Here is a 57,377-nt window from a genome sequence, read left to right on the forward strand (position 1 = left end):
GCCCCGGGGGGGCTGCCGCGGGGGCCGGCGGGGGCTGGGGGTATCCCCCCCGCCGGGTAGCCTCCCGCCGCCCCTCGTGCGTCCGCTCAGTCCTGCTGCTCGGCGGCGGCGGCCTCCGCGAAGGCCGTGGCCAGCGCGGGCGCGACCAGGTCCACCTGCCACTGGCGGGCGCCCAGCCGGCGCAGCGCCGCGGCCACCTCGCCGGCGCCGGCGCCGGCCGGCGGCTCCCACGCGACCCGGCGGACGAGGTCCGGCGTGATCAGGTTCTCGGCTGGGAGGTTGTGCGACTCGGCCAGATCGGTGACGGCGGCCCGCGCGCCGGTCAGCCGGGCGGCGGCCACCGGGTCCTTCTCGGCCCAGGCCCGCGGCGGCGGGGGGCCGTCGTGCGGCGCCGCGGACGGCGGCAGCTGGTTCTCCGGCACCTCCCGGCCGCGCTGGACGGCGGCCAGCCACTGTTCCAGCTGGCGCCGGTGCACCCGCGGGCCGAAGCCCTGGACGCCCTGGAGCGCGGCGATGTTCAGGGGCATGGCCAGCGCGGCGTTGACGATCGCCGCGTCCGAGAGCACCCGGCCCGGCGAGACGTCCCGTTCCTGGGCCATCCGGTCGCGGGCCAGCCAGAGCTCGCGCACCACGGCCAGCTGGCGCCGCCGGCGCACCTTGTGCAGCTGCGAGGTGCGGCGCCACGGGTCGGTCCGCGGGGCGGGGCGGGGCGCCGCGGCGATCGCGGCGAACTCCTCCAGGGCCCAGTCGAGCTTGCCCTGGGCGTCCAGCTCCCGTTCGAGCGCGTCGCGCAGCTCGACCAGCACCTCGACGTCCAGAGCGGCGTAGCGGAGCCACGGTTCGGGCAGCGGCCGGGTGGACCAGTCGACCGCGGAGTGCTCCTTGGCCAGGCTCAGCCCGAGCACGCTCTCGGTCATCGGCCCGAGTCCGACCCGCGCGAAGCCGGCGATCCGCCCGGCCAGCTCGGTGTCGAACAGTCGCCGGGGTCTCATGCCGACCTCGGCCAGGCAGGGCAGGTCCTGGGTGGCGGCGTGCACCACCCATTCGGTGTCCGCGAGGGCCTCGCCCAGCCCGCTGAGGTCGGGGCAGGCGATGGGGTCGATCAGCGCGGTACCGGCGCCCGCGCGGCGCAGCTGGATGAGGTACGCCCGTTGGCCGTAGCGGTAGCCGGAGGCCCGCTCGGCATCGACGGCGACCGGTCCGGTTCCCGCGGCGAAGGCGGCGACGGTGGCGGCCAGCGCCTGCTCGTCCGCCACGACCGGAGGGATCCCCTCCTTCGGCTCCAGGAGCGGGACCGGGGCTGCTTCTTCTGGGATGGCTGCTACGGCGTCGGTCACCTACCAAGGGTACGACGGTCCCCGCAGCCGGGAGTGTTGTCGGACTGGTCAGACCGCTTTGTGACCTGCCCGTGCGCCTCCGGGGCGCCCTGATCGGGTGTCGACGGCCGCCGATCCGGAGCGGGGCCGTCCACGGCTCCGCCCCGGGGAGACATCTCCCCGGGGCGGAGCCGTGGATCACGAGCGGCCCGGAGACGGGCGGGCGACGGTACAGAAACGTTCCTCCAGGCCGCCGCGGCGGTCCACCAGGGTCAGTGGATGATGCCGGTGCGCAGGGCGACCGCGACCATCCCGGCGCGGTCCCCGGTGCCCAGCTTGCGGGCGATCCGGGCGAGGTGGCTCTTCACCGTGAGCGCGGAGAGGCCCATCGCCACGCCGATCGCCTTGTTCGACTGGCCCTCGGCGACCAGCCGCAGCACCTCCACCTCCCGGCCGGAGAGCTCGCGGTAGGCGGCCTGCTGGGCTCCCGGCGCACCGGGGGCCCCGGGCGCGCCGCCCGGAGCGCCGGCCGCACCGGGCATGCCCGGCATGCCGGGGCGCCGCATCCGTCCGGCGAGGCCGCCGGCGCCGAGGGGGAGGCCGGGGCGACCCGGCATCGCGACGTTGGTGCGGGTGCCGGTGACGACGTAGCCCTTCACGCCGCCGGCCAGCGCGCTGCGGACCGCGCCGATGTCGTCGGCGGCGGACAGCGCGAGCCCGTTGGGCCAGCCCGCGGCGCGGGTCTCGGCGAGGATGGTGAGTCCGGAGCCGTCGGGGAGGTGGACGTCGGCGACGCAGATGTCGCGGGGGGTGGAGACCCGGGGGCGGGCCTCGGCGATCGAGGACACCTCGATCACGTCCCGGACGCCGAGCGCCCAGAGGTGGCGGGTGACGGTGTTTCGGACGCGGGGATCGGCGATGACCACCATGGCGGTGGGCTTGGTCGGCCGGTAGGCGACCACGTTTGCGGGGTGCTCAAGAAGGACCGACACCAGGCCTCCTGCGGGGAGTGGCGGACGGAACCCCGAGGGGGCGGTCGGAGTGTTCCGCGTTCGGAAAGGGTCACAGTCTGCTTCGGCATCATCCGTGCCCGGCTTTAGCGAAAGATCACGATCTAGTGAGTAACAATACGGACAAATCGCGCAAGTGACTGATACGAGGTGCCTGGAAATCGCACAAAATCGATCAGATCGATCGCGGAGTGGTCAGGTTCGAGCGGTTCGTTGACGGAGGGCCCGCGTGGGATCACACGTCGTCAGTCCTGGAGGACGTGCCGGGCACGGCGGCGCCGGGCATCCCGGGCGCCACTCGTCAGTGCGAGCGCGGGCGCCGTCGCGCGGGCATCGGGACCACTCCACCGAGTGACGCGACGTCGGCCGGTGACTGCGGGGCCGGGGCGACCGGCGGCAGACCCGCGCTGATGCAGAGCAGGTCCCCCCAGGCCGCGAGGTGCCGTTCGAAACGGCCGTCGGCCGGCGTCCAGGACGCCCGGATCTCGATCTCGGTGCTGGACTCGCGGTCCGCCAGCCCGCCGAAGTACTGCGAGGCGCACCGGGTCACCGTGCCGGAGGTCTCCGCGTACCCGGCGCCGTGCGCCTGCAACGCGTCGAGCAGCCAGGCCCAGCCGACCTCGGAGAGCATCGGGTCGCCGGCCATCTCCGGTTCCAGCTCCGCCCGGGTCATGGTGACCACGCGGAAGTCCCCGTTCCAGGCCTCCTGGCCGGCGGGGTCGTGCAGCAGCACCAGCCGGCCGTCGGCGAGCTCCTCGCCGTCGACCTCGACGGCGGCGGTCACCGCGAACGCGAACGGGGCGAGCCGGCGCGGCGCGGGGGCGGGGGAGAGGACGACCTCGGGGCGGAGCCGCGCTCCGGAGAACGCCTCCACGGCGGCCCGGAACTCGCTCGGCGCCGCCTCCCGACCCGTTCCGCCACCTGCTCCGCCACCCTGTGCGGGGTGCCCTCCGACCGCTGCCATGACCCGAAGACTAGGTCGAAAACTCGGTTAATCGCCGCAACTTCTTTCCGCGCGGCGCGCCGGGAGGGCAATCCGGCCAGATCTTGGAGGAACCGACGAGACCGGGCGAGGGGGCCGGTCCGGGGCGCGTGCGAAGATTTGGGGCGTGAGCGAGACAACGGCAGACACCACGGCAGCCGCCCAGGCAGGCGCCGCCCCCGGCCAGCAGCCCCCCGCGCGCCGCGGCGCCGCGTACGACTCCGCGTTCCTGCGGGCCTGCCGGCACGAGCCGGTACCGCACACCCCGGTGTGGTTCATGCGCCAGGCCGGCCGCTCGCTGCCCGAGTACCTGAAGGTCCGCGAGGGCATCCCCATGCTGGAGTCCTGCATGCGGCCCGAGCTGGTCAAGGAGATCACCCTCCAGCCGGTGCGCCGGCACCAGGTGGACGCGGCGATCTTCTTCAGCGACATCGTGGTGCCGCTCAAGGCGGTCGGCATCGACGTCGACATCAAGCCCGGCATCGGTCCGGTCATCGCCGACCCGATCCGTACCTTCGAGGACCTCCGGCGGCTGCGCCCGCTGGAGCCGGACGACGTCCCCTACATCACCGAGGCGATCGGCCTGCTCGTTGACGAGCTCGGCTCCACCCCGCTGATCGGCTTCGCCGGCGCGCCCTACACGCTGGCCAGCTACCTGGTCGAGGGCGGCCCGTCCAAGAACCACGAGAACACCAAGGCCATGATGTACGGCGAGCCCGAGCTGTGGGCCGCCCTGGTCGACCGGCTGGCCGACATCACCTCGGCCTTCCTCAAGGTGCAGATCGAGGCGGGCGTCTCCGCGGTCCAGCTCTTCGACTCCTGGGTCGGCGCGCTCGCTCCGGACGACTACCGGCGCTCGGTCATGCCGGCCAGCACCAAGGTGTTCGACGCCGTCGCCGGCTACGGCGTCCCGCGGATCCACTTCGGCGTCGGCACCGGCGAGCTGCTCGGCCTGATGGGCGAGGCCGGCGCGGACGTGGTCGGCGTCGACTGGCGGGTCCCGCTGGACGTCGCCGCCGAGCGGGTCGGCCCCGGCAAGGCCCTGCAGGGCAACCTCGACCCGGCCGTGCTGTTCGCGCCGACCCGGGCCGTCGAGGCCAAGGCGCGCGAGGTGCTGCAGGCCGCCCGGGCGCTCGGCACCAGCGGCCACATCTTCAACCTCGGCCACGGCGTGCTGCCCAGCATGGACCCGGACGCGCTCAGCCGCCTCGTCGCCTTCGTCCACGAGTCCAGCGCCCGCTGAGGTCTGCGGGCCGGCGCCCGCCGAGGGGCGGCGGCGGGACCTCCCGGAGGGGTCCCGCCGCCGTACCGGCGGTTCCGCTGCTGAGCTACTCCTCCCCGCCCTCCCCGGGAGCGGCCGGGCGCCCGGGCGGGACGGCCGGGACCTTCGGGCTCTCGACGGGGGCGGCGGGGACCTCGGGTGCCGCCGGCCGATCGCCCTGACCGCCCCGATCGCCCCGATCGTCCTGCCCACCTTGACCGCCCGGGGTGACCGGGGTGACCGGTGCCGTCCCCGCTCCGGCCCGCCGGCGCCGGCGCAGCACCCAGAGCACCAGCGCCACCGGTCCGGCGACCAGCAGGAACGGCGCCGCCGCGGCCACCGCGACCGCGACGCCGCGCACGATCGCCGCCAGCACGTCCCAGCCGCCGCCCAGCGCGTCACCGACCGAGGTCCAGAAGCCGTCGTCGTCCTCGGCATCCGGCTCGTCCGGCGCCGGGGTGTCCGCCCGCTGCCGGACGTCCAGCGTGATGGTGGACAGCGAGGTCTTCGCCGACAGCTCCTTCAGCTGCTTCTGCAGGGACTCCAGGTCCGCCTCGCGGCGGCTCAACTCGCCCTCCAGGCTGGTGATCTCGGCCAGCGTCTTCGCCTGCGCCATCAGCGCCCGGACCCGGTCCACGCTCACCTGCTGGGTCTGCACCCGGCTGCCGACGTCCGCGACCTGCTGGGTCAGGTCGTCCGCCTGGCTGCGGCGGGACAAGACCTCGCCCAGCCCGGCCAGCTGGTCCAGCGTCTGCTGGAACGCCGCCGACGGCACCTTCACCGTCAGCTGCCCGCTCTGCGGGCCGGGCGGATCCATGTCGACCGGGCGCTTGCCACCCCCTCCGCCGCCGGGGACCCCGGCGGAACCGCTCACCGTCTCGCTCGCCACGTAGCCGCCCGCCCCGACCGCCAGGTCGCGGGCCCGCGCCAGCGCGGTGTCCGCCTTCGCCACCCGGACGGACAGCTGCGCGCTGTAGGCGATCTGACGGGTGTCCGCCACCGGCACCGCGTTCGGCTTGCCGGCACCCGCCTCCGGCGCGGCCTTCTGAGCGGCCGAGGCCGCACCCGCCGCACCAGGTGCGGCCGGCGCGGCCGGTGCGGCTGCCGGTGCCGCCGCGTCACCGGCGACCGCCGGCGCCGCGTTGCCGCTCATGCTGCTGTCCCTCTTGTCGGACGCGCTGCACCCCCCGGCCAGTACCGCCGCCACGGCCACCGCCGCCAGCGCCCCCGCTCTCCGCCGTCCTCGTTCCACGATCGAGTCCTCCCCGCGTCCACAGTTCCGGCGCCGATTCCTTCCGGCACTCGGACCATTCGACGGGCGCGGAGCCGGATCGGACCCGCTCCGGAGGTCGCAGCTCGATCACAGCTCGGCTGCGGCCCGGACAAGGCGTCAGACCGTCTCCACCACGCTCCCCGCCCGCCGCAGCAGTGCCGCCGTCGCCCCGCCGCACCGCCCCGCCGGGCATCCGGGCGCCGACCTCCCGTACGACCCCGACCGGACGTGGCGGGCGCGGATGTCGCGCCCGCCCCCGCCCCCGGGGCCTCGAACGGGCGGAAGCGGGCGGATTGAGGCAAAGGTGTAAAGACCTGCAAGACTGCGAGGCATGTCGCAAGCACATGTCGTCGTGATCGGCGGCGGGATCGCGGGGCTGACCGCGGCCGCCGTGCTCAGCGGGGCCGCCGGGGGAGCGGCCCGGGCGCGGGTGACGCTGCTGGAGGCGTCCGACCGGCTGGGCGGGAAGCTCTGGGGCGGCGAGGTGGGCGGGGTCCGGGTGGACCTCGGGGCCGAGTCGATGCTGGCCCGGCGGCCCGAGGCGGTCGACCTGGCGCGCGCGGTCGGACTGGACGGGGAACTGGAACCGCCGACCACCGCCAGGGCCGCGATCTGGACGAGGGGCGCGCTGCGGCCCCTGCCCGGCGGACAGGTGATGGGCGTTCCGGGAGACCTCGCCGCGCTGGAGGCCTCCGGGGTACTGAGCGCCGAGGGCCTGGAACGGGCCCGGCACGAGGGGGCCGGCGAGGCCGTCACGGACGACGTCGCGATCGGGCGGTACGTCGCCGACCGGCTCGGCCGCGAGGTGGTGGACCGGCTGGTCGAGCCGCTGCTCGGAGGTGTCTACGCCGGCCGCGCCGACGAGATCTCGCTGCGCGCCGCCGTCCCCGCCCTGCTGCCCGTCGCCCGCGGCGGCGGCTCGCTGGTCGCCGGCGTGCACGAACTGGCCACCCGGCCGCAGACCGCCGGGACCCCCGTCTTCCAGGGTCTGCGCGGCGGCCTCGGCACCCTGCCGACGGCGGTCGCCGCCGCCTGCGCCGGAGCCGGCGTCGACCTGCGCACCCGCACCGCCGTGACCGGGCTGCGCCGCACCCCGGACGGCTGGCGGGTCGCGACCGGCGACGGCGGGGAACTGCACGCCACCGCCGTGGTGCTGGCCGTGCCCGCGCCCGCCGCCGCCCGGCTGCTGCGCGCCGACGCACCGGCCGCGGCCGTCGAGCTGGACGCCGTCGAGTACGCGGGGATGGCCCTGGTCACCCTGGCGTTCCGGCGTTCCGACCTGCCGGAGCCGCCGGCCGGCAGCGGCTTCCTGGTGCCGCCGGTGGACGGCCGCCGGATCAAGGCGTCCACCTTCTCCTCCAACAAGTGGGGCTGGCTGGAGCGCTCCGCCCCGGACGCGTTCGTGCTGCGCACCTCGCTGGGCCGGCTGCGCGAGGAGGAGCCGCTGGAACTGCCGGACGAGGAACTGGTCGCCGGATCGCTGGCCGACCTGGGCGAGGCGATCGGACTGACCGCCCGCCCGTACGACACCGCCGTCACCCGTTGGCGGGCCGGCCTGCCGCAGTACCCGGTCGGCCACCTGGACCGGGTGGCCCGGATCCGGGCTGCCGCGGACCGGGTCGGCGCGCTGGCGCTGTGCGGGGCCGCGTACGACGGGGTGGGCATCCCGGCGTGCATCGCGAGCGCCCGGACGGCCGTCGCCGGGCTCGACGGAGTGCTGACCCCGCTGACCGGGGAGAACGTCACGGAGAGGACAATGGGCGCATGACTGAGACCGTTGAGCAGCAGCCGGAGAAGAAGAAGGCACGGGACCTGAACCAGGTCATCCGCTACACCATGTGGTCGGTGTTCAAGCTCAAGGGCGCACTGCCCGAGGACCGCACCGGCCTGGCCGCCGAGGTGGACGAGCTGTTCGCCCAGCTCGACGCCAAGGACGTCACGGTGCGCGGTACCTACGACGTGTCCGGTCTGCGCGCCGACGCCGACATCCTGGTCTGGTGGCACGCCGCCGACTCCGACGACCTCCAGGAGGCGTACAACCGCTTCCGCCGCACCGGCCTGGGCCGGGAGCTGGAGCCGGTCTGGTCGAACATGGCGCTGCACCGCCCGGCCGAGTTCAACAAGTCGCACATCCCGGCGTTCCTCGCCGACGAGCGCCCGCGCGACTACGTGTGCGTCTACCCGTTCGTCCGCTCCTACGAGTGGTACCTGCTGCCGGACGCCGAGCGGCGCGCGATGCTCGCCGAGCACGGCCAGATGGCGCGCGGCTACCCGGACGTGCGGGCCAACACGGTCGCCTCGTTCGCGCTGGGCGACTACGAGTGGCTGCTCGCCTTCGAGGCGGACGAGCTGCACCGCATCGTGGACCTGATGCGCGACCTGCGCCCCTCCCGGGCCCGGCTGCACGTCCGCGAGGAGGTGCCGTTCTTCACCGGGCGCCGCAAGCCGGTCAGCGAGCTGCTCAACGGCCTCGTCTGAGGCCACCGGCCGTCGAACGCGGCCGAGGATGCCGGTCTGCGGGGCTCGTCCCGGCAGGCCGGCATCGCTGCGTCCGGGCGTCGTGGCGTGGTCGGGGCCGCCGGTCCGGCCGGACCCTCAGTGCCGGCGGAGGGCCGCGCGGAGGCGGGCGTCGGGGTGGGCGTCGGTGCCGTTCATGGCGACGGCGGTGAACAGTTCGCGCTCGTCGTCGTCGGTGAGGCCGTGCTGGCGCGGTGGGCGGACTTCGCGGAGCACCTCCTGGCCGACCGGCGAGGCCCAACCGGTGTACGGGTAGACGTCGACCCGGGCCATCAGCAGGGTCCCGGCGGTGAGCACCAGCGGCAGCGAGAACCAGGCCAGCGGTGCCAGCGCGTCACCGTCCACCAGGACGCCGGTGGCCAGCGCGGCGGCCAGCAGGACCAGGGAGAGCAGCAGCGCCTGGCGGACCTGCCGGATCACCAGCACGGTGCGCCGCTGGACGGCCGCCGGGGTCGCCAGCCCGGCGAGCGAGAGCCTGCTGCCGATCTCCAGCACGGTGGGGTGGGCGCCCATCGCCTCGCGCAGGTCGTCCGTGCGGCACTGGCCCTCGGGGCCGACGGTGGCGAGCACCGCGCGTTCGAGCCGGCTGCGGCCGCGCGGGTCGACGACCGTCGTCCACCCGGTGTGGGCCAGGTGCAGCCGGCCCCGGGACGCCATCAGGACGAGTGCCAGCTCCACCACCCGGTCCGGGCCGCCGGCCAGGTAGGCCGTCTCGTAGAGCCCGATCCCGACCGCCTCGGCCGGCCGTGGGCCCTCCTGCCCGGCCAGGGCGTCGGCGGTCGCGGCCGTCCGGACCAGCCGGATGCAGGAGAGGACCGCGGCGACGCAGGCCGGGAGCAGGAAGAGCAACCACATGGGGTTGTTGTAGACCCGCCGCCGTCGTGGGTGGAACGCATTCCCGGACCGCGATACCGAACTGTGACGTCCGGGGCGGGCGGTGGTCAGGAACCGCAGCCGCCTCCGCCTCCGCCGCAGCTGGAGGAGGAGCTGCAGGAGGACCCGGAGCTCGACCCGCAGCTCGACGAGGAGGACCCGCCGCTCGACGACCCGCAGCCGCTGCTTCCGCCGCAGCCCGAACCGGAGGAACCGGAGTCGGAGGAGGAGCCGCACCAGGTGCCCGCGGTGCCGCAGGACGAGGAGGACGAGCCGGACGAGGAGGACGAGGAGGAGCCGGCGCCGGTGTGGGCGGCGGACCGGGCGGCCTGGTCGGCCGCCGCCGAGGCGAGCATCGCCTCCCGCAGCTGCTCGTCGGCCAGCTCGGCGGTGGCGAGGCCGCCGAGCGCCACGGCACCGAGCAACGTGGCGTCGCGGGCGTGCAGGGGGGCCGGCCGGTCGGCGGGCTTCCACGGCTTGCCGGTGTTCATCAGGGTGAGCTGACGCCGCCCGGCGGGCGTGATCCGGCCCTTGAGCGGCCAGCTGGCCGGCAGCGAGAACAGGCCGAACCCGAGCATGACCAGCGGGGCCCAGAGCGCCGGGCGGTCGTAGCCGGGCTCGTCGGAGTCCAGCAGGTAGGCGGCGACGGCGAAGACCACCACGTCGAGCAGGGCTATCCAGAGCAGCCGGCGGGCGGACCTGGCCCGCCGCAGCCGCACGGGGTCGCGCAGCAGACCGCGGTCGGCGAGCCGGTCGCCGATCTCCTGGACGGCGGCGGAGCGCATCACCGCGCGGCGCAGGGCGCCGAGCTCGCCGCTCCGGGACGGGCCGGCCGCCTCGATGACGGCCTGGTCGACGGCGTCGAACGCCAGGGTGCCGGTGAGGGTGACGAGGCCGGCGCGGTTCAGGACGGCGCGGCCGTCCCGGTGCATCCGGACGAAGGCGGTGTCGAAGACCCGGCCGGGGCCGCCGGCGAGGAAGGCGGTGTCCAGCAGCGGCAGGCCGCGGCCGGGCAGGCCCTTGGGGGACGGCACGCGCTTGGCGGCCCGCTTGGCCTGCGCGGCGTACAGCGCGGCGGCGAACAGCAGGAGGGCGGGGACGAGGAAGTAGCTGTTGTGCCACATGGGCGGATTCCCCCCGGGACGTGAGCGTTCTGGTGCCGCTCGTTCTGGTGCGCGGGGCCTGGCGGCCCGGTGCGGGTTTCGGGTGCGCGGGGTCCGGCGCCCGGTGTGTGGTGGGTGGTTCGTGGGGTCCGGCGAACGGTGCGCGGACCCGGTGACGTGGTGCGAGCTCCGGTGCTTGCCTGCTGCGGCCGGGCCGCCGGGTGTCAGGTCCGGCCGCCGGGCCGCAGGGCGCGGCGCAGGCGGGCGAGCGGGCCGGGCGGTCGTTCGGGGGCCGGGCGGAGCCAGCGTTCCAGGGCCCGGCGCCGTTCGGCGTCGAGCGGGGCGGCCGCGGTGCCTTCCGTCGCCGGGTCGCGCTTCGCCGGGTCGTCGGTTGCCGGGTCGTCCGTTGTCGGGTCGTCCGTTGCCCGGCGGGGCGGTTCGGTGAGCGCCCAGGCGGCGAAGGCGCGGGCGTCGGCGCGGTAACCGCCGGTCTGCGGGTGCCGTCGGGCGTAGGCGAGGAAGAGCGGCCCGTACTGCGGCCCGAGCAGGCGCGGCAGTGCCGGTGCCACCTTGGCGGCGGTGTCACGGCGCTTGGCTGCCAGGGCGGCGGACTGGGCGCGGACCTGGGCCGGATCGAAGCCGGGCGGCACCGGCCCGCCGGCCACCAGGGCGGTGAGCAGGTCGGTCTGCCGGGCGGCCAGCCGCTCCCGGGCCTCGTCGGTGGCGGTCACCGTGGGCCACCGCCGTCCAGCACCCGGCGCACGGCGTCGAGTTCGGCGGCCAGTTCGGCGGGCGGCGGGAAGGCGGCGTCGCGCTCCAGCAGCACGCCGGGCGGGGCGACCCGGGCGCAGAGCTCGGCCAGCACCTCCAGCACCGGCTCGGTGACCGGGTGGGCGTGGGTGTCGTGCCAGACCCCGTCGATCATGGTGCCGCCCGCGACGTGCACGTAGGCGAGGGCCTCCAGCGGCAGGCGGTCCAGCTCGGCGGCCGGGTCGATCCCGAGGTTGACCCGGTTGGTGTGCAGGTTGGCGACGTCGATCAGCAGCCGGACGCCGGTCCGTTCGACCAGCTCGGCGAGGAACTGCCCCTCGGTCAGCTCGTCGTCCGGCCAGGCCAGCTGGGCGGCGATGTTCTCCAGCGCCAGCGGGACCGGGAGCTGGTCCTGGGCGATCCGGACGTTCTCGGCGATGACGTCCAGGGCGTCGCGGGTGCGCGGCACCGGCAGCAGGTGGCCGGCCTCCAGGCCGTCGGCCCGGACGAAGGCCAGGTGCTCGGTGACCAGCGGGGACCCGAGGGCCCCGGCGGTCTCGGCGAGCCTGGCCAGGCGGGCCGGGTCGGGCCGGTCGGCGCCGCCGAGGCCGAGCGAGACGCCGTGCGGGATCACGGTCAGGCCGCGGGCGAGGAGGACGGTCAGGGACTCGGGCAGGTGGTCGGCGCAGACGTTCTCGGCGACGACCTCGACCCAGTCCAGGCCGGGCTGCCGCTCCACCACGGTGTCGATCTCGCTGCGCCAGCCGAGGCCGATGCCGAGCCGGCCGGCGGCACGGGCGGTGCCGGCCGTGGCGGTGCTGCCGGCCGTGCCGGCGGTGGTCCCCGTCGTCGTCGCGGGCGCTCGCAGTGCAGGAGAGGTCATGGGTGCGCCCCCTTCTGAGGGCTGGTGGGGAGCCGTCGGTCGGCGCGGGCCTCGTCGCCAGGGCCGCCGGGCTGTGCTGCTGAGGATGTCCCCGGACGGTACCGCTGCCAAGCCTCACCCGGACATCTCAGAGCATTATTTGAGCTTGGCGGCACGCGGGTGAGGGACTTTGGTCCCGTTCCCGTGACTTCTTCGCAGGTGGGGCCGGTAGGGCGGGCCTCGGGCCCGGGGAATAATCGGCTGCGTACGAGCCCGCCGCGGGTTAGCGTGACGCACCTATGACAACGCTGATAATTCGTGACTTCCGCCCCGACGACGCCGAGGCCGCCGCGGCGGCCCACCGTGCCGGCCGCGACCACCTGGTGATGACGGCCGAGGCCTTCGCCTGGCACGCCGCCCACCAGGCCGAGGGTGCGCACTTCCGCACCTTCGTGGCGGAGCTGGACGGCCGGGTGGTCGGGTCGGTCCGTTGCGCGCTGGTCACCGGCACGACGACCAAGGGCATCGGCTACGCCAACGGCAGCGTGCTGCCCGAGTACCGGCGGCGCGGTGCCTTCACCGGCCTGCTGGCCGCCGCCGAGCGGCACCTGGCCGAGCACGGCGTGGTCGAGGTGCACAGCTGGGTGGACGAGGACGAGGACGCGTTGGCCTTCGCCCGGGCCCGCGGCTTCACCGAGGGCCGGGTGGCCCACTTCGGCGGCCGTGACCTGACGCTGCCGCTGCCGGAGGCCCCGCCGCTGCCGGCCGGCGTCGAGCTGCGCCCGGCGAGCGAGTGGGCGGCCGACCCGTACCCGATCTTCGTGATCGAGGCGGACGCCATCCGGGACGAGCCGGGCGAGATCGAGATGGACGCCGCCGACTTCGAGGAGTTCCTGAACGGCGACTGGATCCACCCGGACCACGACCGCGACCTGACCGTCGTGGCCGTGGTCGACGGCGAGCCGGCCGCGTTCAGCGCGGTGCACACGGACGGCGTGGACCGGTACTGGTCGGCGTTCACCGCCTGCCGCCGGGAGTACCGGGGCCGGGGCCTGAGCAAGCTGGCCAAGCTGGAGTCGCTGCGCCGGGCCCGCGAGGCCGGGCTGCGCCGGGCGTACACCTCCAACGACGCGACCAACGCGCCGATGCTGGCGATCAACGCCTGGCTCGGGTACGAGCAGTGCGCCAGCGAGCGGAAGTTCACCAAGAAGCTGGGCTGAGACGCCGGTCGGCGGCCGGCCCGACGGACGGCCGCCGTCCGTCGGGCCGGCCGCCGTCGAAGTCGGGCGGCGTCGAAGTCGGTCGGCGGTGAGGCCGGGCCGGTCGGCCGGAACCGCGGCGGGCGTGACTGGGTGTCACCCGAACGGGTGAAGTGGGCGCATTTCGCGTGGTCGGCGCCGGGTGGGCTGCAGTGCCGGGAGTTTCTGGTGTTCTACGGGGCATCACCTCAGCGCAGACAGTTCGTGCCCGAGTCGTTCGCGCGAGGGGTGCCATGGAGATCCTCCTGCAGATCCTGGTCGGGTTCTTCCCGGCCGTGATCGGCTTCGTCGCCGCCCGGTCCCTCGCCCGTACCCGCCTCTTCCTGCGCTACGGCTTCCTGCGCGCGCTGCTCGCGCCGTACGGGCGGGTGCAGATCGTCACCCCCAGCATCGAGGTGGCGGAGTTCGCCTACGCCAAGGACGGCTGCCGGCTCACCAGCCGGGGGCCGAAGAACGTGCTCTTCATGCCGATGGCCGAGGCCCGGGCGATCGCCGAACTCACCGACCTGCTGCGGAAGATCAACCGGAAGGCGACCATCGAGCTGGTCACCGCCGGCGCCCAGGACCCGCGGATGCCGACCTTCTCGATAGGTGGACCGAGCGTCAACGCCTACTCGGCCAGCGTGCTCGCCGGCGACTTCCCGGACTTCCGGCTGGAACACCCCCGGGCGGCCCGGGCCCGCTGGGGCGGCATGGCGTTCGAGGCCCAGTACAACGCCGCCGACGAGCTGGTCCGCGACCACGGCTTCGTCTTCGTCACCCGCACCTCCCGGCACGCCCCCTGCATCGTGCTCTGCGGCGTCTTCGCCTTCGGGTCCGCGATGGCCGTCGAGGCCCTGGGGGCCGCGGGCCGGCAGTCCCCGCTGGCCGCGCTCTTCCGTTCCGGGGAGAAAGGATTCGTCGCCGTCGAGGGCCGGGTCATCGGCCTCGACACCGTCGACGTGACCGTCGAGGTGTGCCGGCCCCTGCCCCTGGTCTGAGACGCCGACGGACCGTCCCCCGGTGGGCCCTGCCCGACGGGACGGAACGGCCTGGACCGGGCGTGGTACAAGGGGGGAGGAATCGGGACAGGACAGGATGGTCCGTGACAGGAATTGTCTTGAATTGCAGAGGCCTTGCTCCACTCCTGTCACATCATCGGCATAATCGCGCCCATGACGATCAACCGTGCGAACGTGAGCACGATTGCCGATGACCTGTACGTCTGGCTTCCCCCGAAGCGCGGATGGGGTCTCGCCAACTGCGGGCTGCTGGCTTCGCCGAGGACGGCGCTCTGGATCGACACGCCCTACGATCCCTCGCTCGCCGCGGAGTTCCTCACCGAGAGCCGCAAGCGGCTCGCCGACGGCGTCACCGTCGACCGGGTGATCGTCACACACGCCAACGGCGACCACCTCTGGGGCGCCGGCGTGCTCCCCGGGGCGGAGATCATCGCCACCCGCGAGGCGCTGGAGCACATCCACTACGAGCCGACGCCCAAGCAGCAGCACGCCCTGGTCGCGAGCAGCGACCCGGACTCGCTGCTCGGCGGCTACCTCCGGCGCCACTTCGGCCAGTTCGACTGGTCGCAGACCGAGCCCGTCCGGCCCGACACCGTCTTCCACGGCGAGCTGGAGCTGCGGGTGGGGGAGTACCCCGTGCAGATCACCGGGCTCCCGTCCGCGCACACCGGTGGCGACCTGATCGTCCACCTCCCGCACCAGCGGGCGGTGTTCACCGGTGACGTGATCTTCGGATCGAGCGCCGAACAGCCCGGCGACCACCCCTCGCACTGGGCGGGGCCGTTGGAGAACATCATCGCCGCCTGCGAGCGCATCCTGGCGACCGGTGCCGAGATCTTCGTCCCGGGACACGGACCGGTGCTCGGCCGTGCCGGCGTCCGGGAACACATCGCCTACCTCGGCCACCTGCGCGAGCGCGCGCACGCCCTGCACGCCGCCGGGATCCCCGCGCTGGACGCGGCCCGCCGGATCATCGCCGAGCAGCGCTACCCCGAACTCGGCCTGCCCGAGCGGCTGGTGCTCACCATCGGCGCCGAGTACCGGCACCTGGACGGCACGGAGGTGCCGAACGTCCTGGAGGCGATGAGCCAGGTGGCCCTGGTGGCGCGGGAGTTGGACGAGGACACTGATCGGCGCACGCCCCGGCCACGGAACGGGACGGGCGGCACGACCACCCGGGCCTGAGCCGCCGGACACCCCCCGGGGCGACCCCGCCCCTCCGACCGAGGACCTCCGAGGACGTCGATGACGCAGCTCGTGTTGCCGGCCCTGGCACTGATCGCGGTCGCCGCGCTCGCGGCGACGGCCGTCCTGGCGCGCGCCCGCTCCCGGGCGCTGGCCCGGGCCGCCACCGCGGCGGCCGGGGCGGCCCGGACCGAGGAAGCCGCCCGCGCCGCCGAGAACCGGGCCCTCCTCGGCGAGGAGCGGGCCCGCGAGGCCCGGGCCGAGGCCCGGCGCTCGGCCGACGAGGCCCGGCAGGCGGCGGACCGCGCACTGGCCGCCGAGGACCGGGCGCACGAGGCGGAGCGCGGCACCGCGGAGGCCGTCCGCCGGGCCGTCGAGGCCGAACGCGCGACAGCCGGGGCCGAGCAGGCCGCGACCGTCGCCGGCCGCACGGCGTCGGAGGCCCGGCTCGCCGCCGAGACCGCCGAGGAGCGCGCCGCCGCCGCCGTGCGGCAGGCCGAGGCCCTGCTGGCCGAGATCGGCCACCTCGCCACCGAACGCGTGGCCGCCGCCGCCCTCCGGCTCAGCCACCCCAACGCGCCGGTCGCCGGACCGCTCGACCCGGCCGCCGTCGGCCCGGAGGCCGTCCAGACGCTCCAGGCCGTCCTCGACGCCGCGGCCGCCGCCGTGACCGACGAGCGCGAACGGGTCGACGCCGCCGCCCGCTCCGCGATGCGCGGGGCCACCTCCAAGATCCAGACCCTGCTCTACCAGATCCAGAGCCTGGTCCAGCAGCTCCAGCACGACAACGACGACCCCCGGCTGCTGGAGGTCGACTTCCGCAACGAGGTCGCGCTGCGCCGCATCCAGACCGTCGCCGTGCTCTGCGAGGCCTGGCCCGGCCTGGCCCGCACCGACTCGCCGCTCGCCGAGGTGGTGGTCGGCGCGCTCTCCCGGGTGCCCGGTTACGCCCGGATCAAGGTCGCCAACCACCTGCGGGAGAGCCGGCTGGCGGTGGTCGCCCGGGCCGCCGAGCCGCTGGCCATCGCCGTCGCCGAGCTCCTCGCCAACGCCACCGCGTACTCGCACCCGGAGACGGACGTCCCGGTGACCGTCCAGCAGGGCGGCCGGGGCGCGCTGGTGATCGTCGACGACAGCGGCATCGGGATGGAGGAGGACCAGCTGAGCCGGGCCCGCCGGCTGCTGTCAGGCCCCCCCGAGGTCCTGCTCACCGAGCTGGGCAACCCGCCGAAGACCGGCTTCGCCGTGGTCGGCAAGCTGGCCCGCCAGTACGGCTTCTCCTGCCACATCGAGCCCTCCCCGTACGGCGGCATGCGGACCATCGTGCGGGTCCCGGCCGGACTGCTGACCGTCATGGACGAGGGGCAGCAGCTCTCGGTGCTCACCCCGCTGCCGCTGCGGGCCGGGGCCGGGCCCGCCCCGGCGCCCACCGTGCAGGCGGTCCCGACGCCGTACGCCCGCCGGTCCGAGGACCGCTCCGGTGCGGCAGGCGGGTCCGGTGCGTCCGGCGCCGATGCGCCGGACGCTTCGGAGCGGCACGCGCCGCCGGCCATCCACGTCGTGCCCGCGGTGCACCTCGTCGCGGACGACGGCAGCGGGCTGCCCAGCCGTCGCCGGCGCCAGCCGCTGGCCGCGAGGCCGCAGCCGGCGGCACCGGGCGAGCCCGGGGAGCCGACGGCTGCGGGGGAGCGGCAGCCGGCCGGTCCGCCGGCCCGCACGCCCGAACAGGCCGCCGAGCGCTGGCAGGCCCTCCAGCACGGCACCGGCTCCGGCCGGGCCGCCGTGGCCCTCGCCGCCGTGACGGCCGCCGACGCCCGGGCCGAGGGTGACGGCGGTGACCCGGGCGGCGGTGACGGCGGTACTGCCGCGGCCACCGTCGCCGACGAGCCCGCCGCCACCGGCGCCGCCACCACCGACCACCGTCCGTCCCCCGCGGCGACCGGCCCCGCCGGCGCCGACCGGGCGGCCCCGCCCCGCCCCGACGCCGACCACACCGGCGCCGGACCCGCGGGCGCGTCCGGCCGCTAGATCCCCAGCCCCCGAAGGAGTCGAGCCGTGAGCAGCACGCCCAGCCCCACCGCCGCAGGGACCACCACCGCAGGCGCCGCCGCCGGTGCGGCCGCGGCCGGCACCGACGAGATCTCGTGGGTGCTGACCCCGCTGCTGGAGCTGCCGGGCGTCCTGCACGCGGTCGTCGCCACCGGTGACGGCCTCGTCGAGGCCGCGTCGGCGGGCCTCGGCCGCGCCTCCGCCGAGCGGGTCGCCGCGATGACCGCCACCGTGCACGCCGCCGCCCGCGCGTTCACCACCGCCTTCACCGACGTCGAGCAGCCCCGGCTGGCCCAGACCGTGGTCGAGTCCGAACTGGGCTTCGCCGTCGTCGTCCCGGCCGGGGAGAACACCTCGCTCGCGGTCTTCACCACGCCCGAGGCCCAGCTCGGCAACGTGGCCTACCAGATGCAGGTGCAGGTCGCCGCCCTGGGCCGCGCGCTGGCGAGCCCGGCCAGGCGGCAGGACGCGCCCGCCCGGTCATGACCGCCGTCCCCCGCAGGCGGATGGTCCCCGCCTACCTGGCCACCGGCGGCCGGTCCCGGCCCGGCACGGCCGGTTTCGACCGGCTCACCGTCCTGAGTGCCTCCGGCACCGAACCCCCGCCGGAGCTGGCGGAGTTGGGGGCCGAGCACGGTCGGCTCTGGGACCTGCTCCGCCCCGGCGCGCTCACCGTCGTGGAGGCCGCGGCCCATCTGCGGCTCCCGGTCAGCGCCACCGTCTTCCTCGCGGCCGACCTGGTCGAGGCGGGCTGCCTGCGCGCCCGCGCGCCGATCCCCCGCGCCCAGCAGACCGACCGCTCCATCGTCGAGAGGCTCCTCGTTGGACTCCGCACTCTCCGGTAGCCCGGCCGCGCCGGGCGGGCCGGACCGGGTGGGCTACCTGCCCGACCGGGACCAGACGCTGATGAAGCTGGTGGTGGCCGGCCCGTTCGGGGTCGGCAAGACGACGCTGATCCGCACGCTCTCGGAGATCCCGACCCTGCACACCGAGGAGGCGATGACCGAGACCGGAGCCCCGGTGGACGACGTGGCCGGCCTGACCGGCAAGTCCACCACCACCGTCGCGGTCGACTTCGGCCGGCTCACCCTGCCCGGCCAGGTGGTGCTGTACATGTTCGGCACCCCGGGCCAGCGCCGGTTCTTCCCGCTCTGGCAGGACATCGCCCGCGGCGCGGTGGGCGCCCTGGTGCTGGCCGACACCCGCCGGCTGGCCGACTCCTTCGAGATCATGGACATGGTCGAGGAGCAGGGCCTGCCGTACGCGGTCGCCGTCAACTGCTTCCCCGACGCGCCCGTCCACCCGCCCGACGTGCTCCGGGCCCACCTGGACCTGCACGCGAGCACCCCGTTGGTGCTCTGTGACGCCCGCGAGCGCGACTCCGGTCTGGACGCCCTGATCGCGCTCACCGAACACGTCCTGCACGGCCTGCCTGCCGGTACCGACCCCGCCGGTTCCGACCCGGCCGGTACCGATCCTGACGCGTCCGACCCCGCCGGTCCCGACCCCGCCGGTTCCGATCCCGCCGTGCCCGATCCCGCCCCGGAGCAGCCGTGACCAGCCCCGACGACGTACCCGCCGGCCCGACCGACGCCGTACCCGGCGACCCGGCCCCCCGGGCGGTCCCCCTCCACGGTCCGGCCTTCGCCGCCGACCCGCAGGCCGTCTACGAGCAGCTGCGCCGCCACGGCCCGGTCGCCCCGGTGGAGATCGCGCCCGGCGTCGAGGCCCTGCTGGTCACCGACTACCAGGCAGCCCTCGACCTGCTGCGCGACTCCGACACCTTCTCCAAGGACTCCCGGGCCTGGCAGCGGACCGTCCCGCCGGACTCCCCGCTGCTGCCGGTGCTCGGCTACCGCCCGACCGCCCTCTTCAGCGACGGCGCGACCCACGCCCGCTACCGCCAGGTGATCACCGACGGCCTGGCCCTGCTGGAACCGCACCTGCTCCAGCGCCGGGTGGCCGAGGTCGCCCACCGGCTGATCGGCACCTTCGAGGCCACCGGTTCCGCCGATCTGATCGCCGACTACGCGCGCCGCCTGCCGGTCCACGCCGTCACCACCTGGTTCGGGGTGCCGGAGGAGCACGCCGACCGTCTGGTGGCCGGGATCGTCGGCATGATCGAGTCGACCGAGAAGGCGGTGGCCGCGTACGGCGACGTCGTCGCGGTGGTCACCGCGATGGTCGCCGAGCGGCGCGAACGGCCCCGGCACGACCTGACCTCGTGGTTCCTCACCCACCCGGCGGGGCTGGACAACGAGGAGGTGGTCCGGCAGATCACGCTGACCATGATCGCCGGCAACGAGCCGACCACCAATCTGATCGGCAACGCGCTGCTCCGCCTCCTCACCGACGCCCGCTACGCCGGTTCGCTGTTCGGCGGCGCGATGACGGCGTTCCAGGCGATCGACGAGGTGCTCTGGCACGAGCCGCCGCTGGCCAACCTCTCCGCGCACTACCCGCGCTACGACGTGACCTTCCACGGCCGGGAGATCGCGGCCGGCTCCCTCGTCCTGGTCTCCTACGCGGCCGCCAACTCCCAGGCCGCCCCGCCCACCGGCGGCGGCGAGCTGGGCAGCGGCGAGTCCGCGCACCTGGCGTGGGCGGCCGGTCCGCACGCCTGCCCGGCCCGGGACCCGGCGCTGCTGATCGCCATCACCGCGATCGAGCAGCTCACCAGCCGCCTCAGCGAGCTGGAGCTCGCCACCCCCGCCGCCGGTCTCCGCTGGCGCCCGGGCCCGTTCCACCGGGCCCTGGTGGAGCTCCCGGTCCGCTTCGCCCCGGTCGCCGGATAGCGCGCGGGCCCGGGAACCGGTTCGGTTCCCGGGCCCGCCGCCCGCTGTCCGACGGCCGCCGAAACGGCCGCCGGTCCGGCTACTCCGCCGGCTTCAGCGTGAGCGAGACGCTGTTGATGCAGTACCGCTGGTCGGTCGGCGTGCCGTAGCCCTCGCCCTCGAAGACGTGTCCGAGGTGTCCGCCGCAGCGGGCGCAGCGGACCTCGACCCGGCGCATGCCGAGCGTGCTGTCCTCGATGTACTGGACGCGGTCACCGGCGAGCGGCGCGTAGTAGGACGGCCAGCCGCAGTGGCTGTCGAACTTGGTCTCCGAGCTGAACAGCTCGGCGCCGCAGGCCCGGCAGCCGTAGACGCCGACCGTCTTGGTGTCGGTGTACTCGCCGGTGAACGGGCGCTCGGTGCCGGCCTCCCGGAGGACGTGGTACTCCTCCGGCGAGAGCTCGGCGCGCCACTCGGCGTCGGTCTTCTCGATCTCGTAGCTCATGACGGCTCCAGGTCGGGGGACTCAGACGTTGGTGGCAACGTTCGCGAGGTGCTTCAGGATTTCCGGGCCCAGGTTGGTGACGTCGCCCGCACCCATGGTGAGCAGCAGGTCGCCCGGGCGGGCCAGGCCGGCCAGCAGGGCGGGGGCGGCGGCGAAGTCGTGCTCGGCGGTGACCTCGGCGCCCGCGGTCCGGGCCGCGTCGATGATCAGCTCGCTGGTGACGCCCGGGATCGGGTCCTCGCGGGCCGGGTAGATGTCGAGCACGACGGAGGAGTCGGCCAGGGCCAGGGCGGCGCCCATCTCCTCGGCGAGCTGCTGGGTGCGGCTGAACAGGTGCGGTTGGAAGACCACCAGGACGCGGCCGTCGGTGGCCTCCCGGATCGCCTCCAGGTCGGCGGTCATCTCGGTCGGGTGGTGCGCGTAGGAGTCGATCACCTGGACGCCGCCCGCCTCGCCCTTGAGCTGGAGGCGGCGGCGCACGCCGGTGTAGGCGGCGATGGCCTTGGCCAGGTCGGCGGCCGGGACGCCGAGCGCGACGCCGGCGGCCAGCGCGGCGACCGCGTTGTGGGCGTAGTGCCGGCCGGGCACCGAGACGGTGAAGGTGAGCTCGGCGCCGTCGAGCAGGACGGTGACCTCGCTGGTCATGCCGTGCGCGACCACCGACAGGACACGGAGGTCGGCGTCCTCGGCGGCGCCGACGGTGACCACCCGCAGGCCCTCGCGGCCGGCCACCCGGGCGGTCAGCTCGCGGGCGCCGTCGTGGTCGGCGGAGACGACCAGGGTGCCGCCGGGGGAGATCCGGCCGACGAAGGTCTCGAAGGACTCGTAGATCTCGTCGATCGAGGCGTAGTTGGCGTGGTGGTCCAGCTCCACGTTGAGCACGATCGCCACCTCGGGCGCGTACTTGTGGAAGCTGCGGTCGCTCTCGTCGGCCTCGGCGACGAAGATCTCGCCGTCGCCGTGCCGGGCGTTGGAGCCGGGCGCGTCGAGGTCCCCGCCGATCGCGTAGGACGGGTCGAGGCCCAGCTCACCGAGCGCGACGGCGAGCATGCTGGTGGTGGTGGTCTTGCCGTGGGTGCCGGCGACGGCCAGCGCCCGGCGGCCGCCCATCAGCGCGGCCAGCGCGTCCGAGCGGTGCACCACCGGGATCCCGCGCTCGCGGGCGGCGGCCAGCTCCGGGTTGTCGGCGCGGATCGCGCTGGAGACCACGATGCTGCTGGCACCGTCCGGGACGTGCTCGGCGGCGTGGCCGATGTGCACGCTGGCACCCAGGGCGCGCAGGGCGAGGACGGTCTCGGACTCCTTGGAGTCGCTGCCGGAGACGCTGGCACCGCGCACCGCGAGGATCTTCGCCAGGCCGGACATCCCGGCGCCGCCGATACCGATGAAGTGCGGGGCGTGCAGGTCGTGCGCGGCGTCGTTCAAAACGGGACTCCGTACGGGCTGTGGGCCCCTCCTGCCCGACGGCGGGCGCGGAGGGAGGGACGGGTGTGGTGGAGGGCGGGCGGCAAGGGCGAATCGTCCTCGCGGACCGGACCGCAAGGACGATTCTGCACCACCGGAGGCCCCGGCCCCCTGTGCCCGAGAGCGGGCGAGGAGGGCGTCAGGAGTCGCTGGCGAACAGCCGCAGCACCGGAACGCCCACCTTGTGCCGGGCCTGGGAGGCCCAGTCGCGGTGGAAGAACTCCTCCACGAAGTGCGGCGAGGTGAGCACCACCACCTCGTCGGCCCGGTGCTCCTCGACCACGGTGCGGAGCCGGTCGAGGGGCTTCTCCTCGACCAGCTCGCCGACCGCCTCGGCGCCGGCCTGCCGCAGGTGGCGCAGGCTGTGCTCCAGCGACTCGGTGGCCACCGTCGGCTCGCTCTCGGACTCGTCGTGCTCGTGGACCACCTTGTCGAGGTGGCCGAGGGCGACGTCGTCCAGCGCCCGCAGCAGCTCGTCCTGCTTGCCGCGCGGTTGCATCAGGACGACGAAGGACACCGTCTCGTCGCTGTGGAGCGTGGTGACCAGCTCCACGTCGGCGTCGGAGAGTGCCTTTTCGATCATCAGTACCGTCTTGAACACGTGAGTCCCTTCCAGTCGCCGGCCCCCGGGCTCCGGCATCGGATCCCATACTGCCCCGGCGGAAGCTTTCCGCACCTTGCTCACCCGACAGACGGGCCACGCGGAGGGAACGTCCCAAGTGGGAGCGGGATCACTTTCCGGGGGTCACGGGGTCGGCGGACGCAGGTAACGGGTGAAGAGGAATCCTTTCTGCTCGATCAATGAGACCAGTCGCATCCGCTGCACGTCCGGCATTTCCGCATCGTGGATGATCCGCGGCGCGTCGCCGGCCGTGATCAGCGGTGCCAGCGACAGGCACAGCTCGTCGAGCAGGCCGGCGGCGGCCAGCTGTCCCAGCAGCCGCGGTCCGCCCTCGGTCAGCATCCGCGTCCAGCCCCGGTCGGCCAGGGCCGCGACCGCCGCCCGCAGGTCCACCGAGCCCCGGCCCGCGACGATCACGTCCGCCACCTCGGCCACCGCCGCGCGGCTCTCCCCGGGCGCGTCCTCGGTGGTGATCACCACCGTCCGCACCAGCGGCTCGGTGAACAGCGGCGCCGCCAGGTCCAGGCCCAGCGAGCGGGTGACGACCGCGATCGCCGGCGCCGGGGCCTGCCCGGCCGCCTGCCGCGCCCCGGCGAACTCGGCCCGGGCGCGGGCCGGCCGGTACCCCTCGGCACGGACCGTCTCGGCGCCCACCAGCACCACGTCCGACAGCGCCCGCAGCACACCGAAGATCCGCTTGTCCGCCGAACCCGAGAGTCCCTCGGAGAGCCCGTCCAGCCGGGCCCCGCCGTCCAGGCCGGCCACCATGTTGGCGCGCAGCCACGGACGGCCGTGATTCACCTGGTCGGGGTACGCGTAGACGGCGGCGAGCGACTCCAGCGAGGCCGGATCGGCGAACTGCCCGCCCGGCGGGCTGATCAACTGATGCATGCCGCCAGTCTTCCACCGGCGCGCGCCGGCGGCCGGGGCCCGCCGCGTGTGCGGTCGGGCGTACCCTGTACTACCGTGCCAGCAGCCTCACACCCCGACTCCGTGATCGACGCCGTGATCGACCCCGAGCTGATAGCCACCACCGGCCCCGCCGGACCGGTCGCGCTCACCGACCGGCGCCCCGTCGTCCCCGCCGAGCGGCTGGTCGCCGAGATGGTGCCACCGCCGCGTTTCTCCGACGTGAGCTTCGGGACGTACCTCCCCGACCCGACGCAGCCCAGCCAGTACGAGGCCGTCCAGGTCCTGGAGCAGTTCGCCGGCACGCTCGCCGCCGGGAAGGGCTCCGCCCCGAAGCGCAGCTGGTTCCGCCGCAGTGCCCCCGTGCCCACCGGTCCGGCCGGCGTCTACCTGGACGGCGGCTACGGCGTCGGCAAGACCCACCTGCTCGCCTCGCTCTGGCACGCCGCGCCGGGCCCCAAGGCCTTCGGCACCTTCGTCGAGCTGACCAACCTGGTCGGCGCGCTCGGCTTCCAGCAGGCCGTGACCACCCTCTCCGGCCACACGCTGCTCTGCATCGACGAGTTCGAACTGGACGACCCCGGCGACACCGTGCTGGTCTCCACCCTGCTCGGCCGGCTGGTCGACAACGGCGTCAAGCTCTGCGCCACCTCCAACACCCTGCCCGAGAAGCTCGGCGAGGGCCGGTTCGCCGCCGCCGACTTCCTCCGCGAGATCCAGGGCCTGTCCGCGCACTTCCGCCCGATGCGGATCGACGGCCAGGACTACCGCCACCGCGGCCTGCCGGACGCCCCGCCGCCGTACTCCGACGCCCAGGTGGACGCCGCCGCGGCCCGCACCCCGGGCGCCTCGCTGGACGACTTCGACGCCCTGCTCGGCCACCTCTCGGCCGTCCACCCCAGCCGCTACGGCGCCCTGCTGGACGACGTGACGGCGGTCTGCCTGCGCGGCGTGCGACAGGTCGACGACCAGTCCACCGCGCTGCGCCTGGTCGTCCTCGCCGACCGGATGTACGACCGCGAGCTGCCGGTCACGGCCTCCGGGATCCCCTTCGACCGGGTGTTCCCGGAGGAGATGCTGCGCGGCGGCTACCGCAAGAAGTACCTGCGGGCCGTCTCCCGCCTGGTCGCGCTCGCCCGCGACAGCGCCCGCTAGGGCTCGTCCGACGGACGGGCTCCGGGCCCTGCCCGGGCCTTCCCGGTCTCCCCGGCCTCCCCGCGGGTTTCCCCGCCGGGGCCGCAATGTCGGTGGCGGGTCGTACGGTGGACACGTGCGACCCATCACGAGTATTGAGCGGTCAGAGACGCCCTTCGAGGTCGTCAGTCCCTACCAGCCCAACGGCGACCAGCCCGCGGCCATCGCCGAGCTGGAGCGCCGGGTCCGGGCCGGGGAGAAGGACGTCGTCCTGCTCGGCGCCACCGGTACCGGCAAGTCGGCCACCACGGCCTGGATGATCGAGAAGCTCCAGCGTCCCACCCTGGTGATGGCGCCGAACAAGACCCTGGCCGCCCAGCTCGCGAACGAGTTCCGCGAGCTGCTGCCGAACAACGCGGTCGAGTACTTCGTCTCGTACTACGACTACTACCAGCCCGAGGCGTACGTCCCGCAGACGGACACCTACATCGAGAAGGACTCCTCGATCAACGAGGAGGTCGAGCGGCTGCGCCACTCCGCCACCAACTCGCTGCTCACCCGCCGGGACGTCGTCGTGGTCGCCTCGGTCTCCTGCATCTACGGCCTCGGCACCCCGCAGGAGTACGTGGACCGGATGGTGAGGCTCAAGGTCGGCGAGGAGATCGACCGCGACGTCCTGCTCCGCCGCTTCGTCGACATCCAGTACACCCGCAACGACCTCGCCTTCACCCGCGGCACCTTCCGGGTCCGCGGCGACACCATCGAGATCTTCCCGGTCTACGAGGAGCTCGCCCTCCGGATCGAGATGTTCGGCGACGAGATCGAGGCGCTGTACACCCTGCACCCGCTCACCGGCGAGATCATCAGCCAGGACGACTCCGTCCACGTCTTCCCGGCCTCGCACTACGTCGCCGGCCCGGAGCGGATGGAGCGCGCGGTCGGCGACATCGAGAAGGAGCTGGAGGGGGCCCTCGCGCGGATGGAGAAGCAGGGCAAGCTGCTGGAGGCCCAGCGGCTGCGGATGCGCACCACGTACGACCTGGAGATGCTCCGCCAGATCGGCACCTGCTCCGGCGTCGAGAACTACTCGATGCACTTCGACGGCCGTGAGCCCGGCTCCCCGCCGAACACCCTGCTCGACTACTTCCCGGAGGACTTCCTCCTGGTCATCGACGAGTCGCACGTCACCGTCCCGCAGATCGGCGCGATGTACGAGGGCGACGCCTCGCGCAAGCGCACGCTGGTCGAGCACGGGTTCCGGCTCCCGTCGGCGATGGACAACCGCCCGCTGAAGTGGGAGGAGTTCCAGAAGAGGATCGGCCAGACCGTCTACCTCTCGGCGACCCCCGGCCAGTACGAGCTGTCCCGCGGTGACGGCCAGGTCGAGCAGATCATCCGCCCGACCGGCCTGATCGACCCCGAGGTGATCGTCAAGCCCACCGAGGGCCAGATCGACGACCTGGTGCACGAGGTCCGCAAGCGGGTGGAGAAGGACGAGCGCGTCCTGGTCACCACCCTCACCAAGAAGATGTCCGAGGACCTCACCGACTACATGCTCGGCCTGGACATCCGGGTCCGGTACCTGCACAGCGACATCGACACGCTGCGCCGGGTCGAGCTGCTGCGCGAGCTGCGGGCCGGCGAGTACGACGTGCTGGTCGGCATCAACCTGCTCCGTGAGGGCCTTGACCTCCCCGAGGTCTCCCTGGTGGCGATCCTGGACGCCGACAAGGAGGGCTTCCTGCGGTCCGGCACCTCGCTGATCCAGACCATCGGCCGCGCCGCCCGTAACGTCTCCGGCCAGGTCCACATGTACGCGGACCGGATCACCCCGGCGATGGAGAAGGCCATCGACGAGACCAACCGCCGCCGCGAGGTCCAGCAGGCGTACAACAAGAAGCACGGGATCGACCCGCAGCCGCTGCGGAAGAAGATCGGCGACATCCTGGACACCCTCACCCGTGAGGAGGTCGACACCGACCAGCTGCTCTCGACCGGCTACCGCGGTACCGGCGCCAAGGGCGCCAAGGCCCCGGTGCCGGCGCTGGGCGCCACCCGCAAGCCGGCCAAGTCCTTGCCGGCGGCCGAGCTGGCCGACCTGATCCAGTCGATGACCGAGCGGATGCACGCCGCCGCGACGGACCTCCAGTTCGAGGTCGCGGCCCGGCTGCGCGACGAGGTGAAGGAACTGAAGAAGGAGCTGCGGCAGATGCGGGAGGCCGGCATCGCGTAGCGGCCCCGCGCAGGCTCCTCGACGCCCCGCCGGGCGTGGCCGGTTCCGTTCCCGGTCGTGCCCGGCGGTGTCTAGCCCCGCCACGAAGGGGTACACGGCGATCGAAGCGTTCTGCCGCAGGGCCTAGGCTGGCCTGCGGTGCCGCCACGCGAGGGGGCGGCCGAAACAGGGGGCCTCAGCCGGGGGACGGCAACGGGGTGTTCCACCGTGGAGCCTGCGCGGGGATCGACCGCGGGGCTGGGCAGAGAGGACACATCGCCGTGTCGGTGACACTTGCCAAGGGGCAGCGGGTCAGCCTCCAGAAGGGTTCGGGCGAGACGCTGACCGTCGTCCGGATGGGCCTCGGTTGGAAGGCGGCGCCCCGGCGCGGGCTCTTCGGCAGCCGGACCAGGCAGATCGACCTGGACGCCTCGGCCCTGCTGTACGCCGAGCGGACCCCGTCGGACGTGGTGTTCTTCCAGCACCTGGAGAGCGCCGACGGCTCGGTCAGGCACACCGGGGACAACCTGGTCGGCGGAGCCGGTGCGGGGGAGGACGACGAGGCGATCCTGGTCGACCTGGCGCACGTGCCGCCGCACATCACCCAGGTGGTGTTCACGGTGAGCTCGTACACCGGGCAGACCTTCGCCGAGGTCCAGAACGCGCACTGCCGGCTGGTGGACGAGTCGACCGGGCTGGAGCTCGCCCGGTACGAGCTGACCGGCGGCGGTCCGCACACCGGGCAGGTCATGGCGAAGGTGTTCCGCGAGGAGGACGGCGGCTGGGGGATGCAGGCGATCGGCGCTCCGGCCCGCGGCCGGACCTTCCAGGACCTGCTTCCGGCCATCGAGCCGTACCTGTAGCGGCGGGCCCCGAGCGGGCCCGGAGCGGCTCGGGCGTGGGCCCGGAGCGGCCCGGGAGCGGCCCGGTCCCGGGGGTCCTTTACCTTCTTTACCTTTCCTTGGGGCTGCTGTTACCCTGGTTGGCAGCGGAGGGGAGTATTCCCCCGCAGTTGCCCCGTCATCACGGGCGTCCCCAGCGGCGTCCCGGGGCGCTGGTCCGCGGGCGCGCAGCAGCGCGTCCGACGGGCGGAAGAGACCTCCGGCAGTGACGATGACTGTCTCGCCTACCTGCCGGAGGAGCAGTAGTGGACGTTTCCGTAAGTTTGTGGGTCGGCACGATCGTGGTGCTTCTGGCACTGATCGTGGCCGACTTCTTCATCGGCGGTCGCAAGCCGCACGAGGTGTCGATCAAGGAAGCCGGCATCTGGACCACGGTCTGGGTCGTGCTCGCGGCACTCTTCGGTGGATTCCTCTGGTGGCACTCCGGCGCCCAGCCGGCCGGTGAGTTCTTCGCCGGGTACATCACCGAGAAGTCGCTCAGTGTCGACAACCTGTTCGTGTTCATCCTGATCATGGGCAAGTTCGCGGTGCCCCGGATCTACCAGCAGCGCGTGCTGATGTTCGGTGTGATCATCGCGCTGGTGCTCCGGGCGGTCTTCATCGCCGGCGGCGCGGCCCTGGTCGCGCAGTTCTCCTGGGTGTTCTTCATCTTCGGCGCCTTCCTGATCTGGACGGCGTGGAAGCTGATCAAGGAGGCCCGGTCCGACGAGGAGGACGAGGAGTTCGAGGAGAACCGCCTGCTCAAGTCGATCGAGCAGCGCTTCCCGTCGACCGACAAGTACCACGGCACCAAGCTCTTCATCCGGGAGAACGGCCGCCGGCTGATGACCCCGATGCTGATCGTCATGCTGGCGATCGGCACCACCGACGTCCTGTTCGCGCTGGACTCGATCCCGGCGATCTTCGGTCTGACCCAGGACCCGTACATCGTCTTCACCGCCAACGCCTTCGCCCTGATGGGTCTGCGGCAGCTGTACTTCCTGATCGGCGGCCTGCTGAAGAAGCTGGTCCACCTCTCGTACGGCCTGTCGGTGATCCTCGGCTTCATCGGCGTGAAGCTGGTGCTGCACGCGGCGCACGAGCAGGGCGCGAACGTGCCGGAGATCGGCATTCCGCTCTCGCTGGGCTTCATCGTGGTGGTGCTCGCCGTCACCACCGTGACCAGCCTGATGGCCTCGAAGAAGGCCGAGCGGGCCGAGGCGGAGAAGATCGACGCCTGAGCCCCGCCCCCCGGCCCGGCGGGCCCGCGACCGAGCAGTGGTCGCGGGCCCGCCGTCGTCGTGTCAGCCCCGCGCGGGCCTCCGCACGGGCCCCGCACGGCCCTCCGTGGGGTCCTCACGGGCCTGCGGGGGCCCGCCCCGCGCCTACCAGCCGCGCTCGCGCCAGGCGGCCAGGTTGGGGCGCTCGGCGCCCAGGGTGGTGTCGTTGCCGTGACCGGGGTAGACCCAGGCCTCGTCCGGCAGGACGTCGAAGAGCTTCTCGTTGACGTCCCGGAACAGGCTCCGGAAGGCCTCCGGGTCGCCCCAGGTGTTTCCCACCCCGCCAGGGAAGAGGCAGTCCCCGGTGAACACGTGCGGGTGGCCCTGCGGGTCGTCGTAGACCAGCACGATCGCCCCGGGGGTGTGGCCGACCAGGTGCCGCACGGTCAGCTCGCAGTGGCCCACCCGCAGGGTGTCGCCGTCGTCCAGCGGCAGGTCGGTCGGCACCTCGACGGCCTCGGCGTCGATCCGTCCGGCGGCGGTGCGGGCGCCGGTGGCGGCGACCACCTCGGCCAGCGCGCCCCAGTGGTCGTGGTGCCGGTGCGTGGTGACCACGGTGGCCAGGTTCTCGCCGACGGTCTCCAGCAGCGCCGGCGCGTCCGCCGCCGCGTCGATCAGCAGCTGCTCGTCGGTGTCGCGGCAGCGCAGCAGGTAGGCGTTGTTGTCGTAGGGGCCGACCGCCACCTTGGTGATGATCAGGTGGGCCAGGTCGCGCACGTCCGGCGGTCCGCCGACCTTGACCGCTCCGTGGTACGTCATCCGTCCGCTCCTCGTCATGGGGGTTCTGGGATCATCCTCGCGCCGAGCGGGCCGTCAGCCCAGCGGGGGGAGCGGGGGCAGGGCGGCCCGGCCGTCGGCGAGCGGGACGCCGTCCTCGCGGACCAGCAGGCCGTCGCCGTCCGAGCGGCCGGAGAGCCAGGCGGTGAGGGTCCGGACGGGGCCCTCGACGCTGAGCCGGGCCTCCCCGTCGGCGGAGCCGATCCGGGCCCGGTCCCCGGTGTCCCCGGCCACCAGCAGGGCCGCCGGGAGGGCTGTCGGGAGGTCCCCGGAGGCCCCGGCGCCCGCGGCGGCGTCCGCGCCGGCGAGCCTGGCCGCCAGCCGCCGGAACTCGGCCGTGGCGAAGGACTCCGGCCAGTCCGCGGGGGAGTAGCCGGCGGCGAGGTCGACGTGGTGGTACTCGACCTCCATCAGCCGCTTCCACGGGATCTCGTGGGCCGGGAAGAGGTAGCCGGAGCGGTGGCGCACCGAGGCGGCCCACGCCTCGGCGGGCAGCAGCGCGGCGGCGGCGGCGAAGCCGGCGTGGGAGTCCCGGACGTCGTCGGCCTGGACGTCGAGCGGGCGGGGCGCGCCCTCCTCGATGCCCAGGTCGCGGGCCTCGTCGCTCGCGTACTGCGGGACGTCGGTGCCGGTTCGGGCGCCGTCGAGCAGGTTGACCAGCGAGTCGGCGTTGCGGGCGACGTGGGCCAGCACGTGGCCCCTGGTCCAGCCCGGCAGGGCCGAGGGGCCGGCGACGGCCGCGGGCTCCAGCGCGGCGAGGGTCCGCAGCAGGCGGCCGGTGGCCTCGGCGACGTCGGTGAGCCGGGCCGCGGCGAGGTCGGCGGGGTTCTGGGGGGCGGTCATGGGTCGGTGGCCTCCGGTTCGGCTGCTCCACGGCGTTGCCCACCGGCCCCGCCGCTCGTTGACGTGGTGACGCTATCGCCGTTCTCCGGCGTTGAGCAGGGGCTTTTTCCGGACCTGCGTCAAGGCTGGCAGGGTGGCGGTCACTCATTCGGGTGGACCCGGCTGGACAGGCTCGTTAATCGAACGCGTGAGCTAGTAGGCTGACTGGCGCATCCTGGAGGAAGTACACACGACTTCCACCAGCCCTCCCGCCCCGGAGAAAGGCGCCAGAAGCAGTGGCCGACCGCCTCATCGTCCGCGGTGCTCGCGAGCACAATCTCAAGAACGTCTCGCTCGACCTGCCCCGCGACTCCCTCATCGTCTTCACGGGCCTCTCCGGGTCCGGCAAGTCCTCCCTCGCCTTCGACACGATCTTCGCCGAGGGGCAGCGCCGCTACGTCGAATCGCTGTCCTCCTACGCCCGCCAGTTCCTCGGGCAGATGGACAAGCCCGACGTCGACTTCATCGAGGGCCTCTCCCCGGCCGTCTCGATCGACCAGAAGTCCACCAACCGCAACCCGCGCTCGACCGTCGGCACCATCACCGAGGTCTACGACTACCTCCGCCTGCTGTTCGCCCGGATCGGCAAGCCGCACTGCCCGCACTGCTCCCGGCCGATCGCCAAGCAGTCGCCGCAGGCCGTCGTGGACAAGGTGCTGGCGCTCGCCGAGGGCACCCGCTTCCAGGTGCTCAGCCCGGTCGTGCGGGAGCGCAAGGGCGAGTTCGTCGACCTCTTCGCCGACCTCCAGTCCAAGGGCTACGCCCGCGCCCGGGTGGACGGCGAGACGATCCAGCTCGCCGAGCCCCCGAAGCTCAAGAAGCAGGAGAAGCACACCGTCGAGGTGGTCATCGACCGCCTCACCGTCAAGGAGAGCGCCAAGCGCCGCCTGACCGACTCGGTGGAGACGGCCCTGCGGCTCTCCGGCGGCATGGTCGTGCTCGACTTCGTCGACCTCCCGGAGGACGACCCCGAGCGCGAGCGGATGTACTCCGAGCACCTGTACTGCCCGTACGACGACGTGTCGTTCGAGGAGCTGGAGCCGCGCTCGTTCTCCTTCAACTCGCCGTTCGGCGCCTGCCCGGACTGCTCCGGCCTCGGCAACCGGATGGAGGTGGACCCGGAGCTGGTCGTCCCCGACGACGAGAAGTCGCTGGACGAGGGCGCCATCCACCCGTGGTCCGGCGGCCACACCAAGGAGTACTTCCAGCGCCTGATCGACGCGCTCGCCGGCGAGCTGGGCTTCCGCACCGACCTCCCCTGGGCCGGCCTCCCGGCCCGCGCCAAGAAGGCCCTGCTGTACGGGCACAAGCACCAGGTCGAGGTCCGCTACCGCAACCGGTACGGGCGCGACCGCTCGTACACCACCGGCTTCGAGGGCGCGGTGCCGTTCATCCAGCGCCGGCACACCGAGGCGGAGAGCGACTCCAGCCGCGAGCGCTTCGAGGGCTACATGCGCGAGGTGCCCTGCCCGACCTGCAAGGGGACCAGGCTCAAGCCGGTGGTGCTGGCCGTCACCGTCGAGGACCGCTCGATCGCCGACGTCTCGTCGATGTCGATCAGCGACTGCTCCGACTTCCTCGGCGCGATGAAGCTCAACGCCCGGGACAAGCAGATCGCCGAGCGCGTGCTCAAGGAGGTCAACGAGCGGCTCCGCTTCCTCGTCGACGTCGGCCTGGACTACCTCTCGCTCAACCGCGCGGCGGGCACCCTCTCCGGCGGCGAGGCCCAGCGGATCCGGCTCGCCACCCAGATCGGCTCCGGCCTGGTCGGCGTCCTCTACGTGCTGGACGAACCGTCCATCGGCCTGCACCAGCGCGACAACCACCGGCTGATCGAGACCCTCGTGCGGCTCCGCGACATCGGCAACACGCTGATCGTCGTCGAGCACGACGAGGACACCATCAAGATGGCCGACTGGGTGGTCGACATCGGCCCCGGCGCCGGCGAGCACGGCGGCAAGGTGGTCCACTCCGGCTCGCTGAAGCAGCTGCTCACCAACAAGGAGTCGCTGACCGGGCAGTACCTCTCCGGCAAGCGCTTCATCCCGATCCCGGAGGCCCGCCGCGACCGGGACAAGAAGCGCCAGCTGACCGTCCACGGCGCCCGTGAGCACAACCTCAAGGACGTCACGGTCGGCTTCCCGCTCGGCACCTTCACGGCGATCACCGGCGTCTCCGGCTCCGGCAAGTCCACCCTGGTCAACGACATCCTCTACACCCACCTCGCCCGGGAGCTGAACGGCGCCCGCACGGTCCCCGGCCGGCACACCCGGATCACCGGCACCGACCTGGTGGACAAGGTGGTCCACGTCGACCAGTCGCCGATCGGTCGCACCCCGCGCTCCAACCCGGCCACCTACACCGGCGTCTTCGACCACGTCCGGCGGCTCTTCGCGGAGACCCAGGAGGCCAAGGTCCGCGGCTACCTGCCCGGCCGGTTCTCGTTCAACGTCAAGGGCGGCCGCTGCGAGAACTGCTCCGGCGACGGCACCATCAAGATCGAGATGAACTTCCTGCCGGACGTCTACGTGCCGTGCGAGGTCTGCCACGGTGCCCGGTACAACCGGGAGACGCTGGAGGTGCACTACAAGGGCCGGTCCATCGCCGAGGTGCTGGACATGCCGATCGAGGAGGCGCTCGGCTTCTTCGAGGCCGTCCCGGCGATCGCCCGGCACCTGAGGACGCTCAACGACGTCGGCCTCGGCTACGTCCGGCTCGGCCAGTCCGCGCCGACCCTCTCCGGCGGCGAGGCGCAGCGCGTCAAGCTCGCCTCCGAGCTCCAGAAGCGCTCCACCGGCCGGACGGTCTACGTGCTCGACGAGCCGACCACCGGTCTGCACTTCGAGGACATCAGCAAGCTGATCAAGGTGCTCTCCGGGCTGGTGGACAAGGGCAACACGGTGATCGTCATCGAGCACAACCTCGATGTGATCAAGACCGCCGACTGGGTCGTCGACATGGGCCCCGAGGGCGGCTCCGGCGGCGGCACGGTGGTCGCCGAGGGCACCCCGGAGCAGATCGCGGCCGTCGCGGAGAGCCACACCGGCAAGTTCCTCCGGGACATCCTGCCGGGCGAGTTCGCCGACGCCCCGGTCGTCAAGGCCAAGGCACCGCGCAAGCGCGCCGCGGCCGCCCGGAAGTAGCCGGGCAGGAGACCCGAACCCGCCCCGGCCGCCCCCCGACGCAGGGGGAGCGGCCGGGTAAGGGTTGCATAGACTGCGCCCGGCCCGACCAGCAGCCGGGCCGCCGCGGCCACCTCGTGGCCGCGGCGACACCAGCCAGACCAGGAGCACCCTCATGCCCGAGGCCCCCGACCGCCTGCCCTCCGGCAGCCCCGCCACCTCCCGCCGCACCCTGCTCTGCGGGGCCGCGGCCGTCCTCGCCGCCGGCGGCACCCTGGCCGTCTCCGGCTGCTCCTCGTCCTCCTCCGACTCCGCCGCCCCCAAGACCCCGGTGGACGTCGGCCCGGCCTCCGCCGTGCCCGTCGGCGGCGGCACCGTCTACCGCGAGAAGAAGATCGTCGTCACCCAGCCGACCGAGGGCCAGTACCGGGCGTTCAGCGCCAAGTGCACCCACGCCGGCTGCATCGTCGACCAGGTCAAGAACCAGAAGATCCAGTGCCCCTGTCACGGCAGCTTCTTCGGCATCACCGACGGCGCCGTGCTGGACGGCCCGGCCCCCACCCCGCTGCCCGCGTACACCGTGGCCGTCGAGGGCGGCAACCTCAAGGTCACCCCGAGCTGAAGCAGTTGATCTCCCCTCCGCAGGCCCGGCCCGACTCGGTACGGTGGACCCATGGCTGACCCGTCCACCTACCGCCCGTCGCCGGGCGCGATCCCCGTCTCGCCAGGCGTCTACAAGTTCCGCGACGCCCACGGGCGGGTCATCTACGTCGGCAAGGCGAAGAGCCTGCGCCCGCGGCTCTCCTCCTACTTCCAGGACCTCGCCGGGCTGCACCCGCGCACCGCGACCATGGTCACCACCGCCGCCTCGGTGGAGTGGACCGTGGTCGCCACGGAGGTCGAGGCGCTCCAGCTGGAGTACTCCTGGATCAAGGAGTTCGACCCCCGCTTCAACGTCAAGTACCGCGACGACAAGAGCTATCCGGAGCTGGCGGTCACCCTCAACGAGGAGTACCCCCGGGTCCAGGTCATGCGCGGCTCGCACAAGAAGGGCGTCCGCTACTTCGGCCCGTACGGCCACGCCTGGGCGATCCGCGAGACCGTCGACCTGCTGCTGCGCGTCTTCCCCGTCCGCACCTGCTCCAACGGCGTCTTCAAGCGCGCCCGCCAGGTCGGCCGCCCCTGCCTGCTCGGCTACATCGGCAAGTGCGCCGCCCCCTGCGTCGGCAAGGTCTCGCCCGAGGAACACCGCGCCCTGGCCGAGGACTTCTGCGACTTCATGGCCGGGCGCACCGGCAACTACCTGCGCCGCCTGGAGGGCGAGATGCAGGAGGCCGCGGTCGAGATGGAGTACGAGAAGGCGGCCCGGCTGCGCGACGACATCGGCGCGCTCAAGCGGGCGATGGAGAAGAACGCCGTCGTCCTCGCCGACGCCACCGACGCGGACCTGCTGGCCGTCGCCGAGGACGAACTGGAGGCCGCCGTCCAGATCTTCCACGTCCGCGGCGGCCGGGTCCGCGGCCAGCGCGGCTGGGTCACCGACAAGGTCGAGGACGTCGACACCGCCGGCCTGGTGGAGCACGCCCTCCAGCAGCTCTACGGCGGGACGGACGAGGACGAGCGCAGCGAGTCCGTCCCCCGCGAGGTCCTCGTCCCGGCGCTGCCCGAGCCGGTCGACCCGGTCCGCGACTGGCTGAGCGGCCTGCGCGGCAGCCAGGTCGACCTCCGGGTGCCGCAGCGCGGCGACAAGAAGGACCTGATGGCCACCGTGCAGCGCAACGCCCAACAGGCGCTCGCCCTGCACAAGACCAAGCGCGCCTCCGACCTCACCACCCGCAGCCGCGCCCTCCAGGAGATCGCCGACGCCCTGGAGCTGGACTCCGTCCCGCTGCGCATCGAGTGCTTCGACATCTCCCACCTCCAGGGCGAGGACGTGGTCGCCTCGATGGTCGTCTTCGAGGACGGCCTGGCCCGCAAGAGCGAGTACCGCCGCTTCCAGATCAAGGGCTTCGAGGGGCAGGACGACGTCCGCTCGATGCACGAGGTGATCAGCCGGCGGTTCCGCCGCTACCTCCAGGAGCGCGAGCGGACCGGCGAATGGGCCGTCCCCGAGGAGGGCCCGGACGACGAGCCCGGCGCCGCCGAGGTGCCGGGCGGTCCGGTCGACCCCGAGACGGGCCGCCCGCGCCGCTTCGCCTACCCCCCGCAGCTGATCGTCGTCGACGGCGGTCAGCCCCAGGTCGCCGCCGCCCGGCGGGCCCTGGACGAGCTCGGCATCGACGACGTCGCGCTCTGCGGCCTGGCCAAGCGCCTGGAGGAGGTCTGGCTGCCCGGCGACGACGACCCGGTCGTGCTCCCGCGCAGCAGCGAGGGCCTCTACCTGCTCCAGCGGGTCCGCGACGAGGCCCACCGCTTCGCCATCGCCTACCAGCGCGGCAAGCGTTCCAAGCGACTCACCGCCGGAGAACTGGACTCCGTCCCCGGCCTCGGCGAGACTCGCCGTCAGGCGCTGCTCAAGCACTTCGGCTCGCTGAAGAAGCTCCGGGCGGCCACCGTCGACGAACTCTGCGCAGTCCCCGGCATCGGCCGGCGGACGGCGGAGACAGTTGCGGCGGCGTTGTCGTCCCGTACACCTGCCGCACCAGCCGTGAACACGGCCACGGGCGAGATCATCGAGGACGGCGCCGACGATCCGGTGCCCGCGGCGCCCGAGACCGCACCCATCCAGGAGACGCCATGACGGCCGACGCCGCCCGTCAGCCTGCGCGCCCCGGATCACTCGCCCGAGTGGACCGGGGAAGCTTGCCCGCGCGTCGCGCGTTCTCCACATGCAGAACCACCGAGAGCGGGGAACCGAAGTGACCGTGTCCGATTACGGGGGCACCGCGCGGCCGGAGGCCGGCGGAGAGAACGCCCCGGAGCTGGTGATCATCTCCGGCATGTCCGGAGCCGGCCGCTCCACCGCGGCCAAGTGCCTGGAGGACCTGGGCTGGTTCGTGGTGGACAACCTGCCGCCGGCCCTCATCCCGACCATGGTCGACCTCGGAGCCCGCTCCCAGGGCAACGTCGCCCGGATCGGCGCCGTCGTGGACGTCCGCGGCCGGCAGTTCTTCGACGACCTGCTGACCTCCCTGGACGAACTGGAGAAGCGCGGCATCCGGCTGCGCGTGGTCTTCCTGGACTCCTCCGACGACGCACTGGTCCGCCGCTTCGAGGGCGTGCGCCGCCCGCACCCGCTCCAGGCCGACGGCCGGATCGTCGACGGCATCGCGCAGGAGCGCGACCTGCTGCGCGAGCTGCGCGGCGAGGCCGACCTGGTGATCGACACCTCCAACCTCAACGTCCACCAGCTGCGCGCCAAGCTCGACGCCCAGTTCGCCGACCACGACGAGCCCGAGCTGCGGGCCACCGTGATGTCGTTCGGCTTCAAGTACGGCCTGCCGGTCGACGCCGACCTCGTGGTGGACTGCCGCTTCCTGCCCAACCCGCACTGGGTGCCCGAGCTGCGGGCCCGTACCGGCACCGACGGGGACGTCGCCGACTACGTCTTCCAGCAGCCCGGTGCCAACGAGTTCCTCAACGGTTACGCGGAGCTGCTGCGCATCGTCACCGAGGGGTACCGGCGCGAGGGGAAGCGCTACATGACGCTTGCCGTAGGCTGCACCGGTGGCAAGCACCGCAGCGTCGCGATGTCCGAGCGCCTGACGAAACGTCTCATCTCGGACGGCGTCGAAACGGTGCTCGTCCACCGGGACATGGGACGGGAGTAGCCGCCGTACCCCCTGCCGGCCGCCGGCGGAGGCCGGCGGCGGGCAAGAGGAACGCGAGGTAGGTGTGACGGGATACGTGCCCGGGCGGCAGTTTCAGAACAAGACCGCCGACCGGAGTGGGCTCCCGGCCCGGTCCTTCGTGACCGGCCGGTCCCGCTCCGGGGCGGCCCGCACCGGCCCGGCCCGTCCCCACCAGACGCCCCGGACCAACCAGGCGCCCCGGATCACCGCCCTCGGCGGCGGTCAGGGCCTGTCCGCCTCGCTCTCCGCGCTGCGCCGGCTCACCACCGACCTCACCGCGGTGGTCACCGTCGCGGACGACGGCGGCTCCAGCGGCCGGCTCCGTGAGGAGCTGGGCGTGCTGCCGCCGGGCGACCTCCGCAAGGCGCTGGCCGCGCTCTGCGGCGACGACGACTGGGGCCGCACCTGGTCCGAGGTGATCCAGCAGCGCTTCACCGGCAGCGGCGAGCTGGGCGGCCACGCCGTCGGCAACCTGCTGATCGTCGCGCTGTGGGAGAAGCTCGGCGACCCGGTCGCCGCCCTGGACTGGGTGGGCCGGCTGCTCAACGTCCAGGGCCGGGTGCTGCCCATGTCGGCCGTCCCGCTCGACATCGAGGCGGTCGTCCGCGGCCACGACCCGGCGTACCCGGCCGAGCTCGCCGCCGTCCGCGGCCAGGCCAGCGTCGCGGTGACCCCGGGCACCGTGCAGTCCGTCCGGCTGGTGCCGGACGAGCCGCCGGCCGTGCCGGAGGCGGTCACCGCCGTCCGCGAGGCGGACTGGGTGGTGCTCGGCCCCGGCTCCTGGTTCACCAGCGTGCTGCCGCACCTGCTGGTGCCCGACCTGGTCAAGGCGCTGGTCGAGACCCGCGCCCGCCGCCTGCTCACCCTGAACCTGGCCCCGCAGCCCGGCGAGACCGAGGGCTTCACCCCGCAGCGCCACCTGGAGGTCATCGCCGACCACGCCCCCGCCCTTGCGGTGGATGCGATCCTGGTGGACGAGCGCGCCGTCACCGGCGGTGCCTTCGGCCAGGCCGACCTGGCGGGCCTGGAGAAGGCCGCCGAGCGGATGGGCGCGGCCCTGGTGCTCGGCCGGGTCGCCCGTACCGACGGCACGCCGCGACACGACCCGGAGCTCTTGGCAGCCGCGTACGACCGGATTTTCCGGACACATGGAAGGATCGGGCCATGGCGATGACTCCAGCGGTGAAGGACGAAATCAGCCGGCTCCCGGTCACCCGGGCCTGCTGCCGCAAGGCGGAGGTGTCGGCGATCCTGCGATTCGCGGGCGGGCTGCACATCGTGAGCGGCCGTATCGTGATCGAGGCGGAGCTGGACACCGGCGCTGCCGCGCGTCGTCTGCGCAAGGACCTGCTGGAGATCTTCGGACACTCCTCGGACCTGGTCGTGATGGCCCCCGGCGGCCTGCGGCGCGGCAGCCGGTACGTGGTCCGGGTGGTCAAGGACGGCGAGCTGCTGGCGCGCCAGACCGGCCTCGTGGACGGCCGCGGTCGCCCGATCCGGGGCCTGCCCCCGGCCGTGGTCTCCGGCGCCACCTGCGACGCCGAGGCGGCCTGGCGCGGGGCCTTCCTGGCACACGGCTCGCTCACCGAGCCCGGCCGGTCCTCGTCGCTGGAGATCACCTGCCCCGGCTCCGAGGCGGCCCTCGCCCTGGTGGGCGCCGCCCGCCGGCTCGGCATCCCGGCCAAGGCCCGCGAGGTGCGCGGCGTGGACCGGGTGGTGATCCGTGACGGCGACGCCATCGGCGCGCTGCTCACCCGCCTCGGCGCCCACGAGTCGGTGCTGGCCTGGGAGGAGCGCCGGATGCGGCGCGAGGTCCGGGCGACCGCCAACCGGCTGGCCAACTTCGACGACGCCAACCTGCGCCGCTCGGCCCGCGCCGCGGTCGCGGCCGGCGCCCGGGTGCAGCGCGCGCTGGAGATCCTCGGCGAGGAGGTGCCGGAGCACCTGGCCGCCGCCGGCCAGTTGCGGATGCAGCACAAGCAGGCCTCGCTGGAGGAGTTGGGCGCCCTCGCCGACCCGCCGCTGACCAAGGACGCGGTGGCCGGCCGGATCCGCCGGCTGCTGGCGATGGCCGACAAGCGCGCCTCCGAGCTCGGTCTGCCGAGCACCGAGGCGAACCTGACGGACGAGATGGCACTCAACTGACTCTTGACGACCGCGCTCGACGGTGATCTCCCCGCCGGTGTCCGTTCCTCGGGCACCGGCGGTGCCGTGTCCGGGGACTGGGACGGCGGCCCGTGCCGGAGGGCCCCGCGGGCCCGGGACCAACTGCCCCGGAGGGCAAGGACGGAAGGCCTGAAGGTGCTTGGAACGCGCGCCACGCCAGGGGTTGCGAAGCGGGCTGATGTGCTCTACCCGGCCTCGGAGGGGTAGGGTCATAGGCGGTCGGGGACATCCCAAATTCCACCCCGTCGGCATAGCGTCCGGCGTACCTAACGAGGAGATCGGTTCGTGACGATCCGGGTAGGCATCAACGGATTCGGCCGCATCGGCCGCAACTTCTTCCGTGCGGTTCAGGCCCAGGGCGCGGACATCGAGATCGTCGGTGTCAACGACCTGACCGACACCAAGACCCTGGCGCACCTGCTCAAGTACGACTCGATCCTGGGCACCTTCCAGGGCGAGGTCTCGCACACCGCTGACAGCATCACCGTCGACGGCAAGACCTTCAAGGTCATCGCCGAGCGTGACCCGGCCAACCTCCCCTGGGGCGAGCTGGGCGTCGACATCGTCATCGAGTCGACCGGCATCTTCACCAAGGCCGAGGCGGCCAAGAAGCACGTCACCGCCGGTGCCAAGAAGGTCATCATCTCGGCGCCCGCCACCGACGAGGACATCACCATCGTCATCGGTGTCAACGACGAGAAGTACGACGCCGAGAAGCACACGGTCATCTCCAACGCCTCCTGCACCACCAACTGTGTGGCGCCGCTGGCCAAGGTGCTGAACGAGAACTTCGGCATCGTCAAGGGTCTGATGACCACGGTGCACGCGTACACCAACGACCAGGTCACCCTGGACTTCCCGCACAAGGACCTGCGTCGCGCCCGCGCCGCGGCCCTCAACATCATCCCGACCTCGACGGGTGCCGCCAAGGCGACCGCCCTGGTCCTGCCCGAGCTCAAGGGCAAGCTGGACGGCACCTCGCTGCGCGTTCCGGTCCCGACCGGTTCGATCACCGACCTGGTCGTCACCCTGGAGCGCGACGTCACCGTCGCCGAGGTCAACGAGGCGTTCAAGAAGGCCTCGGAGACCACCCTCAAGGGCATCCTGCAGTACACCGAGGACCCGATCGTCTCCTCCGACATCGTGAACTCGCCGTTCTCCACGATCTTCGACTCGCTGATGACCATGGTCCAGGGCAACCAGGTCAAGATCTTCGGCTGGTACGACAACGAGTGGGGCTACTCGAACCGCCTCGTCAACCTGACCACCCTCGTCGGTGACCGGCTCTGACGCAGCGGGAGCTGATGTGAAGTAGGGGGGAGGGCCCGGAAGGCATGTGCGACGCCGTCCGGGCCCTCCGTCTGCGCACCCTCAACTCCCCTTTGACGGCCCGCCGTTGTGCCGTCGCCTGCTCCATCTTCTCGCCAGGAGACCGAAGACCGTGAAGACCATCGAAGACCTGGACGTCGCCGGCCGACGCGTGTTCGTCCGCGCGGACCTGAACGTGCCGCTGTCCGGCGCCACGATCACCGACGACGGCCGGATCCGCGCCGTCGCCCCGACCATCGCCAAGCTCGTCGAGCGCGGAGCGAAGGTCGTCGTCGCCTCCCACCTCGGCCGCCCCAAGGGCGAGCCGGACCCGCAGTTCTCCCTCGCGCCGGTGGCCGTCCGCCTCGGCGAGATCCTCGGCACGCCGGTCGCGTTCGCGACCGACACCGTGGGTGAGAGCGCGAAGGCCACCGTCGCCGCCCTGGCCGACGGCGAGGTCACGCTGCTCGAGAACCTGCGGTTCAACGCCGGGGAGACCAGCAAGGACGACGCCGAGCGCGGCGCCTTCGCCGACCGGCTGGCGGACCTCGCCGACCTCTACGTCGGTGACGGCTTCGGTGCGGTGCACCGCAAGCACGCCTCGGTGTTCGACCTGCCGGCCCGCCTGCCGCACGCGGTCGGCGACCTGATCGCCACCGAGGTCGGCGTGCTCAAGCGCCTCACCGAGGACGTCGAGCGTCCGTACGTGGTGGTGCTCGGCGGCTCCAAGGTCTCCGACAAGGTCGGCGTGATCGACAACCTGCTCGGCAAGGCCGACCGCATCCTGATCGGCGGCGGCATGGCGTACACCTTCCTCAAGGCCAAGGGCCACGAGGTCGGCATCTCGCTGCTGCAGGAGGACCAGATCCCGACGGTGCTGGACTACCTGAAGCGCGGCGAGGAGAGCGGCGTCGAGTTCGTGCTGCCGGTGGACGTCGCGATCTCCGGGTCGTTCCCCGACACCAAGACGTTCGCACCGGTCGAGGACTTCGCGGTCGTGGACGCCGACGGCATCCCGGCCGACAAGGAGGGCCTGGACATCGGCCCCAAGTCCCGCGAGCTCTTCGCGGCGAAGCTGGCCGACGCGAAGACGGTGTTCTGGAACGGTCCGGTGGGCGTCTTCGAGCACCCGGCCTTCGCCGAGGGCACCAAGGCCGTCGCCCAGGCCCTGGTCGACGGCGACGCGTTCTCCGTGGTCGGTGGCGGGGACTCCGCCGCGGCCGTCCGTATCCTGGGCTTCGACGAGACGAAGTTCGGGCACATCTCGACCGGCGGTGGCGCGAGCCTCGAGTACCTGGAGGGCAAGACCCTTCCCGGTCTCGCCGCCCTGGAAGGCTGACAACGCAATGACTGAGCGTCTCCCGCTGATGGCGGGCAACTGGAAGATGAACCTCAACCACCTTGAGGCCATCCAGCACACCCAGAAGCTGGCCTTCGCGCTGGCCGACAAGGACTACGAGTCGGTCGAGGTGGCCGTCCTCGTGCCCTTCACCGACCTCCGCTCGGTGCAGACCCTGGTCGACGGCGACAAGCTGAAGATCAAGTACGGCTCGCAGGACATCTCGCAGCACGACTCCGGTGCCTACACCGGCGAGATCTCCGGCCCGATGCTGGCCAAGCTCAAGTGCACCTACGCGGTGATCGGCCACTCGGAGCGCCGCCAGTACCACGGCGAGAACGAGGAGATCGTCAACGCCAAGGTGAAGGCCGCCTACCGCGCCGGGATCACCCCGATCCTCTGCATCGGCGAGCCGCTGGAGATCCGCAAGGCCGGCACCCACGTCGAGTACACCCTGGCCCAGCTCGACGGCGGCCTGCAGGGCGTCCCGGCCGACCAGGCCGAGTCCGTCGTGGTCGCCTACGAGCCGGTCTGGGCGATCGGCACCGGCGAGGTGGCGACCCCCGAGGACGCCCAGGAGGTCTGCGCCGCCATCCGCGCGCGGATCGCCGAGCTGTACGACGCCGAGCTGGCCGGGAAGGTCCGGGTGCTCTACGGCGGTTCGGTCAAGTCCTCCAGCGCGGCCGGCCTGATGGCCAAGCCGGACGTCGACGGCGGCCTGGTCGGCGGTGCCTCGCTGGACGCCGACGAGTTCGTCAAGATCGTGCGGTACCGTGACCAGGCAGTAGGCTAACGCCGCCGCAGCAACGTAGGCTTTGGGGCCGGGCCGCCGTACGCGGCCCGGCCCCTTCGCCGAAGATACGAGAGAGTTGGTCCCGTCGTGGTTATCGGGTTCTCGATTGCCCTGATCGTCTTCAGCCTGCTGATGATCCTCCTGGTGCTGCTGCACAAGGGGAAGGGCGGCGGCCTGTCGGACATGTTCGGCGGCGGCGCGATGTCGACCGGTGGCGGCTCGGCGGTGGCCGAGCGCAACCTGGACCGCATCACGATCGTGGTCGGGCTCGGCTGGTTCGCGTCCATCATGGTGCTCGGCCTGGTCATGAAGTACAAGAGCTGACGTACCTCTGACGCCCCGTCGCCCCGCGGCCTATGCTGGAACGGTCCGGGGCGGAGCCGGTGATGGCGCAACCTTAACTCCTGCTTACACTAGGACGACTTTCGCCACCGACGCGCATCGCGGCGGGTCGGCGCACCAGCACGCAGGGAGTCAGACCGTGGCAAGTGGCAACGCCATCCGTGGCAGCAGGGTCGGAGCCGGCCCGATGGGTGAGGCGGAGCGTGGCGAGTCCGCCCCCCGCAACCGGATCACCTTCTGGTGTGCCAACAAGCACGAGACCCGTCCGAGCTTCGCGGCCGAAGCGGTCATCCCGGAGACCTGGGACTGCCCGCGGTGCGGTTTCCCGGCCGGCCAGGACGAGCACAACCCGCCCGCCCCGTCCCGCAACGAGCCGTACAAGACCCACCTCGCCTACGTCCGCGAGCGGCGCACCGACGCCGACGGCGAGGCGATCCTCGCCGAGGCGCTGGCCAAGCTCCGGGGCGAGATCTGAGCCACGGGTCGGAACCGCCCGGCTGCGGGCGACGAGCAACGCCGAAGGGCGTCACCGTTCGGGAGAACGGTGACGCCCTTCGCGCATGCTCAGGCCGAGGCCGGGGGGTAGAGCTGGGGCGGCAGTTGGGCCGCCGCGGAACGGTCCAGCAGCCACAGCGTGCGCCCGCGCCCGTACGCGCCGGAGGCGGGTGCCTGGAGCTCGCCGGGGCCGGACAGGGCCAGCGCGACCGCGCCCGCCTTGTCCTCGCCCGCCGCCAGCAGCCAGACCTCGCGGGCCTCCCGGATCGCCGGGAGGGTGAGCGAGATCCGGGTCGGCGGGGGCTTGGGCGCGCCGCGCACGCCGACCACCGTCAGTGCGGTCTCCCGGACGCCGGGGTGCTCGGGGAAGAGCGAGGCGACGTGGGTGTCCGGGCCGACGCCGAGCAGCAGCACGTCGAAGGCGGGGACACCGAGCCGGTCGCCGGGACCGGCGGCCTTCGCCAGCTCCTCCGCGTAGCGTGCGGCGGCGGCCTCGACGTCCGAGCCGTCCACGCCGTCCGACGCGGGCATCTCGTGCACCCGCGCCGGGTCGAGCGGGACGGCGTCCAGCAGCTCGGCCCGGGCCTGGACGGCGTTGCGGTCCGGGTCGGCGGCGGCCACGAACCGCTCGTCGCCCCACCAGAGGTCGAGCCGGGCCCAGTCGACCGCGTCCCGCGCCGGGGAGGCGGCGATGGCGGCCAGCAGGGCGTTGCCGTTGCGTCCGCCGGTGAGCACCACCGAGGCGGTGCCGCGGGCGGACTGGGCGTCCACGATCCGGGTGATCAGCCGGGCCGCGGCCGCCTGGGCCATCAGCTCCTTGTCCCGGTGGACGACCAGCTGCGGGGTGGCGGCCGTCATGCCTCCGCCTTCTTGGCACCGCGCTTGCCGGCCGGCTTCTTCGCCGGAGCGGGAGCGGGAGCAGGGGCGGGTGCGGGGGCCTCGGCGGCCACCGCGGCCCCGGCGGCCTCCGCCACGGCCTCCTCGGCGACCTTGTCGGCCACCTCGGCCCGCGCGGCCGACTCGGCGGCGGTCGGTTCGAGCAGCCGGTCCACCGGCGTGCGCACGGCCGCCGCGTAGATGTCGTCCGGGTCGAGCCGGCGCAGCTCCTCGGCGATCAGCTCCGAGGTCTCGCGGCGCTTCAGCGCCACCTGGCGGTCCGGCGAGCCGGGCATGGAGAGCGTGCCCATCAGGCCGTCCGGGCGGTCCAGGGTGATGTCCCCGTCCGTGGTGCGCAGGTGCACCGCGGTGATGCCCGGGCCGTTGGTGACGACCCGTTCGACGGGCACGTGCAGCCGGGTGTGCAGCCAGAGGCCGAGCAGCTCGACGCTGGGGTTGTACGGCTCGCCCTCGACCACCGCGGAGGTGATCGTGGACGGCCGCTGGTCCAGCGCGGCGGCCAGCATCGAGCGCCAGCCGGTGATCCGGGTCCAGGCCAGGTCGGTGTCGCCCGGGGTGTAGCTCTGGGCGCGCTGGGCGAGCTGGCCGACCGGGGACTCGGCGGTGACCGCGTCGGTGATCCGGCGCTGGGCGATCGAGCCCAGCGGGTCCTGCGCCGGGTGCAGCGGCGCATTCTCCGGCCACCAGACCACGACCGGGGCGTCCGGCAGCAGCAGCGGCAGGGCGACCGACTGCGCGTGCGAGACCAGCTCGCCGTGCATGCGCAGGATGACCGTTTCGCCGGAGCCGGCGTCGGAGCCGACCAGGATCTCGGCGTCCAGGCGGGTCTCGGCGCGGGCCCGGGGCGAACGCCCGGCGCGCTTGATGACCGCCAGGGTGCGCGAGGGGTGCTCGCGGGAGGCGTCGTTGGCGGCCTTGAGGGCGTCGTACGCGCTGCCCTCGTCGGTCACGATCACCAGGGTGAGCACCATGCCGGCAGCGGTGGAACCGCTGGCCCGGCGCGCCTCCATCAGGGCGGCGTTGATCTTGCTGGACGTGGTGTTCGTAAGGTCGATCTTCATGGCCGGCGCCAGCTCCTGCCGTCTCGTGCGAGCATCTCGTCAGCCTCGGCCGGTCCCCAGGTGCCGGCCGGGTACTGCGCGGGCTTGCCGTGCGCGTCCCAGAACCTCTCGATCGGGTCGAGGATCTGCCAGGACAGCTCGACCTCCTGGTGGCGCGGGAACAGGTTGGCGTCCCCGAGCAGCACGTCGAGGATGAGCCGCTCGTACGCCTCGGGGGACGACTCGGTGAAGGACTCGCCGTAGGCGAAGTCCATCGTGACGTCGCGGACCTCGAAGGAGGTGCCCGGCACCTTGGAGCCGAACCGCACGGTGACGCCCTCGTCCGGCTGGACCCGGATGACCAGGGCGTTCTGCCCCAGCTCCTCGGTCGCGTAGGAGTCGAACGGCAGGTACGGGGCGCGCTGGAAGACCACCGCGATCTCGGTGACCCGACGGCCCAGCCGCTTGCCGGTCCGCAGGTAGAACGGCACACCCGCCCAGCGGCGGTTGTTGATCTCCAGCTTGATGGCCGCGTAGGTGTCCGTCTTGGAGTCCGGGTTGATGCCGTCCTCGTCGAGGTAGCCGACGACCTCCTCGCCGCCCTGCCAGCCGGACGCGTACTGGCCGCGCACGGTGTGCTTGCCGAGGTCGGCCGGGAGCTTGACGGCGCTGAGCACCTTGAGCTTCTCGGCCACCAGCGCCTTCGGGTGGAAGGACGCCGGCTCCTCGATGGCGGTGAGCGCCATCAGCTGGAGCAGGTGGTTCTGGATGACGTCCCGGGCCGAGCCGATGCCGTCGTAGTAGCCGGCCCGGCCGCCGATGCCGATGTCCTCCGCCATGGTGATCTGCACGTGGTCGACGTACGACCGGTTCCAGATCGGCTCGAACATCTGGTTGGCGAAGCGGAGCGCCAGGATGTTCTGGACGGTCTCCTTGCCCAGGTAGTGGTCGATCCGGAAGACCTCGTCCCGGGGGAAGACCTCGTGGACGATCCGGTTCAGCTCCTGGGCGGACTCCAGGTCGTGGCCGAAGGGCTTCTCGATGACGGCGCGGCGCCAGGAACCCTGGGGCGGGTCGGCCAGGCCGTGCTTCTTCAGCTGCTGGACGACGGTCGGGAAGAACTTCGGCGGGACGGAGAGGTAGAAGGCGAAGTTGCCGCCGGTGCCCTGCGCCTTGTCCAGCTCCTCGATGGTCGCGCGGAGCTTGTCGAAGGCGTCGTCGTCGTCGAAGTCGCCCTGGACGAAGCGCATGCCCTTGGCGAGCTGCTGCCAGACCTCCTCGCGGAAGGGGGTGCGGGCGTGGTCCTTGACCGCGTCGTGCACCTCCTTGGCGAAGTCCTCGTCCTCCCACTCGCGGCGGGCGAAGCCGACGAGCGAGAAGCCCGGCGGCAGCAGGCCGCGGTTGGCCAGGTCGTAGATGGCCGGCATCAGCTTCTTGCGGGACAGGTCGCCGGTGACCCCGAAGATGACCAGGCCGGACGGCCCCGCGATGCGCGGGAGCCGCCGGTCGGTGGGGTCACGAAGCGGGTTGACGGGGGCCGGCGTGGGGTCGCCTGCGTCCGAGTCCGACGTCAACTCAGGGAAGTCAGTGCTCACTTGATGAACTCCGCTTTCGTGCGCTGGCTGTGTGAGCAGGGGTCACTTCTCGCCGGCGAAGGAGGCCAGCGAAGCGGTGACGGTGTCGAGCAGCTCGTTCCAGGACTGCTCGAACTTCTCCACGCCCTCGTCCTCCAGGACCTGCACGACGTCGTCGTAGTCCACGCCGGCGGCGGCGATGGCGTCCATGACGGCCTTGGCGTCGGCGTAGTTGGGGACGATGGTGCCGCCGGTGACCACGCCGTGGTCGCCGGTCGCCTCAAGGGTGGCCTCGGGCATGGTGTTGACGGTGCCCGGGGCGACCAGCTCGGTGACGTACAGGGTGTCCGGCAGGGCCGGGTCCTTGACGCCGGTGGAGGCCCAGAGCGGGCGCTGCGGCTTGGCGCCGGCGGCCTCCAGGGCGCGCCAGCGGTCGCTGCCGGCGGTCTTGGCGTCGACGCTGCCGAAGACCTCCTCGTACGCCTGGTAGGCGAGGCGGGCGTTGGCGAGCGCGGCCTTGGAGCGGAGGTTCCGGGCGTCGCCGCCGATCTTGTCCAGGCGCTTGTCGATCTCGGTGTCGACACGGGACACGAAGAAGGACGCGACCGACTCGATCTGCGAGAGGTCCAGGCCCTTGGCCTTGGCGGCCTCCAGGCCGGTCAGGTAGGCGTCGATGACGGCCTTGTAGCGCTCCAGCGAGAAGATCAGCGTGACGTTGACGCTGATGCCCCTGCCGATGACCTCGCCGATCGCGGGCAGGCCGGCCCTGGTCGCGGGGATCTTGATGAACACGTTCGGGCGGTCGACCAGCCACCACAGCTGCTTCGCCTCGGCGACGGTGGCGGCGGTCTCGTGGGCGAGCCGCGGGTCGACCTCGATGGAGACCCGGCCGTCACGGCCGTTCGAGGCGTCGTAGACCGGGCGCAGCACGTCGGCGGCGTCCCGCACGTCCGAGGTGGTGATCATGCGGACGGCCTCGTCCGTGGTGACCTTGCGGACGGCGAGGTCGCGCAGCTGGCCGTCGTAGGAGGAGTCCCCGCCGCCGATGGCCTTCTGGAAGATGGTCGGGTTGGTGGTGACGCCCACCACGTGCTTGTGCTGCACCAGCTCGGCGAGGTTGCCGCTGTTGAGGCGCTTGCGGCTGAGGTCGTCCAGCCAGATCGCCACGCCTTCGTCGCTGAGGCGCTTCAGTGCGTCAGTCATGGTGCTTCAGTCCTTCGTCCGTATATCCGTGGGGTCCTCGGGTGCCGGCCGGGCGCCCGGTGTGCGGTCGGGCGCCCGGCCGGCGGCTGCCGTCAGCGGTTGACGGCTTCCAGCGAACGCAGCGCGATGTGGGCCTCGGCGACGACGCGCTCGGCGGTCAGGCCGAACTCCTCGAAGAGGACCTGGTAGTCGGCGGAGGCACCGAAGTGCTCCAGCGACACGATCCGGCCGTGGTCGCCCACCAGCTCGCGCCAGCCCTGGGCGATGCCGGCCTCGACCGAGACGCGGGCCTTGACCGACGGCGGCAGCACGCTGTCGCGGTAGGCCTGGTCCTGCTCCTGGAACCACTCGAAGGACGGCAGCGAGACGACGCGGGTGGCGACGCCCTCGGCCTCCAGGACCTCGCGGGCCCTGACGGCCAGCTGGACCTCGGAGCCGGTGCCCAGCAGGATCACCTGCGGGTCACCGGTGGACGCCTCGGCGAGGACGTAGCCGCCCTTCGCGGTGCCCTCGGCGGAGCCGAACACCGTCCGGTCGAAGGTCGGGACGTTCTGGCGGGTGAGTGCCAGGCCGACCGGGCCGGGGTGGCTGCTGTGACGCTCCAGGACGGTGCGCCAGGCGACGGCGGTCTCGTTGGCGTCGGCCGGGCGGACCATGGACAGGCCCGGGATGGCGCGCAGCGAGGCCAGGTGCTCGACCGGCTGGTGGGTCGGGCCGTCCTCGCCGAGGCCGATGGAGTCGTGCGTCCACACGTAGGTGACCGGCAGCTTCATCAGCGCGGCGAGGCGGACGGCCGGGCGCATGTAGTCGGCGAACACCAGGAAGGTGCCGCCGAAGACGCGGGTCCCGCCGTGCAGCGCGATGCCGTTCATGGTCGAACCCATGGCGTGCTCGCGGATGCCGAAGTGGATGGTCCGGCCGTACGGGCTCGCCGACTTCAGCGGGTTGCCCTCGGGGAGGAAGGAGCTGTCCTCGTCGATGGTGGTGAGGTTGGACTCGGCGAGGTCGGCCGAGCCGCCCCACAGCTCCGGGATCACCGCGCCGAAGGCCTTCAGTGCCTCGCCGCTGGCCTTGCGGGTGGCGACGGCCTTGCCGGCCTCGAAGACGGGCTGCGCCTTCTTCCAGCCCTCGGGCAGCTCGCCGGCCTCGATGCGGTCGAACTCGGCGGCGCGCTGCGGGTGGGCGGCACGCCAGGCGTCGAACGACTGCTCCCACTCGGTGCGGGCGGCCTTGCCGCGCTTGATGACCAGGCGGGCGTGCTCGATGACCTTGTCGCTCACCTCGAAGGTCTTCTCCGGGTCGAAGCCCAGGACCTTCTTGGTGGCGGCGATCTCGGCGCCGCCGAGCGCGGAGCCGTGCGCCTTGGCGGTGTTCTGGGCGTCCGGGGCCGGCCAGGCGATGATCGTGCGCATGGCGATCATCGACGGGCGGGAGGTCTCGGCCTTGGCGGCGGCCAGCGCGTCGGCGAGCGCCGCCACGTCGATGTCGCCGTTGGCCTTCGGGGAGACCCGCTGGACGTGCCAGCCGTACGCCTCGTAGCGCTTGAGGACGTCCTCGGAGAAGGCCGTCTCGGTGTCGCCCTCGATCGAGATGTGGTTGTCGTCGTAGAGCGCGACCAGGTTGCCCAGCTTCTGGTGGCCGGCCAGCGAGGAGGCCTCCGCGGAGATGCCCTCCTCCAGGTCACCGTCGGAGACGATGGCCCAGACGGTGTGGTCGAACGGCGACTCGCCGGCCGGGGCGTCCGGGTCGAAGAGGCCGCGCTCGAAGCGGGCCGCCATCGCCATGCCCACGGCGTTGCCGATGCCCTGGCCGAGCGGGCCGGTGGTGGTCTCGACGCCCGCGGTGTGACCGTGCTCCGGGTGACCCGGGGTGCGGCTGCCGGCGACCCGGAAGGCCTTGAGGTCGTCCAGCTCCAGGCCGTAGCCGGAGAAGTAGAGCTGGGTGTAGAGGGTCAGGCTGGTGTGTCCCGGAGAGAGGACGAACCGGTCGCGGCCGACCCAGGCGGGGTCGGTCGGGTCGTGGCGCAGGAAGCGCTGGAAGATCAGGTACGCCGCGGGGGCCAGCGACATGGCCGTCCCGGGATGCCCGTTACCGACCTTCTGGACCGCGTCCATGGCCAGAACGCGGGCCGTGTCGACCGTCCGCTCGTCGAGGTCGGACCACTCGAATGAATTCGGCGTCGTGCTCACCCTGTCTCAGGGCTCCTTCCATTGTGAAGAGTGACCCCGTGAGGGACCGGGTCGGCCACGTCGCTGGGGCCGGACGCTGGGTGGTGCCGGTCACGGAGGGTAGATCCCGCTTCTTTGGGCGAGCCTACCGTCCGGGCGAGGCTCACCCTCCGTGGTGGGACAACTCAGGCATGTTGGTCCCCATTCCCTGTCCCCTCCCCGTCCGCGATTCCCCGCGGACGGCCGGATCCTTTGTCCACCCTCGCCCGGATTGGGGAGGTTCGCCTCTCCGGGGCCCGGGTGGCGGGCGGTCACCCTGCGGGTGGGTCCGCGGGCCGGGCCGGAGGCATCGGTCCAGGCCCGGACGGCCGGGTTCACCCGGCGGTGTGCGTTCCGCCCCGCCGGGGCACCCCGGGGCCGGTGGGGAGATATGGAGCGTCTAAGGTGGCGTGGTACGCGCAGAGCGGACGATTCGGGAACAACGTTCCGGTGGCCGCCTGTGAGGATTCATCTTCAGTTGGGGTGTTAGTGACCGCCGTCGAATCCCGTCCCGCCGGGGTCACCGGGGCGACGCCTGCGCAACGGCCGTTCGGGGCCCGTGTCGGCGCCTTCGTCGCACTGACCAAACCGCGGATCATCGAGCTGCTGCTGATCACCACCGTGCCGGTGATGTTCCTGGCGCAGCGCGGTGTTCCGGACCTGCTGCTGGTGCTGAAGGTGGTCATCGGCGGTTACCTCTCGGCGGGTGGCGCCAACGCCCTCAACATGTACATCGACCGTGACATCGACGCGGTGATGTCCCGGACGGAGCGCCGCCCGCTCGTGACCGGCATGGTGTCGCCGCGCGAGGCGCTGGTCTTCGGCATCGCCCTCGCGGTCGGGTCGACGCTCTGGCTGGGCGCCCTGGTCAACTGGCTCGCGTCGGCGCTCGCGCTGGGTGCACTGCTGTTCTACGTGTTCGTCTACACGCTCGGACTGAAGCGCCGCACCGCGCAGAACATCGTCTGGGGCGGCATCGCGGGCTGCATGCCGGTCTTCGTCGGCTGGGCGGCCGTCACCAACACGGTCTCCTGGTCGGCGCTGGTGCTCTTCCTGGTGATCTTCTTCTGGACGCCGCCGCACTACTGGCCGCTGTCGATGAAGGTCCGCGAGGACTACGCGCGGGCCGGCGTGCCGATGCTGCCGGTGGTCAAGGGCAACCTGGCCGTCGCCCGGCAGATCGTCGCCTACTCCTGGGTGATGGTGGCCGTCTCGCTGGCGCTCTGGCCGCTCGCCGACACCAGCTGGCTCTACCCCGTCTCGGCGGTGGTGCTGGGCGCCGCGTGGCTGAAGGAGGCGCACGCGCTGCACGCCCGGGCCAAGGCCGGGATGGTCGGCGCCAAGCTGAAGGAGATGCGGCTGTTCCACTGGTCGATCACCTACCTGACGCTGCTGTTCGTCGTGATCGCGGTGGACCCCTTCGTGAAGTGAGTCCCGCGTCGTGCCGAAGGGCCCCGGTCCGCATCTGCGGACCGGGGCCCTTCGGCGTGCACGGGGTGTCCGCGGCGGCTGCCGCCTCCCGCCCGTCCTCCGGCTCGCCCTCTCGCCGGTCTTCTCGGCTGACGCGGGTCTTCTCGGCCGTCGCCGGTCGGCCGCTCAGCGGGCGGGGAGCCCGGACGGGCCGACGTGGCCGTCCAGCCAGTCCTTGAGGGGCTGGGAGACGCGCAGGAAGGCGGTGATCCGGCCGTAGGCGTCCGGGGTGCCCAGCCAGGGCTCCGGAGCCCACTCCTGCCACGCGACCAGTCCCTTGTGGCGGAGCAGTTCGATCCGCGGGTGGTCCTTGGGGTAGCCGCGCGGGGCGGACTTCAGTGAGTCCCGGCCGACCACCTGCGGCCCGGCCTTCCGGACCCGGGCGACCACCCGCTCCAGCTCGGCACCGGCGACGTCCTCGGCGACGGCCGTCCGGTACCGCTCCAGCTGGTCGGGGGCGAGCTGGTACATCCCGTTGCCGCAGGCCAGGCCGTCGGCGGAGAGCTGGACGTAGCCGCCGGCCGCCAGGTGGGCCCCGATGTGCGTCTTGTACGGGGACTTGTCGGCGCTGAACCGGACGTCGCGGTTGGGGCGGAAGATCTTCCCCGGCCCGAACTCGGGTTCCAGCTCGGCCAGCAGTCGCTCCATCGGCTCCCGTACGGCGTGCTCGTACCGGGCCTTGTGGGACTGCCAGAAGGTCTTGGAGTTGTCCGCCTCCAGGTGCTCGTAGAAGTCGAGCGCCTCGGCGGGCCAGCCATCGAAGGTCACCGCACCAGTATGTCGCCCGGTGTGTGGCCCGGGGCACAGCCCGCTCCCGTCGCCAGCCCCGCTACCGCTCGGTAGCATGCGGGCATGAGCAGCGCAGAGACCGCCACCACCGCCGCGCCGGACGCCCGCGCCGAGCGCCGCGCCAAGCGCATCGCCAAGAGCCTCACCGCCTTCGCCCGGCAGCACGGCGGCAGCGCCGACGGCGTCGTCGAGTACGTCGGCGCGGTCGCCACCCGCATCGTGGTGGTCGGCGCGGACGGCGCCTGGGGCGACCAGGTCGCGCCGAGCTACGCGGTCGGCCGCCGGGCCGCCGAGCTGGCCGGGGTCACCCTGCACGACTCCTTCGAGGGCGAGCTCGCCCTCAAGGTGAAGACCGGCCCGTACGAGTGGAAGCGCATGGCGGGCATCCAGATCGGCGGCTGACCCCGCCCCGGCCCGCGCGAAGGGCCCCGGTCCGTGGACGGAACCGGGGCCCTTCGCGCGTTCCTGGAGCGGGTCAGACCGAGGTGGTCTGCGGGGCCCGGGAGGTGTCGGTGTCGGTGGCCGACGCGGGGACCGCGCCTGCGGGGGTGTCCCCGTCCTCGCGGAGGCGGAGGGCCAGGGGGATGCGCAGGGCGGCGATCCAGGTCAGGGTGGCGCCCAGCATGTGGAGGCCGACCAGCACCTCCGGGACGTCGGTGAAGTACTGGACGAAGCCCAGTACGCCCTGGAGCAGCAGGATGACGAGCAGTTCGCGGGCCCGGGCCCGGGCGGCCGGCGGGGCCTTCACCGCGGCGAACACGAACAGCACCGCGACCGCGAGGCCGAGCGAGACGAACGCCAGGTCGGCGTGCACCTGGGCGAGGCGGTCGTAGTCGATCGGGATGCGCGGGACGAACTTGTTGTCCTTGGGCGTCCCCGGGTGGTGGCCGGCGCCGGTGACCAGTGTTCCGGCGGCCACCAGCAGGCCGATCACGCCGACCAGGACGTAGGAGAGCCGCTTGATGGGCTCGGCCACCAGCGGGCGGGCCGGGCCGTCGCCCTCCTTGGACCGCTCCCACATCTGCAGGGCGACCCAGACCAGGGCCATCGCGGCGATCAGGTGCAGCGCCACGGTGTACGGGTTGAGGCCGGTCAGCACGGTGATGCCGCCGAGCACGGCGTTGCTCATCACCAGCCAGAACTGGGCCCAGCCGAGCTTGCTGAGGCCGTGCCGCCAGGGCCGGTGGCAGCGGGCGGCCAGGATGGCCCAGCCGACCGCGGCGCTCAGGACGTAGGTGAGCATCCGGTTGGCGAACTCGATGACGCCGTGCAGGCCCATCTCGGGTGTGGGTGTCAGGCTCTCGTCGGTGCAGCGCGGCCAGGTGGTACAGCCGAGGCCGGAGGCGGTGAGGCGGACGGCGCCGCCGGTCACGACGATCACCACGCTCATCACCAGCGCGACGAGCGCGGCACGCCGGACCATGGCGGCGGAGGGCTTCCAGCGCTCGGCGAGCAGGGAGAAGGGGGTGGTCTTCAGCACGGCGTCCATGCTATGCGCCCTTACAGGCGATCTTCGGGCGGGGCAGGGGCCGACGGGGAGTGGCGTCGCGCGGTGACGTGGTGAGCGGCAGGTTGATCTTCCCGCCTTGCCACAACGGCAAACCCGCAGCCCGAACGGGAGGAGCAAAACGGACTGTTCGGGCAACCCGGTCATTGGTCTTGACCAATCACTCGTTTGGCCGAAAGAGTGCGGTTTGGTCCATACCTTTTTCGGGACCCCTCCCACACCCCCGCACGTAAGCGGAGATCCTGCACATGCGCATACCCGTACCCGCCGCTGCGCTCGCGCTCGGTGGATCCCTTGTCCTGGCCGGCCTCATCGCCCCGGCTGCCGCCCACGCCGCCGAGCCCGGCCAGCAGTGCCAGAACCTCGGAGTCGCCAACCTCTACGGGGAGTTCGTCGAGGGCGACGACACCCACACGCCGGACGCCGAGGGTGCGGTGGCGGTCGGCGGAAACGCCGACTTCACCGGCGGCTTCTCGGTCGGCCAGGAACTGACCGCGGACCAGGTGAAGGCGCTCCCCGGCGGCAACGCCCTGGTCGTCGCCGGTCGCGTGACCGGGCACAACACCCAGGTGATGAAGGGCAACGGCATCTACGGCTCCAAGGCCGAGGGCGCCGTCATCGACGCACACCAGGGCAAGATCAGCCAGGGTGCCTCGCCGATCGACTTCAAGGCCGAGTTCACCAAGCTGCGCGCCGCCTCCGTCCAGCTGGCCGCCGTGCCGCAGACCGCCGCCGCCAAGGTCGAGGCCCAGGGCCCGAAGCTCTACCTGACCAGCGGCGACGCCGCGTACAACAGTTTCACCGTCAGCGCGGCCACCCTCCAGGGCGCCACCGACATCTACCTGAAGGTGCCGGCGGGTTCGGTCACCGTGGTCAACGTGACCGGCGACTCGTACGACATGTCCGCCGCGAAGACCACCGGCTTCAACCTCTGGGACGAGGGCAAGAAGACCTACCTCCTGGACGACAAGCTGCAGAGCGCGCACGGCGGCGCGGTCCGCGCCAAGCTGCTCTGGAACTTCCCGACCGCGACCAAGGTGATCAAGAACGGCGCGGCCGCCTGGGCCGGCACCGTGCTGGCGCCGAACGCCGCGTTCTCCCTGAACACCCCGGGCGTCGGGGGCGCCAAGCCCACCGGTGGCGGCCCCGTCAACGGCTCGGTGATCGTCGCCTCGCTGACCGGCACCGCCGGCGCCGAGACGCACCACTTCCCGTTCACCGGCTGCCTGCCGGTGGTGACGCCGCCCACCACGCCGCCGACCACCCCGCCGCCGGTGGTGCCGACCGGTACGCCGTCCGCCACCACCACGCCGAGCACGCCGGGCTCCACCGGCACGCCGAGCGCTTCGGGTACGCCGTCGGCCACCCCGGGCACGCCGGGCGCCTCGGTGACCCCGGGCACCTCCGCGAGCCCGTCGGCGTCCGTCCCGGGCAGTGCCAAGCCGAGCGCGAGCGGTTCGGCCGGCCCGTCGGCCTCCGCCTCGGGTTCGGCAGCGGTGCCGGCCGCCTCGGCCTCCGCGAGCCCGTCGGCCGAGGCCAGCACCGGGGGCGGTCTCGCCCACACCGGTTCCGGCCCGGTCGTGCCGCTGGCGATCGGCGGCGCGGTCGTCATCGCCGCCGGTGGCGCGCTGGTGCTGGTCGCCCGTCGACGCAAGGCTGCCAACCAGGTCTGACCCTTTCGGTTCCGACCGATGCGGCACCCCCGGCGATCGATTCGGATCGCCGGGGGTCGCTGTTTTTCAGCCACTCTGACGGAGTTCATTCGAGTTTCGCCGAACCGCCGTCCTACGAGGTCGCGGGTGTGATGGGCTGGTTCTTGCACATCCGAGGCCGGACGGACAGGCGAAATCCGGTCGTGCGGTGGGGTGTGGAGGGACACGGGGGTGCCGGTAGAGTCCCCCGGACAGCCGTAGCGGGCCACCGCTGATCCACTCGATTCGCCTGCTGCAGAAGACCGTCCGGAGGGGACAACGAAATGGCGCGACAGCGGCGGCAGATAGGCATCAGTAGCGCGGCACTCGCGGGGGCGGCGGTCACCGCAGTCCTGCTGCCCGTGGCCCTGGCCACCGGCGCCTCGGCGCACACGCCGGCCTGGAAGGTCACCTGCGACAAGATCGTGATCGACCTGGTCAACTACAGCGACAAGGCCGGCGTGAAGAACGCCGTCAGCCTCACCGTCGACGGTGAGAAGGTGCTGGACCAGAAGGAGTTCGGCAAGGAGTTCCACCAGACGTTCCCGGTGAAGGCGCACAACGCGCCGATCAGCGCCACCTTCGTGGTGACCACCACCGAGGACCCGAAGAACAACGACTGGAACAAGACGGAGACGAAGACGATCGAGGTCTGCGCGACCCCGACGCCTACGCCGACGCCGACTCCCACGCCCACGCCGACTCCCACGCCGACTCCCACCCCGACGCCTACGCCGACGCCGACCCCCACCCCGACTCCCA

49 protein-coding genes and 1 pseudogene (1 of these 50 running past the window's edge) are annotated in these 57,377 nt (G+C 72.9%); 30 read left to right on the forward strand and 20 right to left on the reverse strand.

The genetic code is table 11. From position 1 onward, the window contains the following. Positions 1-86 precede the first annotated feature (86 nt). The 3 genes from ABZY91_RS04895 to ABZY91_RS04905 all read right to left on the reverse strand — a co-directional run bounded on the left by ABZY91_RS04895 (position 87) and on the right by ABZY91_RS04905 (position 3,290). Positions 87-1,337, reverse strand: a complete 1,251-nt coding sequence (locus ABZY91_RS04895) for a ribonuclease D (protein WP_329876431.1) — start codon at positions 1,335-1,337, stop codon at positions 87-89. 251 nt (positions 1,338-1,588) lie between these two features. Then, positions 1,589-2,308, reverse strand: coding sequence for a response regulator transcription factor (locus ABZY91_RS04900; protein WP_327681609.1), 720 nt, complete (start codon positions 2,306-2,308; stop codon positions 1,589-1,591). A 319-nt stretch (positions 2,309-2,627) separates the two neighbouring features. Further along, a complete protein-coding gene (locus ABZY91_RS04905) occupies positions 2,628-3,290 on the reverse strand; it encodes a DUF3000 domain-containing protein (RefSeq protein ID WP_329948616.1) in 663 nt (220 codons plus the stop codon). 247 nt (positions 3,291-3,537) lie between these two features. Between ABZY91_RS04905 and hemE the strand changes: the two genes are divergently transcribed. Beyond that, positions 3,538-4,551 (forward strand): uroporphyrinogen decarboxylase, encoded by a 1,014-nt coding sequence (gene hemE / locus ABZY91_RS04910; RefSeq protein ID WP_329876460.1) that lies wholly within the window; start codon positions 3,538-3,540, stop codon positions 4,549-4,551. An 85-nt stretch (positions 4,552-4,636) separates the two neighbouring features. Here the strand turns inward: hemE and ABZY91_RS04915 are convergent, their stop codons facing one another. After that, complete coding sequence (locus tag ABZY91_RS04915; RefSeq protein ID WP_355399796.1) at positions 4,637-5,722, reverse strand: DUF4349 domain-containing protein; 1,086 nt, start codon at positions 5,720-5,722, stop codon at positions 4,637-4,639. Positions 5,723-6,173: 451 nt separating this feature from the next. Between ABZY91_RS04915 and hemG the strand changes: the two genes are divergently transcribed. Next, positions 6,174-7,610 carry a protoporphyrinogen oxidase gene (gene hemG, locus ABZY91_RS04920; RefSeq protein WP_329876423.1) on the forward strand — a complete coding sequence of 479 codons (1,437 nt, stop codon included), beginning with the start codon at positions 6,174-6,176 and terminating at the stop codon, positions 7,608-7,610. Next, entirely contained in the window at positions 7,607-8,320 is a 714-nt protein-coding gene (hemQ, locus tag ABZY91_RS04925) for a hydrogen peroxide-dependent heme synthase (protein WP_329876421.1), read from the forward strand. The genes hemG and hemQ overlap by 4 nt, the downstream gene beginning before the upstream one ends. 117 nt (positions 8,321-8,437) lie before the next feature. Here hemQ and ABZY91_RS04930 read toward each other — a convergent pair whose 3' ends face one another. The 3 genes and pseudogenes from ABZY91_RS04930 to ABZY91_RS04940 all read right to left on the reverse strand — a co-directional run bounded on the left by ABZY91_RS04930 (position 8,438) and on the right by ABZY91_RS04940 (position 11,860). Next, a complete protein-coding gene (locus tag ABZY91_RS04930) occupies positions 8,438-9,214 on the reverse strand; it encodes a TIGR04222 domain-containing membrane protein (protein WP_329876419.1) in 777 nt (258 codons plus the stop codon). An 86-nt stretch (positions 9,215-9,300) separates the two neighbouring features. After that, entirely contained in the window at positions 9,301-10,356 is a 1,056-nt protein-coding gene (locus ABZY91_RS04935; RefSeq protein WP_355399799.1) for a TIGR04222 domain-containing membrane protein, read from the reverse strand. Positions 10,357-10,559: 203 nt separating this feature from the next. After that, positions 10,560-11,860, reverse strand: a pseudogene (locus tag ABZY91_RS04940) (DUF692 family multinuclear iron-containing protein). Between the two features lie 386 nt (positions 11,861-12,246). On the opposite strand from ABZY91_RS04940, the gene ABZY91_RS04945 reads away from it, so the two are divergent. The 8 genes from ABZY91_RS04945 to ABZY91_RS04980 all read left to right on the forward strand — a co-directional run bounded on the left by ABZY91_RS04945 (position 12,247) and on the right by ABZY91_RS04980 (position 20,236). Continuing rightward, positions 12,247-13,167, forward strand: coding sequence for a GNAT family N-acetyltransferase (locus ABZY91_RS04945; protein WP_355399801.1), 921 nt, complete (start codon positions 12,247-12,249; stop codon positions 13,165-13,167). 272 nt (positions 13,168-13,439) lie between these two features. Further along, a complete protein-coding gene (locus ABZY91_RS04950) occupies positions 13,440-14,186 on the forward strand; it encodes a hypothetical protein (RefSeq protein WP_329876414.1) in 747 nt (248 codons plus the stop codon). Positions 14,187-14,360: 174 nt separating this feature from the next. Continuing rightward, a complete protein-coding gene (locus ABZY91_RS04955; protein ID WP_329948621.1) occupies positions 14,361-15,392 on the forward strand; it encodes an MBL fold metallo-hydrolase in 1,032 nt (343 codons plus the stop codon). A 60-nt stretch (positions 15,393-15,452) separates the two neighbouring features. Continuing rightward, complete coding sequence (locus ABZY91_RS04960; RefSeq protein ID WP_355399803.1) at positions 15,453-17,420, forward strand: ATP-binding protein; 1,968 nt, start codon at positions 15,453-15,455, stop codon at positions 17,418-17,420. 111 nt (positions 17,421-17,531) lie between these two features. After that, positions 17,532-17,927, forward strand: coding sequence for a roadblock/LC7 domain-containing protein (locus ABZY91_RS04965; protein WP_329876458.1), 396 nt, complete (start codon positions 17,532-17,534; stop codon positions 17,925-17,927). After that, positions 17,924-18,286: a DUF742 domain-containing protein gene (locus ABZY91_RS04970; protein ID WP_329876408.1), complete on the forward strand. Its 363-nt coding sequence runs from the start codon at positions 17,924-17,926 to the stop codon at positions 18,284-18,286. The genes ABZY91_RS04965 and ABZY91_RS04970 overlap by 4 nt, the downstream gene beginning before the upstream one ends. A 61-nt stretch (positions 18,287-18,347) precedes the next feature. Next, positions 18,348-18,998, forward strand: coding sequence for an ATP/GTP-binding protein (locus ABZY91_RS04975; RefSeq protein ID WP_355399927.1), 651 nt, complete (start codon positions 18,348-18,350; stop codon positions 18,996-18,998). Next, positions 18,995-20,236 (forward strand): cytochrome P450, encoded by a 1,242-nt coding sequence (locus ABZY91_RS04980; RefSeq protein ID WP_355399804.1) that lies wholly within the window; start codon positions 18,995-18,997, stop codon positions 20,234-20,236. Before ABZY91_RS04975 ends, ABZY91_RS04980 begins: the two co-directional genes overlap by 4 nt. A gap of 79 nt (positions 20,237-20,315) precedes the next feature. On the opposite strand, the gene msrB is transcribed toward ABZY91_RS04980, so the two are convergent. The 4 genes from msrB to ABZY91_RS05000 all read right to left on the reverse strand — a co-directional run bounded on the left by msrB (position 20,316) and on the right by ABZY91_RS05000 (position 23,697). Then, positions 20,316-20,720, reverse strand: coding sequence for a peptide-methionine (R)-S-oxide reductase MsrB (gene msrB, locus ABZY91_RS04985; protein WP_329876404.1), 405 nt, complete (start codon positions 20,718-20,720; stop codon positions 20,316-20,318). Between the two features lie 21 nt (positions 20,721-20,741). Then, on the reverse strand, positions 20,742-22,124 hold the full coding sequence (gene murC / locus ABZY91_RS04990; protein WP_355399929.1) for a UDP-N-acetylmuramate--L-alanine ligase: 1,383 nt from the start codon (positions 22,122-22,124) through the stop codon (positions 20,742-20,744). Between the two features lie 199 nt (positions 22,125-22,323). Further along, positions 22,324-22,785: an indole-3-glycerol phosphate synthase gene (locus ABZY91_RS04995; protein WP_329876402.1), complete on the reverse strand. Its 462-nt coding sequence runs from the start codon at positions 22,783-22,785 to the stop codon at positions 22,324-22,326. A gap of 144 nt (positions 22,786-22,929) precedes the next feature. Continuing rightward, a complete protein-coding gene (locus ABZY91_RS05000; protein ID WP_355399806.1) occupies positions 22,930-23,697 on the reverse strand; it encodes a pyrimidine reductase family protein in 768 nt (255 codons plus the stop codon). A gap of 105 nt (positions 23,698-23,802) precedes the next feature. Here ABZY91_RS05000 and zapE point away from each other — a divergent pair, with 105 nt between their 5' ends. The 4 genes from zapE (at position 23,803) to ABZY91_RS05020 (ending at position 29,183) form a co-directional block, all read left to right on the forward strand. After that, positions 23,803-24,870 carry a cell division protein ZapE gene (zapE, locus tag ABZY91_RS05005; RefSeq protein WP_329876452.1) on the forward strand — a complete coding sequence of 356 codons (1,068 nt, stop codon included), beginning with the start codon at positions 23,803-23,805 and terminating at the stop codon, positions 24,868-24,870. Positions 24,871-24,985: 115 nt separating this feature from the next. After that, positions 24,986-27,082 (forward strand): excinuclease ABC subunit UvrB, encoded by a 2,097-nt coding sequence (gene uvrB / locus ABZY91_RS05010; RefSeq protein WP_355399808.1) that lies wholly within the window; start codon positions 24,986-24,988, stop codon positions 27,080-27,082. 260 nt (positions 27,083-27,342) lie between these two features. Beyond that, positions 27,343-27,924 carry a TerD family protein gene (locus ABZY91_RS05015; protein ID WP_329876396.1) on the forward strand — a complete coding sequence of 194 codons (582 nt, stop codon included), beginning with the start codon at positions 27,343-27,345 and terminating at the stop codon, positions 27,922-27,924. Positions 27,925-28,208: 284 nt separating this feature from the next. Then, positions 28,209-29,183 carry a TerC family protein gene (locus ABZY91_RS05020; protein WP_329948625.1) on the forward strand — a complete coding sequence of 325 codons (975 nt, stop codon included), beginning with the start codon at positions 28,209-28,211 and terminating at the stop codon, positions 29,181-29,183. Positions 29,184-29,327: 144 nt separating this feature from the next. On the opposite strand, the gene ABZY91_RS05025 is transcribed toward ABZY91_RS05020, so the two are convergent. Then, on the reverse strand, positions 29,328-29,981 hold the full coding sequence (locus ABZY91_RS05025; protein WP_329876392.1) for an MBL fold metallo-hydrolase: 654 nt from the start codon (positions 29,979-29,981) through the stop codon (positions 29,328-29,330). A 54-nt stretch (positions 29,982-30,035) separates the two neighbouring features. Beyond that, a complete protein-coding gene (locus tag ABZY91_RS05030) occupies positions 30,036-30,842 on the reverse strand; it encodes a maleylpyruvate isomerase family mycothiol-dependent enzyme (protein WP_355399811.1) in 807 nt (268 codons plus the stop codon). A 275-nt stretch (positions 30,843-31,117) separates the two neighbouring features. Here ABZY91_RS05030 and uvrA point away from each other — a divergent pair, with 275 nt between their 5' ends. The 11 genes from uvrA (at position 31,118) to ABZY91_RS05085 (ending at position 44,217) form a co-directional block, all read left to right on the forward strand. Beyond that, positions 31,118-34,024 carry an excinuclease ABC subunit UvrA gene (uvrA, locus tag ABZY91_RS05035; protein ID WP_329876387.1) on the forward strand — a complete coding sequence of 969 codons (2,907 nt, stop codon included), beginning with the start codon at positions 31,118-31,120 and terminating at the stop codon, positions 34,022-34,024. A gap of 154 nt (positions 34,025-34,178) precedes the next feature. Beyond that, positions 34,179-34,625 (forward strand): Rieske (2Fe-2S) protein, encoded by a 447-nt coding sequence (locus ABZY91_RS05040; RefSeq protein WP_329876385.1) that lies wholly within the window; start codon positions 34,179-34,181, stop codon positions 34,623-34,625. A gap of 51 nt (positions 34,626-34,676) precedes the next feature. Next, a complete protein-coding gene (uvrC, locus tag ABZY91_RS05045) occupies positions 34,677-36,743 on the forward strand; it encodes an excinuclease ABC subunit UvrC (RefSeq protein WP_329948629.1) in 2,067 nt (688 codons plus the stop codon). A gap of 118 nt (positions 36,744-36,861) precedes the next feature. After that, entirely contained in the window at positions 36,862-37,773 is a 912-nt protein-coding gene (gene rapZ, locus ABZY91_RS05050) for an RNase adapter RapZ (protein WP_329876381.1), read from the forward strand. Positions 37,774-37,996: 223 nt separating this feature from the next. Then, the gene (yvcK, locus tag ABZY91_RS05055; RefSeq protein ID WP_355399931.1) at positions 37,997-38,968 is read left to right on the forward strand and encodes a uridine diphosphate-N-acetylglucosamine-binding protein YvcK; all 972 of its coding nucleotides are present in this window, start codon (positions 37,997-37,999) and stop codon (positions 38,966-38,968) included. Next, positions 38,959-39,939 (forward strand): DNA-binding protein WhiA, encoded by a 981-nt coding sequence (whiA, locus tag ABZY91_RS05060; RefSeq protein ID WP_148642545.1) that lies wholly within the window; start codon positions 38,959-38,961, stop codon positions 39,937-39,939. The genes yvcK and whiA overlap by 10 nt, the downstream gene beginning before the upstream one ends. Positions 39,940-40,245: 306 nt before the next feature. Next, a complete protein-coding gene (gap, locus tag ABZY91_RS05065; protein ID WP_329876374.1) occupies positions 40,246-41,250 on the forward strand; it encodes a type I glyceraldehyde-3-phosphate dehydrogenase in 1,005 nt (334 codons plus the stop codon). A gap of 151 nt (positions 41,251-41,401) precedes the next feature. Beyond that, complete coding sequence (locus ABZY91_RS05070; RefSeq protein WP_355399814.1) at positions 41,402-42,607, forward strand: phosphoglycerate kinase; 1,206 nt, start codon at positions 41,402-41,404, stop codon at positions 42,605-42,607. 7 nt (positions 42,608-42,614) lie between these two features. Continuing rightward, entirely contained in the window at positions 42,615-43,400 is a 786-nt protein-coding gene (gene tpiA, locus ABZY91_RS05075; RefSeq protein ID WP_329876370.1) for a triose-phosphate isomerase, read from the forward strand. Positions 43,401-43,487: 87 nt separating this feature from the next. Further along, positions 43,488-43,724: a preprotein translocase subunit SecG gene (gene secG, locus ABZY91_RS05080; protein ID WP_329876368.1), complete on the forward strand. Its 237-nt coding sequence runs from the start codon at positions 43,488-43,490 to the stop codon at positions 43,722-43,724. A gap of 205 nt (positions 43,725-43,929) precedes the next feature. After that, complete coding sequence (locus tag ABZY91_RS05085) at positions 43,930-44,217, forward strand: RNA polymerase-binding protein RbpA (RefSeq protein WP_329876448.1); 288 nt, start codon at positions 43,930-43,932, stop codon at positions 44,215-44,217. Positions 44,218-44,306: 89 nt separating this feature from the next. Here the strand turns inward: ABZY91_RS05085 and pgl are convergent, their stop codons facing one another. From pgl to tkt, 5 genes are all read right to left on the reverse strand, one after another. Then, positions 44,307-45,095: a 6-phosphogluconolactonase gene (gene pgl / locus ABZY91_RS05090; RefSeq protein ID WP_329876366.1), complete on the reverse strand. Its 789-nt coding sequence runs from the start codon at positions 45,093-45,095 to the stop codon at positions 44,307-44,309. Next, positions 45,092-46,195, reverse strand: a complete 1,104-nt coding sequence (gene opcA / locus ABZY91_RS05095) for a glucose-6-phosphate dehydrogenase assembly protein OpcA (RefSeq protein ID WP_329948632.1) — start codon at positions 46,193-46,195, stop codon at positions 45,092-45,094. Before opcA ends, pgl begins: the two co-directional genes overlap by 4 nt. Then, on the reverse strand, positions 46,192-47,748 hold the full coding sequence (gene zwf / locus ABZY91_RS05100) for a glucose-6-phosphate dehydrogenase (protein ID WP_329948691.1): 1,557 nt from the start codon (positions 47,746-47,748) through the stop codon (positions 46,192-46,194). The genes opcA and zwf overlap by 4 nt, the downstream gene beginning before the upstream one ends. Positions 47,749-47,811: 63 nt before the next feature. Next, entirely contained in the window at positions 47,812-48,951 is a 1,140-nt protein-coding gene (gene tal / locus ABZY91_RS05105) for a transaldolase (RefSeq protein ID WP_355399817.1), read from the reverse strand. Positions 48,952-49,043: 92 nt separating this feature from the next. Beyond that, positions 49,044-51,140 (reverse strand): transketolase, encoded by a 2,097-nt coding sequence (gene tkt, locus ABZY91_RS05110; RefSeq protein WP_329876361.1) that lies wholly within the window; start codon positions 51,138-51,140, stop codon positions 49,044-49,046. 507 nt (positions 51,141-51,647) lie between these two features. Between tkt and ABZY91_RS05115 the strand changes: the two genes are divergently transcribed. Next, complete coding sequence (locus ABZY91_RS05115) at positions 51,648-52,589, forward strand: heme o synthase (RefSeq protein WP_329876359.1); 942 nt, start codon at positions 51,648-51,650, stop codon at positions 52,587-52,589. A 165-nt stretch (positions 52,590-52,754) separates the two neighbouring features. Here the strand turns inward: ABZY91_RS05115 and ABZY91_RS05120 are convergent, their stop codons facing one another. Continuing rightward, positions 52,755-53,396, reverse strand: coding sequence for a DUF2461 domain-containing protein (locus ABZY91_RS05120; protein WP_355399819.1), 642 nt, complete (start codon positions 53,394-53,396; stop codon positions 52,755-52,757). Positions 53,397-53,480: 84 nt separating this feature from the next. On the opposite strand from ABZY91_RS05120, the gene ABZY91_RS05125 reads away from it, so the two are divergent. Then, complete coding sequence (locus ABZY91_RS05125; RefSeq protein ID WP_329876355.1) at positions 53,481-53,819, forward strand: hypothetical protein; 339 nt, start codon at positions 53,481-53,483, stop codon at positions 53,817-53,819. Between the two features lie 73 nt (positions 53,820-53,892). On the opposite strand, the gene ABZY91_RS05130 is transcribed toward ABZY91_RS05125, so the two are convergent. Continuing rightward, on the reverse strand, positions 53,893-54,906 hold the full coding sequence (locus ABZY91_RS05130; RefSeq protein ID WP_355399821.1) for a COX15/CtaA family protein: 1,014 nt from the start codon (positions 54,904-54,906) through the stop codon (positions 53,893-53,895). A gap of 266 nt (positions 54,907-55,172) precedes the next feature. On the opposite strand from ABZY91_RS05130, the gene ABZY91_RS05135 reads away from it, so the two are divergent. Beyond that, complete coding sequence (locus tag ABZY91_RS05135; protein ID WP_355399823.1) at positions 55,173-56,597, forward strand: choice-of-anchor A family protein; 1,425 nt, start codon at positions 55,173-55,175, stop codon at positions 56,595-56,597. A 302-nt stretch (positions 56,598-56,899) separates the two neighbouring features. Beyond that, positions 56,900-57,377: the 5' portion of an LAETG motif-containing sortase-dependent surface protein gene (locus tag ABZY91_RS05140; RefSeq protein ID WP_355399824.1), read on the forward strand. 266 nt of this gene lie beyond the right edge of the window; 478 of the gene's 744 nt are visible here — the first part of the coding sequence; the start codon lies at positions 56,900-56,902; its stop codon lies off the right edge, out of view.

Origin of the sequence: Kitasatospora sp. NPDC002965 (assembly GCF_040611255.1) — a bacterium.
Lineage (GTDB): Bacteria > Actinomycetota > Actinomycetes > Streptomycetales > Streptomycetaceae > Kitasatospora.

What these genes read in the sequence shown, in the direction of transcription:
- ABZY91_RS04905 (WP_329948616.1), bottom strand. Translation starts at nt 3,290, where the DNA reads ATGGCAGCGGTCGGAGGGCACCCCGCACAGGGTGGCGGAGCAGGTGGC.
- ABZY91_RS04915 (WP_355399796.1), bottom strand. Translation starts at nt 5,722, where the DNA reads ATGAGCGGCAACGCGGCGCCGGCGGTCGCCGGTGACGCGGCGGCACCG.
- hemG (WP_329876423.1), top strand. Translation starts at nt 6,174, where the DNA reads ATGTCGCAAGCACATGTCGTCGTGATCGGCGGCGGGATCGCGGGGCTG.
- hemQ (WP_329876421.1), top strand. Translation starts at nt 7,607, where the DNA reads ATGACTGAGACCGTTGAGCAGCAGCCGGAGAAGAAGAAGGCACGGGAC.
- ABZY91_RS04930 (WP_329876419.1), bottom strand. Translation starts at nt 9,214, where the DNA reads ATGTGGTTGCTCTTCCTGCTCCCGGCCTGCGTCGCCGCGGTCCTCTCC.
- ABZY91_RS04935 (WP_355399799.1), bottom strand. Translation starts at nt 10,356, where the DNA reads ATGTGGCACAACAGCTACTTCCTCGTCCCCGCCCTCCTGCTGTTCGCC.
- ABZY91_RS04945 (WP_355399801.1), top strand. Translation starts at nt 12,247, where the DNA reads ATGACAACGCTGATAATTCGTGACTTCCGCCCCGACGACGCCGAGGCC.
- ABZY91_RS04950 (WP_329876414.1), top strand. Translation starts at nt 13,440, where the DNA reads ATGGAGATCCTCCTGCAGATCCTGGTCGGGTTCTTCCCGGCCGTGATC.
- ABZY91_RS04955 (WP_329948621.1), top strand. Translation starts at nt 14,361, where the DNA reads ATGACGATCAACCGTGCGAACGTGAGCACGATTGCCGATGACCTGTAC.
- ABZY91_RS04960 (WP_355399803.1), top strand. Translation starts at nt 15,453, where the DNA reads ATGACGCAGCTCGTGTTGCCGGCCCTGGCACTGATCGCGGTCGCCGCG.
- ABZY91_RS04970 (WP_329876408.1), top strand. Translation starts at nt 17,924, where the DNA reads ATGACCGCCGTCCCCCGCAGGCGGATGGTCCCCGCCTACCTGGCCACC.
- ABZY91_RS04975 (WP_355399927.1), top strand. Translation starts at nt 18,348, where the DNA reads ATGAAGCTGGTGGTGGCCGGCCCGTTCGGGGTCGGCAAGACGACGCTG.
- msrB (WP_329876404.1), bottom strand. Translation starts at nt 20,720, where the DNA reads ATGAGCTACGAGATCGAGAAGACCGACGCCGAGTGGCGCGCCGAGCTC.
- ABZY91_RS05000 (WP_355399806.1), bottom strand. Translation starts at nt 23,697, where the DNA reads ATGCATCAGTTGATCAGCCCGCCGGGCGGGCAGTTCGCCGATCCGGCC.
- ABZY91_RS05025 (WP_329876392.1), bottom strand. Translation starts at nt 29,981, where the DNA reads ATGACGTACCACGGAGCGGTCAAGGTCGGCGGACCGCCGGACGTGCGC.
- ABZY91_RS05030 (WP_355399811.1), bottom strand. Translation starts at nt 30,842, where the DNA reads ATGACCGCCCCCCAGAACCCCGCCGACCTCGCCGCGGCCCGGCTCACC.
- ABZY91_RS05040 (WP_329876385.1), top strand. Translation starts at nt 34,179, where the DNA reads ATGCCCGAGGCCCCCGACCGCCTGCCCTCCGGCAGCCCCGCCACCTCC.
- uvrC (WP_329948629.1), top strand. Translation starts at nt 34,677, where the DNA reads ATGGCTGACCCGTCCACCTACCGCCCGTCGCCGGGCGCGATCCCCGTC.
- whiA (WP_148642545.1), top strand. Translation starts at nt 38,959, where the DNA reads ATGGCGATGACTCCAGCGGTGAAGGACGAAATCAGCCGGCTCCCGGTC.
- tpiA (WP_329876370.1), top strand. Translation starts at nt 42,615, where the DNA reads ATGACTGAGCGTCTCCCGCTGATGGCGGGCAACTGGAAGATGAACCTC.
- ABZY91_RS05085 (WP_329876448.1), top strand. Translation starts at nt 43,930, where the DNA reads ATGGGTGAGGCGGAGCGTGGCGAGTCCGCCCCCCGCAACCGGATCACC.
- pgl (WP_329876366.1), bottom strand. Translation starts at nt 45,095, where the DNA reads ATGACGGCCGCCACCCCGCAGCTGGTCGTCCACCGGGACAAGGAGCTG.
- opcA (WP_329948632.1), bottom strand. Translation starts at nt 46,195, where the DNA reads ATGAAGATCGACCTTACGAACACCACGTCCAGCAAGATCAACGCCGCC.
- tal (WP_355399817.1), bottom strand. Translation starts at nt 48,951, where the DNA reads ATGACTGACGCACTGAAGCGCCTCAGCGACGAAGGCGTGGCGATCTGG.
- ABZY91_RS05125 (WP_329876355.1), top strand. Translation starts at nt 53,481, where the DNA reads ATGAGCAGCGCAGAGACCGCCACCACCGCCGCGCCGGACGCCCGCGCC.
- ABZY91_RS05130 (WP_355399821.1), bottom strand. Translation starts at nt 54,906, where the DNA reads ATGGACGCCGTGCTGAAGACCACCCCCTTCTCCCTGCTCGCCGAGCGC.
- ABZY91_RS05135 (WP_355399823.1), top strand. Translation starts at nt 55,173, where the DNA reads ATGCGCATACCCGTACCCGCCGCTGCGCTCGCGCTCGGTGGATCCCTT.